The sequence below is a fragment of the Pseudomonas sp. HS6 genome, assembly GCF_023375815.1.
Classification (GTDB): domain Bacteria; phylum Pseudomonadota; class Gammaproteobacteria; order Pseudomonadales; family Pseudomonadaceae; genus Aquipseudomonas.
The window spans coordinates 851,851-909,521 of sequence record NZ_CP067412.1 but is presented as its reverse complement, the minus strand read 5'-3'; the positions used below and the strand labels follow the sequence as shown (position 1 = coordinate 909,521).

Annotated in this window: 40 protein-coding genes (2 of these 40 only partly in view); 20 read left to right on the top strand and 20 right to left on the bottom strand. The window is 60.3% G+C overall.

The genetic code is table 11. From position 1 onward, the window contains the following. Positions 1 to 1,351: the final stretch of a methionine synthase gene (gene metH, locus JJN09_RS04210; protein ID WP_249485868.1), read on the top strand. It extends 2,360 nt beyond the left edge of the window; only the last 1,351 of its 3,711 coding nucleotides appear in the window; the start codon falls outside the window, past its left edge; it ends in the stop codon at positions 1,349 to 1,351. A gap of 60 nt (positions 1,352 to 1,411) precedes the next feature. On the opposite strand, the gene JJN09_RS04205 is transcribed toward metH, so the two are convergent. Next, a complete protein-coding gene (locus JJN09_RS04205) occupies positions 1,412 to 6,499 on the bottom strand; it encodes a leucine-rich repeat domain-containing protein (protein WP_249485866.1) in 5,088 nt (1,695 codons plus the stop codon). A gap of 171 nt (positions 6,500 to 6,670) precedes the next feature. On the opposite strand from JJN09_RS04205, the gene JJN09_RS04200 reads away from it, so the two are divergent. Continuing rightward, positions 6,671 to 6,889, top strand: coding sequence for a DUF2970 domain-containing protein (locus JJN09_RS04200; protein ID WP_096819961.1), 219 nt, complete (start codon positions 6,671 to 6,673; stop codon positions 6,887 to 6,889). Positions 6,890 to 6,895: 6 nt separating this feature from the next. On the opposite strand, the gene JJN09_RS04195 is transcribed toward JJN09_RS04200, so the two are convergent. Next, a complete protein-coding gene (locus JJN09_RS04195) occupies positions 6,896 to 7,969 on the bottom strand; it encodes an ABC transporter substrate-binding protein (protein WP_249485863.1) in 1,074 nt (357 codons plus the stop codon). Between the two features lie 525 nt (positions 7,970 to 8,494). Here JJN09_RS04195 and JJN09_RS04190 point away from each other — a divergent pair. Continuing rightward, entirely contained in the window at positions 8,495 to 10,153 is a 1,659-nt protein-coding gene (locus JJN09_RS04190) for a nitrite/sulfite reductase (RefSeq protein ID WP_249485861.1), read from the top strand. Next, complete coding sequence (locus JJN09_RS04185) at positions 10,137 to 10,631, top strand: DUF934 domain-containing protein (RefSeq protein ID WP_096819964.1); 495 nt, start codon at positions 10,137 to 10,139, stop codon at positions 10,629 to 10,631. The genes JJN09_RS04190 and JJN09_RS04185 overlap by 17 nt, the downstream gene beginning before the upstream one ends. Before the next feature lie 53 nt (positions 10,632 to 10,684). Here JJN09_RS04185 and JJN09_RS04180 read toward each other — a convergent pair whose 3' ends face one another. The 3 genes from JJN09_RS04180 to sohB form a co-directional block, all read right to left on the bottom strand. Then, positions 10,685 to 15,562, bottom strand: a complete 4,878-nt coding sequence (locus JJN09_RS04180; RefSeq protein WP_249485858.1) for a DUF6543 domain-containing protein — start codon at positions 15,560 to 15,562, stop codon at positions 10,685 to 10,687. Positions 15,563 to 15,767: 205 nt separating this feature from the next. Then, a complete protein-coding gene (locus JJN09_RS04175) occupies positions 15,768 to 20,567 on the bottom strand; it encodes an NEL-type E3 ubiquitin ligase domain-containing protein (protein ID WP_249485857.1) in 4,800 nt (1,599 codons plus the stop codon). A gap of 193 nt (positions 20,568 to 20,760) precedes the next feature. Next, a complete protein-coding gene (gene sohB / locus JJN09_RS04170; protein ID WP_249485855.1) occupies positions 20,761 to 21,783 on the bottom strand; it encodes a protease SohB in 1,023 nt (340 codons plus the stop codon). A 207-nt stretch (positions 21,784 to 21,990) separates the two neighbouring features. Here sohB and JJN09_RS04165 point away from each other — a divergent pair, with 207 nt between their 5' ends. Beyond that, entirely contained in the window at positions 21,991 to 22,701 is a 711-nt protein-coding gene (locus tag JJN09_RS04165) for a histidine phosphatase family protein (RefSeq protein WP_249485853.1), read from the top strand. Positions 22,702 to 22,749: 48 nt separating this feature from the next. Further along, positions 22,750 to 23,067, top strand: a complete 318-nt coding sequence (locus JJN09_RS04160; protein ID WP_085730743.1) for an SCP2 sterol-binding domain-containing protein — start codon at positions 22,750 to 22,752, stop codon at positions 23,065 to 23,067. A 52-nt stretch (positions 23,068 to 23,119) separates the two neighbouring features. On the opposite strand, the gene JJN09_RS04155 is transcribed toward JJN09_RS04160, so the two are convergent. The 10 genes from JJN09_RS04155 to JJN09_RS04110 all read right to left on the bottom strand — a co-directional run bounded on the left by JJN09_RS04155 (position 23,120) and on the right by JJN09_RS04110 (position 37,228). Next, positions 23,120 to 24,703: an ABC transporter ATP-binding protein gene (locus JJN09_RS04155; protein ID WP_249485851.1), complete on the bottom strand. Its 1,584-nt coding sequence runs from the start codon at positions 24,701 to 24,703 to the stop codon at positions 23,120 to 23,122. Between the two features lies 1 nt (position 24,704). Next, positions 24,705 to 25,727 (bottom strand): ABC transporter permease, encoded by a 1,023-nt coding sequence (locus tag JJN09_RS04150; RefSeq protein WP_249485850.1) that lies wholly within the window; start codon positions 25,725 to 25,727, stop codon positions 24,705 to 24,707. Next, positions 25,721 to 26,791, bottom strand: coding sequence for a microcin C ABC transporter permease YejB (locus JJN09_RS04145; RefSeq protein ID WP_249485848.1), 1,071 nt, complete (start codon positions 26,789 to 26,791; stop codon positions 25,721 to 25,723). Before JJN09_RS04145 ends, JJN09_RS04150 begins: the two co-directional genes overlap by 7 nt. Next, positions 26,778 to 28,628 (bottom strand): extracellular solute-binding protein, encoded by a 1,851-nt coding sequence (locus tag JJN09_RS04140; RefSeq protein WP_249485845.1) that lies wholly within the window; start codon positions 28,626 to 28,628, stop codon positions 26,778 to 26,780. Before JJN09_RS04140 ends, JJN09_RS04145 begins: the two co-directional genes overlap by 14 nt. A gap of 114 nt (positions 28,629 to 28,742) precedes the next feature. Beyond that, a complete protein-coding gene (locus JJN09_RS04135) occupies positions 28,743 to 31,397 on the bottom strand; it encodes a TonB-dependent receptor (protein WP_249485842.1) in 2,655 nt (884 codons plus the stop codon). A 118-nt stretch (positions 31,398 to 31,515) separates the two neighbouring features. Further along, entirely contained in the window at positions 31,516 to 32,019 is a 504-nt protein-coding gene (locus JJN09_RS04130; protein WP_249485840.1) for an RES family NAD+ phosphorylase, read from the bottom strand. Continuing rightward, the gene (locus tag JJN09_RS04125; RefSeq protein WP_249490755.1) at positions 32,016 to 32,507 is read right to left on the bottom strand and encodes an antitoxin Xre/MbcA/ParS toxin-binding domain-containing protein; all 492 of its coding nucleotides are present in this window, start codon (positions 32,505 to 32,507) and stop codon (positions 32,016 to 32,018) included. Before JJN09_RS04125 ends, JJN09_RS04130 begins: the two co-directional genes overlap by 4 nt. 254 nt (positions 32,508 to 32,761) lie before the next feature. Further along, positions 32,762 to 35,683 (bottom strand): TonB-dependent receptor, encoded by a 2,922-nt coding sequence (locus tag JJN09_RS04120; protein ID WP_249485838.1) that lies wholly within the window; start codon positions 35,681 to 35,683, stop codon positions 32,762 to 32,764. 91 nt (positions 35,684 to 35,774) lie between these two features. After that, complete coding sequence (locus JJN09_RS04115; RefSeq protein WP_249485837.1) at positions 35,775 to 36,725, bottom strand: FecR domain-containing protein; 951 nt, start codon at positions 36,723 to 36,725, stop codon at positions 35,775 to 35,777. Beyond that, positions 36,722 to 37,228: a sigma-70 family RNA polymerase sigma factor gene (locus JJN09_RS04110; protein ID WP_249485834.1), complete on the bottom strand. Its 507-nt coding sequence runs from the start codon at positions 37,226 to 37,228 to the stop codon at positions 36,722 to 36,724. Before JJN09_RS04110 ends, JJN09_RS04115 begins: the two co-directional genes overlap by 4 nt. A gap of 298 nt (positions 37,229 to 37,526) precedes the next feature. Here JJN09_RS04110 and JJN09_RS04105 point away from each other — a divergent pair, with 298 nt between their 5' ends. From JJN09_RS04105 to JJN09_RS04090, 4 genes are all read left to right on the top strand, one after another. Beyond that, positions 37,527 to 39,245, top strand: coding sequence for a hydrogenase maturation protein (locus JJN09_RS04105; protein ID WP_249485832.1), 1,719 nt, complete (start codon positions 37,527 to 37,529; stop codon positions 39,243 to 39,245). A 239-nt stretch (positions 39,246 to 39,484) separates the two neighbouring features. Continuing rightward, the gene (locus JJN09_RS04100) at positions 39,485 to 40,348 is read left to right on the top strand and encodes a LysR family transcriptional regulator (protein WP_249485830.1); all 864 of its coding nucleotides are present in this window, start codon (positions 39,485 to 39,487) and stop codon (positions 40,346 to 40,348) included. Between the two features lie 109 nt (positions 40,349 to 40,457). Further along, positions 40,458 to 41,603, top strand: coding sequence for an SRPBCC family protein (locus JJN09_RS04095; RefSeq protein ID WP_249485829.1), 1,146 nt, complete (start codon positions 40,458 to 40,460; stop codon positions 41,601 to 41,603). Continuing rightward, a complete protein-coding gene (locus JJN09_RS04090; RefSeq protein WP_249485828.1) occupies positions 41,600 to 42,676 on the top strand; it encodes an SMP-30/gluconolactonase/LRE family protein in 1,077 nt (358 codons plus the stop codon). Before JJN09_RS04095 ends, JJN09_RS04090 begins: the two co-directional genes overlap by 4 nt. 147 nt (positions 42,677 to 42,823) lie before the next feature. Here the strand turns inward: JJN09_RS04090 and JJN09_RS04085 are convergent, their stop codons facing one another. Both JJN09_RS04085 and JJN09_RS04080 read right to left on the bottom strand, forming a co-directional pair. Further along, positions 42,824 to 42,991: a hypothetical protein gene (locus JJN09_RS04085; RefSeq protein WP_249485827.1), complete on the bottom strand. Its 168-nt coding sequence runs from the start codon at positions 42,989 to 42,991 to the stop codon at positions 42,824 to 42,826. Between the two features lie 108 nt (positions 42,992 to 43,099). After that, on the bottom strand, positions 43,100 to 43,342 hold the full coding sequence (locus tag JJN09_RS04080) for a YdcH family protein (protein ID WP_007959466.1): 243 nt from the start codon (positions 43,340 to 43,342) through the stop codon (positions 43,100 to 43,102). A 205-nt stretch (positions 43,343 to 43,547) separates the two neighbouring features. On the opposite strand from JJN09_RS04080, the gene JJN09_RS04075 reads away from it, so the two are divergent. The 7 genes from JJN09_RS04075 (at position 43,548) to JJN09_RS04045 (ending at position 49,735) form a co-directional block, all read left to right on the top strand. Then, entirely contained in the window at positions 43,548 to 44,069 is a 522-nt protein-coding gene (locus tag JJN09_RS04075; RefSeq protein ID WP_249485826.1) for a DUF4142 domain-containing protein, read from the top strand. A gap of 239 nt (positions 44,070 to 44,308) precedes the next feature. Next, a complete protein-coding gene (locus JJN09_RS04070) occupies positions 44,309 to 45,160 on the top strand; it encodes an STAS domain-containing protein (RefSeq protein ID WP_249485825.1) in 852 nt (283 codons plus the stop codon). A gap of 3 nt (positions 45,161 to 45,163) precedes the next feature. Then, positions 45,164 to 45,526, top strand: a complete 363-nt coding sequence (locus tag JJN09_RS04065; RefSeq protein ID WP_249485824.1) for an STAS domain-containing protein — start codon at positions 45,164 to 45,166, stop codon at positions 45,524 to 45,526. Continuing rightward, positions 45,523 to 45,927 carry an anti-sigma regulatory factor gene (locus JJN09_RS04060; protein WP_249485823.1) on the top strand — a complete coding sequence of 135 codons (405 nt, stop codon included), beginning with the start codon at positions 45,523 to 45,525 and terminating at the stop codon, positions 45,925 to 45,927. Before JJN09_RS04065 ends, JJN09_RS04060 begins: the two co-directional genes overlap by 4 nt. Further along, on the top strand, positions 45,924 to 46,934 hold the full coding sequence (locus tag JJN09_RS04055; RefSeq protein WP_249490754.1) for an ATP-binding protein: 1,011 nt from the start codon (positions 45,924 to 45,926) through the stop codon (positions 46,932 to 46,934). Before JJN09_RS04060 ends, JJN09_RS04055 begins: the two co-directional genes overlap by 4 nt. Next, a complete protein-coding gene (locus JJN09_RS04050; protein ID WP_249485822.1) occupies positions 46,927 to 47,802 on the top strand; it encodes a sensor histidine kinase KdpD in 876 nt (291 codons plus the stop codon). The genes JJN09_RS04055 and JJN09_RS04050 overlap by 8 nt, the downstream gene beginning before the upstream one ends. Next, a complete protein-coding gene (locus tag JJN09_RS04045) occupies positions 47,792 to 49,735 on the top strand; it encodes a response regulator (RefSeq protein WP_249485821.1) in 1,944 nt (647 codons plus the stop codon). Before JJN09_RS04050 ends, JJN09_RS04045 begins: the two co-directional genes overlap by 11 nt. A gap of 120 nt (positions 49,736 to 49,855) precedes the next feature. Here JJN09_RS04045 and JJN09_RS04040 read toward each other — a convergent pair whose 3' ends face one another. The 3 genes from JJN09_RS04040 to JJN09_RS04030 form a co-directional block, all read right to left on the bottom strand. Next, positions 49,856 to 52,489 carry an excinuclease ABC subunit UvrA gene (locus JJN09_RS04040; protein WP_249485820.1) on the bottom strand — a complete coding sequence of 878 codons (2,634 nt, stop codon included), beginning with the start codon at positions 52,487 to 52,489 and terminating at the stop codon, positions 49,856 to 49,858. 29 nt (positions 52,490 to 52,518) lie between these two features. Next, positions 52,519 to 54,630, bottom strand: a complete 2,112-nt coding sequence (locus JJN09_RS04035) for a PAS domain-containing sensor histidine kinase (protein WP_249485819.1) — start codon at positions 54,628 to 54,630, stop codon at positions 52,519 to 52,521. Between the two features lie 131 nt (positions 54,631 to 54,761). Then, positions 54,762 to 55,451, bottom strand: a complete 690-nt coding sequence (locus tag JJN09_RS04030) for a GntR family transcriptional regulator (protein ID WP_249485818.1) — start codon at positions 55,449 to 55,451, stop codon at positions 54,762 to 54,764. Between the two features lie 140 nt (positions 55,452 to 55,591). On the opposite strand from JJN09_RS04030, the gene JJN09_RS04025 reads away from it, so the two are divergent. The 3 genes in view from JJN09_RS04025 to JJN09_RS04015 are tightly spaced (at most 1 nt apart) and all read left to right on the top strand, a layout consistent with a single transcriptional unit that may run on beyond the window. Next, complete coding sequence (locus JJN09_RS04025) at positions 55,592 to 56,677, top strand: ABC transporter ATP-binding protein (protein WP_249485817.1); 1,086 nt, start codon at positions 55,592 to 55,594, stop codon at positions 56,675 to 56,677. Position 56,678: 1 nt separating this feature from the next. Beyond that, positions 56,679 to 57,596 (top strand): ABC transporter permease, encoded by a 918-nt coding sequence (locus tag JJN09_RS04020; protein ID WP_007959454.1) that lies wholly within the window; start codon positions 56,679 to 56,681, stop codon positions 57,594 to 57,596. Continuing rightward, positions 57,593 to 57,671, top strand: partial view of an ABC transporter permease gene (locus tag JJN09_RS04015; RefSeq protein ID WP_249485816.1) — the 5' end (the start) only. 710 nt of this gene lie beyond the right edge of the window; only the first 79 of its 789 coding nucleotides appear in the window; the start codon lies at positions 57,593 to 57,595; the stop codon falls past the right edge of the window. Before JJN09_RS04020 ends, JJN09_RS04015 begins: the two co-directional genes overlap by 4 nt.

Below are 57,671 nucleotides of genomic sequence, written 5' to 3'. Positions count from 1 at the left end.
GGCCGAGAAGATCCTGCAAGTGGCCAAGGAACAGAAGTGCGACATCATCGGCCTGTCCGGCCTGATCACTCCGTCGCTGGATGAGATGGTCCACGTGGCCCGCGAGATGCAGCGCCAGGACTTCCACCTGCCGCTGATGATCGGTGGCGCAACCACCTCCAAGGCGCACACGGCGGTGAAGATCGAGCCGAAGTACAGCAACGACGCGGTGGTTTACGTCACCGACGCCTCCCGCGCCGTGGGCGTGGCGACGCAATTGCTGTCCAAGGAACTGAAAGCCGGTTTCGTCCAGAAGACCCGCGAAGAATACGTCGAAGTCCGCGAGCGCACTGCCAACCGCAGCGCCCGCACTGAGCGCCTGAGCTACGCGGCCTCTATCGCCAAGAAACCACAGTTCGACTGGGCCACTTACACCCCGGTCAAACCGACGTTCACCGGCAGCCGCGTGCTGGACAACATCGATCTCAATGTTCTGGCCGAGTACATCGACTGGACGCCGTTTTTCATCTCCTGGGACCTGGCCGGCAAATTCCCGCGCATCCTCGAAGACGAAGTGGTCGGTGAAGCGGCGACCTCGCTGTACAAGGACGCCCGCGAGATGCTGACCAAGCTGATCGACGAGAAGCTGATCAGCGCCCGTGCGGTGTTCGGCTTCTGGCCGGCCAATCAGGTGCACGACGACGATATCGAGCTGTACGGCGATGACGGCAAGCCAATGGCGCGCCTGCATCACCTGCGCCAGCAGATCATCAAGACCGACGGCAAACCGAACTTCTCCCTCGCCGACTTCGTCGCGCCGAAGGACAGCGAAGTGACCGACTACGTCGGTGGTTTCATCACCACCGCCGGCATCGGCGCCGAAGAAGTGGCCAAGGCTTATCAGGACGCTGGCGACGACTACAACTCGATCATGGTCAAGGCGCTGGCCGACCGTCTTGCCGAGGCCTGCGCCGAGTGGCTGCACCAGCAGGTACGTAAAGAACACTGGGGTTACGCCAAGGATGAAACCCTCGACAACGAGGCGCTGATCAAAGAGCAGTATTCCGGCATCCGCCCTGCCCCGGGCTACCCGGCATGCCCGGATCACACCGAGAAAGCCACCCTGTTCGCCCTGCTCGACCCTGAGGCCCAGGAAATGCGCGCCGGCCGCAGCGGCGTGTTCCTCACCGAACACTACGCGATGTTCCCGGCGGCAGCGGTCAGCGGCTGGTATTTCGCCCACCCGCAGGCGCAGTACTTCGCCGTGGGCAAGGTCGACAAGGATCAGGTGCAGAGCTACACCTCGCGCAAGGGTCAGGAACTGAGCCTGACCGAGCGCTGGCTGGCGCCGAACCTGGGTTACGACAACTGATCCACTGGTGCAAACCCTTGTGTCAGCGTGAGCCGACACAAGGGCACAGACGCAGCACTTCTAGCGATCGGATTCGCTGCTGGACGAATCACCTAACTCATCCCACCGGCTGTCGGCGATCCATTTCTCCAGCACCTCCCGCGAGATTCCCAACACCCTTTCACCGCGGACCCTGTTCAGGTGTGCCCTCAACCTCATAAGGCTATCGGACGACAGAGAGCGCCACGTACCGGACATGTGTGTCCCGGCCAGCAACCGATCATGGTTCCCGTCAAAAGCCTCGACGGGAATGTCCCTGATCGGATTGCCTGTCAGATTCAAGGTTGCGAGACGCTCGGCCTGTAGCACACCGTCGGGCCATCGCCGCAGGTCGTTGCCATTCAAGTGAAGTACCTCCAGTGAATCGCCGACAGGCCCTTCGAACTGTTTCATACCGTTGAAGCTCAGCTCCAGCCTTCGCAAAGCCGGCAAACCCCGCAACGCCGCGCCGTTGAATGCCCTCACGCGGTTGTAGTTCAACTTCAGCCATTTCAGTTGCGGCAGACGACCCAAATCCTGAGCGAGCGCTGAAAAGTCGTCGAATCGGTTACCCGACAATCCCAGGCTCTCCATCCGCTCCATGGCGGTAACGGCCTGCGGCAGTTGGTGAAAATCGTTGATACCCAGATCCAGCGAGCGCAACTCGGTGAATGCCGAGAGAAATCCATGAACATCAGCGCCGTTCAATCCCAGCCCCCTCAAGCTCAGCTCCCGCACGTGGGCGAACTCAGGCGACAGCCGGGGCAAAGCTCCCAATCCGGCGATGTTGACCAGATCCAGGATCTGAGCGGCGTGGCCAGTTTCATGCATCCGACCCTTTTTCCAGCACTCGATGATTTTCAGCGCGGCGTCACGCCGCGCTTCAGAAGAGGTCCAGCGTCCGCCGAAAAGTGCACTCCCCGTTCGACGTGAAAAAATCCAGCCGTTCAATTGTCGAGTTACCGCTTCACCGCCGGGCAGCTCCGTCGGCAAAGGCAACAAGCGGCTCGCGAGCAACGTGCCGTTTTCGAATATTCGCGTGTCGGGCTCAGGAACGTCCTCCAGGGCAAACCGCGCCAAAGCCCCTTCTGGCAGATTCAAGACCACTTCGCATCGTTGCTGAGCCGTTTGCAGTTGCAGTCGACTGTCAGCGGTCAGAGGCGCGTCCGTCAGGTTGGTATTGAGCATCAGGTCGTCACGGGCCAGCGCGGCGGCGGGCAAAGTGGAAATCCCGGTTTCACGCAAATCCAGCCAGTTCAATTTGCGCAGGCTCTCGGCACCCTGCGGCCACGTCTGAAGCCGTGTGCCTTTCAGAATCAGTTTTTCCAGGCGCACCATCGCGGACACATCGAGCCGGTACAACGGGTTGTCGCGCAGGTCGAGTTCAAGCAGCCGACCGGCGTTTTCAGGTGCAATCGGATTGACGATCAATCGATTTTCACTGAGGTCGAGGTACTGCAGATCGGGAAAGTTGCGCAGCAGCCTGCGCATTTGCAGGTCGGTGGAGCCCGGTGATCGCAGACGCAAGGTGGTGACATGGGACAGATCCGCCGACAGCTCGGGCAACGGCTCAGCACTGACCAGCTCGAGCGTACGATAAGCAGGATGGTCTTGGGCGACAGGCTTTTTTCGCCAACTCTCTTTCAGGCTGACCGCGACCCTGTTTCTCTGATGAAGATCTGCTCCCGCGCTGACCCACTCCTCCAGCGTTTGCTCGAGCTGCAGCCATTCACTTCGCAGCGATTCGAACGACTGAAGAATGTCTGCATCGCTTTTTCCGGCGCTCATCAGTTCCAGCAAAATGCTGTTCGCTCTGGACATTTTGAGTTCGGGATAGAGGTGCAACAACCGAACCATCAAGGCCGGGTTGACACCCGCTGTACCGATCGCCCCTTCACCACTGGCGTAGTACCCCAACCGTCGCGCATTGATCCGCTCCGGCGGCTTGAACACTCGACCGCCCTGGCCTTCGGGAGCCATGATTGCCGCGATGTCACTCACGTGATCCTTGGCGTACTGAACAATTGCACGCTGAAGCCCGGCACTGTGCGCGACCCCGAGTGCCTGTCGAGTCTCATGGGGAATGGCCTGCATCACCGACGAATAAAAGTTGTTCCCTGACAAAGGCACATCATTGAGCGACCGTCCCTGCTCATCGAATGCCTGATAAACCGGGCCCCTCTTGACTACATAATTGCGCAACGCGGCGGTTTCGCTGCCGATACTGTCGAGCCTCCGTCCCGCGATGCTCCCCTCGCGTACTTCCAGACGCACTTCATCGGTCCAGCCCGGCAACCGGCTCAGCGTGTGCAAGGCCAGGCGCCGCGTGTCCGCCGGCATCATGTGTTCCATGTGCAATCCCGCCAGAGCCCGGGTCAAACGTCCTCGCTGTGCATGCCAGCGTGCCTCGTCGAGCATCTTGCGCGGCACCCGCCCGGTGGCGTGCAGCGAAGCCAGATCACCTGCATCGGCGTGATTGAGAATATCCTGCGCGGCGAAATCACTGAGGCCCGGAGATACCCTCTGCAATGTGTCGACCCAATGATCCAGAGTCTCGGTATCCCGATAGAGGCTTTCGAACAACGCTGGGCGACGAGTCTGGGCGTAAGCGGCAATCTGGTCTCTGAACGCCTGAGGTCGCCATGGCCGATTTTTTGCGACTGCCTCGCCGAGCATTGCATTGATTTCTGACTCGTCGAGCGCCTCCAGGACTCGCGCCGGCAACCCGCCACTCAGGATGTCGGACCGGGTCATGCGGATGGGCGCTTTGTACGGAGTATCCGGCCTGACCCGCTCAGACCCGTATTTGACGGAGGTTCCTGGCAGATGTGAAGCATCGAAGACCTCCAGAGTCCGCCCCGCCGGCCAGCCCGGCAGCTCGGCGATCAACGGCATGATGTAGAGATAACGGTGATCGATGGCATGTCCGGTCTCAAGCTGTTCGATGACTTGCGCAACGTTGCGGTCGGTGTCGAACAAGTGCAACGCTTCGGCCAGCTCCGGCGGCGGAGGCAGATTATCCATATGCATCTTGCGTAACGCGTTGTCGCTGACACCGCTGATATCGGCGATCTTCAGCAGTTCTGCGTCGGAGCAAGTATCGGAGACGTGCCCCATGCGCCGCAGCAGCGTGAGGCGGTTCCACGTCAGCGGGTTCTCCAGGCTATGGCGCCAGGCACCGGCACCGTTATGTGACAATACCGGCTGGTAGGCCTGTGGATCGTCAGGGTGACGGATGCGCCAGCGCTTGAGTGTCCTGTCGTAATACTGTTCGTAGACCTTGCCCGCCAATCGAATGTAATACTTGCCCTGCCACTCATATTGCCCACGGGCATCGGGCATGACATCGGGATCGAAGGCAACCGCGCGCTCATAGCCATTCAGATCGGCCTTGCACAAACGGGTTTCACCGTCGGCTCGCGTCACCGGATGCAAATCTTCGATGGCCGGCACGGCGTCCACCGGTCGTACCCTGGCTAATCCCTTTGCGACACCGGCCGTCAGCCCGAGCAACGCCAGATTCTGCGCAACATCCACCAGGTGCTCCTTGGCCGCATGCCGATCCCCATCGGCCCAATCGGCTATGCCTTCGATGGATTCCTCCAGCAACTGGCAGGCCATGATCCCCATCATCCCTTCGCCCAGCACCGGTATCAGCATCGACACCGTGTTCAGCGCGAACATGCCAATGGACAGTAACTTTGAAAGCATCGTCTTGCGCGCCGCGGCGTCGACATCCGCCGCAGGCACGGCGTAATGGCGCGCATCTTCGATCATTTGCTCGCAATGACGCGTGAACAGGTAATCCCACGGGTCGATATTGTCATCCCAGAAGCCAAGCCCCTTGAACGGCATGTTGACCGGAGCAAGAAACGGATCCCCCTCGGGTTCCTGGTTGATTTTCGGTGCCGCAGGTACGTTATCGACCAAGGTATTGGGCAAGGGGCTCATGCCATTGATCCATGCATTGACCCGGGCAAGCCAGGAAGCAGACTTGTTTTTGAACCTGGCATCCGAAGCGTCACGGGTGAACTGGCTGAAGTAATACGGGCGGTCTGCATAGGCCATAAAACGGCTGAAAAACCGTTGATAAACCGTCGGTCTGCCATCTTCGGCTGACGCGCCGTCGCGAGCGGTGAAGCGCTGCTTGAACATGGGCTCCACCTCGTCAGCCCTGTAACGTTTCAACGGGTGGTGAGGGTCGTCGGGGATATAAAGAATCTGGTGCTCGGGAATTTCGTGCCGCATGCCGATCGCCAGCCACAGGCAACCGGTCAGACGCCTTCTCATCAGGCTCAGCTCGCAAAACCATAGGCGCCGGTTACCCTGGCGAGGTTGAAGCGCTCCCGCGATGATCGCCAGGATCGAGGTGTAGTCCACAGGCTCGATATCCTTTCGCAACAACGCCTGTTCGGCGGCTGCCCGCAGGGCGGTCTTGCGGGCAGCGATGAACTGCTCGCGAAGAAGCTGTTGCGCTTCGGGACTGCGGGCATACAGAAAGTCCTTCAAGTAGCGCTGATATTGCCCGCCAATGTCCAGCGCCCGACATGCGCTCATGAATCGCGATACCGTCATTGCCGGGCGGATGTGCTCCAGGAGGCCCGGCTCCTGTGACTTGATGAGGAAACCCGACAGCTCATGAAACGCACCGGCCTCACACTCAGACGCCTCGAAATTATGCAGTGCAGCCTGCAGCAACGACATTTTCGAGAATTCGAACTGGCCAATTTCCGTTGACCGTATGCCGGCCCGTATCGACTGAATCAACTGCAGGAAGGTGTTATCGACGTCCAGTTCGACGTTGAACCGCTCCTTCAACAAGCCCGTCAACAGCGGTTTGGCGAAGGTGTGGATGTCGTGCAAACCGGCCAGGGTTTTGTCCAGGCGCGTCTGGGCACGAAAACTCTCCACGTAGCTGTCGTGCACGTGTTTGCGTTGCTGTTTTGAGGCTTTTCGATACCAGTCCGGCAGTGCGCCCCCCGTCCGTTTCATGGCTTGCCGGCGTTGTGAGGTGGCCTCCGTCAGCCAGTCGGGAATGGACTGTTCCAGTAAAGCTGCGTGGATACTCCGGGTAATGTGCCGGTGTTCGGTTCGGGCCGTCGTCGCATCCGGCGGAGAAACTTCAGACATGGGTTCGCTCCTGTAAATAGGCGCGTCAGAACACCATGTGCGAAGAATCGGCTTGCGGTAGATAGTTACCAGAAGACGAAGTGATGCATTACCAGGCTTTTCGGCCCGCGCCCCTGCTCATGTCGCAGGATTGACTATGCTCAATGGGCCTACTTCAAGACGGGGGGATATATGGACGATCCAGTCGACAACAAGCCACCAACCTTCTGGCAGATGCTGCAAAGCGTCATGGCGGCGGCGTTCGGTGTGCAGAGCGGCAAGAACCGGGCCAGGGATTTCACTCACGGCAAGCCCAGCCACTTCATCTTCCTTGGCATTGCGTTCACGGCTGTTTTTGCCCTGACGCTGTTTGGCATCGTTCAGCTGGTGGTGCACCTGGCGGGTGCCTGAGCGGCGTCAATGCATCAGGGTTTGCAGGTTGAACGGATAGCGGTATGAAGCCGGACGGCCCTTCGCCGACAGTTTGCGAAAGTGCACGCCGTAGTCCGGCGAAGCGCCCATTGCCAGCATTCGACGGGCATGATCTCTGTCGATAAGTTGCAGCAACGGAATCTGCCGGTCACGACCGCCATACTGATTCAGATCGACGCCTTGTGCATGATCATGCAGCTCGACCAGCGCCCAGCCGCCCAGAGTGAAGTGCCCACCGAGCAACGCGCTCAGCCGGCCGTCCACCATGGCCTGCAAGGCCTCGGGCGAGGTATTGACCGCGCTGAACAGAACATCTTTACCCGGCACCTTGCCGGTCTCTGAAACGGCTCGCATTGCGCCGAAAGCCATTTCGTCGTTGGCCGCCCACACCAATGACACTTTTGGATATCGAACCAACAATTGCTTCGCCTGCTCGTAGGCTCGTTGTTGCGTCCAGCCGCCGTAGACCAGTTGCCGCAAACGTACCTGAGGATGCTCGGCCAGCGCTCGCTGCATGCCCTTTTCGCGCAGCTGTGCCGAGGGCGTGATCTTCAGGCCGGAAAAAGCCAGCAGATCGATGCTTTCACCGGGCGCCACGGCTGGATGCAGGCGAATCAGCTCCTTCATCATCAGATAGCCCCCCTCCTCGTCGTTGGGCACCAGGCTGCCGATGCGATCGGCGCGCTCCGCTACCAGCGCCTGCTGGTTGGGCGTCAGTGCCGAATTGACGATAAAGAGCTTCACGCCACTGTCATTGGCCATGCGCAGAATCTGCGGCGCGACGTACTGTTCATTGACGAACACCAGATAGTCCGGGCGATCAGGCCCCTGTAACGCCAATCGCGCCTGCGCCAGAGTCAATTCGGGCTGGCGTTGGGCATAGAGGATGCGCAGGTCGATCCCCAGATCCCGGGCGGCAGCCTGCATGAATTGCGAGTAACTGACCCAGAACGCTTCCTCGGTCGAGCCCGGGTTCAGGAACAGCACGGACTCCGCCCGCGCATTGGTCCCGAAGGCCATGCCCAGCAAAAGCAGACTGATATGGAGAAACTTGAACATGAAGCATCCGGGCCCGGGGAAAAATGGCCGCGCATTATAGCCATTCAATCGCCGGCCATTAGCGCCTGATCCCGCTTTTTGTCCGACAATCGTCGGAGGCGGGCCCGGAGGGGTCGTTTTACTGATGACTGACCCAGAACACCGCCGTTCCAACGACCAGAATGATCAGAAACAGAATGGCCCACGCATCGACACTGCTATCGCTTTTCCTTGCCTTGGTTGGGTTGCTCATTGCATCGCCTCTTGTCGGTTTTATCGGTGATTGCAGAAAGACTCGACCACAGTTAAGACGATGATTGTCCGCACGACAAATGTGGGTTAGTTGACAGTGATTCTCGTTAGGCGATTTGGTTCTTTCCATATACTCAAACATCACTTTTGCGCATAACTGCAAACGGGTATATTGCCCCGGCTCCGTTAGGGAGCGCGCGGCCGTGCGCGCAGAATTGCAGAGGCACCATCGGACTCCAGCAAGCGAAAACGCAGCGTTTTCCGAGTAGCCCAAAGCCTGAGAACAGGACTTATATGTACGTATACGACGAGTACGATCAGCGGATCATCGAGGACCGCGTCAAGCAGTTCCGTGATCAGACCCGACGCTATCTGGCAGGTGAGCTGAGCGAAGAAGAATTCCGCCCCCTGCGCCTGCAAAATGGCCTCTACATCCAGCGTTTCGCGCCGATGTTGCGAGTGGCGGTGCCCTACGGCCAACTGACTTCGCGTCAGATGCGCATGATGGCGAAAATTGCCCGTGACTTCGACAAGGGCTACGCCCACATCAGTACCCGTCAGAACGTACAGTTCAACTGGCCGGCGCTGGAAGACATTCCGGACATCCTTGCGGAACTGGCCACCGTGCAGATGCACGCGATCCAGACCAGCGGCAACTGCCTGCGCAACGTCACCACCGACCAGTTCGCCGGTGTTGCGTTCGACGAGTTGATCGATCCGCGTCCGTGGTGCGAAATCGTTCGTCAGTGGACCACGTTCCACCCGGAATTCGCCTACCTGCCACGCAAATTCAAGATCGCCGTCAACGGTTCAACTTCCGACCGCGCGGCCATCGAAGTCCACGACATCGGCCTTGAGCCGGTCCATAACGCCGCTGGCGAACTTGGCTTCCGCGTGCTGGTCGGCGGTGGCCTGGGTCGTACCCCGGTGGTTGGCGCCTTCATCAACGAGTTCCTGCCGTGGCAGGACCTGCTGAGCTACCTCGACGCGATCCTGCGGGTCTACAACCGCTACGGCCGTCGTGACAACAAATACAAGGCGCGGATCAAAATCCTCGTCAAGGCGCTGACTCCAGAAGTCTTCGCCCAGAAAGTCGATGCCGAGATGGAACACCTGCGCGGCGGCCAGACAACCCTGACCGAAGCCGAACTGCATCGCGTCGCCAAACACTTCGTCGACCCGGACTACAAGGCGCTGAGCAATCAAGACGCCGAACTGGCCGCCCTCGACAAGGAACACCCGGGTTTTGCCCGCTGGCGCACCCGCAATACCCTGGCGCACAAGAAGCCGGGCTATGTAGCCGTAACTCTGTCGCTGAAGCCGACCGGCGTTGCACCGGGCGACATCACCGACAAGCAGCTCGACGCTGTCGCCGATCTGGCCGACCGCTACAGCTTCGGTCAACTGCGTACATCCCACGAGCAGAACATCATTCTGGCCGACGTCGAGCAGAGCCAGTTGTTCACCCTGTGGGGCGAGCTGCGTGAAGGTGGCTTCGCCACCCCGAACATCGGCCTGCTGACCGACATCATCTGCTGCCCTGGCGGTGATTTCTGCTCCCTGGCCAACGCCAAGTCGATCCCGATTGCCGAATCGATCCAGCGCCGCTTCGACGACCTGGACTACCTGTTCGACATCGGTGAACTGGACCTGAACATCTCCGGCTGCATGAACGCCTGCGGTCACCACCACGTCGGCCACATCGGCATCCTCGGGGTGGACAAGAAAGGTGAGGAGTTCTACCAGGTCTCCCTCGGCGGCAGCGCCAGCCGTGATGCCAGCCTGGGCAAGATCCTCGGCCCGTCCTTCGCCCAGGACGCCATGCCGGATGTGATCTCCAAGCTGATCGACGTGTACGTGGAGCAACGTACCGAAGACGAGCGCTTCATCGACACCTACCAGCGTATTGGCATCGACCTCTTCAAGGAACGCGTCTATGCAGCGAATCATTAAGAACAACGAGGTCGTCGACGAAACCTGGCACCTGCTGCCCAAGGATTTCAACATCGACGAGATCAGCAACTGCGACGACCTGATCGTCCCGCTGCAGCTGTGGCGTGAACACAGCCGCATGCTCAAGGCCCGCGATGGCGGTCTGGGTGTGTGGCTGGATGCTGACGAAGAAGCCGAGGAAATCGGTGACGACGTGAATGAGTTCCAGGTGATTGCCCTGAACTTCCCGGCGTTCACCGACGGTCGCAACTATTCCAACGCCCGCTTGCTGCGCGACCGCTACGGTTTCAAAGGCGAACTGCGGGCGATTGGCGACGTGCTGCGCGACCAGCTGTTCTATATGCGCCGTTGCGGTTTCGATGCCTTTGCCCTGCGCGCGGACAAAGACCCGTACGACGCACTGGAAAGCCTCAAGGACTTCTCGGTGACCTATCAGGCCGCCACTGACGAACCGCTGCCGCTGTTCCGTCGTCGTTGATCCGACACCCTGGACCCGGAAATCCGGGTCCAGGTTCCTCATCTGCCGTTCTCTCAACCCGATTGACGGGGTGTTGGCGCCGGGCCCGGCAACGGTAGCCCCGGATGACGCGCCAGTGCCTGCCCGGTCAGGGTCTTGCGCAACTGCGCCCGCTCATTCCTGAAGTTCTCGACAATGGCCGCCAGCCTCTGGGTCGCCTCCGCGCGGGGCAATTCGGTTTGCGCATCCAGCGCAGACATGGCCTGTGCAGTGCGCTCAACAATCACATCGAACTGTCCTTGGTAGGTCGTCTCCAGGTATTGCGACCAAAACGCCTGAGCTTCAACCGATTCGAGAAACACTGGCGAATGCTCGGCCCTGACCACGGCCTCATAAGCCCGATCCAGCTCCAACGGTGTCAACTCGACGCCCAATACGACATTCATCACCCGCGGCTGTGCCGGCAGATCCAGTCGTTGTGCCAGTCCCACTCGATAGATCAGGCTGAGCTCCAGGGCCTGCTGCCGACTCAGATCCCCTGTCTGGGTGCGACGGCTGATTTCGATCAACGCTTGCCGCTCCACTTCCTGCAAACGAAACAGGCCTCTGAGCAACCTCACCAGTTCGGCTTCAAGCGACCGCACACCGGAGCGGGCCGCATTCATCGCCCGATAACACAGCACCCGGACCTCCATGTCACTGAATAGTCCCGACGCCTCATTGGCACTGACCCGACCGATACGGGCCATGCGGAACAACGCTGTACGCAGTTCCTCGCTTTCGGTGGCTGCCTGCAAAAGGTTCCAGACGCGCTGGGCCATTTCTGTATGCAGACGTGCGTAGTCGGCGGTATCGCGCAATTGATTCAACACGAGGAAAAAATCCCTTGAACTGGGATTGGCATTCAGGGCAATCCAGGCGTCCTGCATCAAGGCAGTCTCAGCGAGCGACAAACCACCCACCCAATTTTCGCCGCCTGCGTCAGCGCGGGGCGGCGTCAACCCTCGGCGGCGGTAATTGGCTGTGAGCACTCCGAGACTGATACCTCGTAATCGCTGGTAGGCTGCAATTGCACTCAGCGTGGACGGTGAAAGCGGATTGCCGTCGACGTTGGTGCCGCGATTGAGCTCGATACGCGCAGCGAACACCGCATCCGGCAGTGTCGCAATCCGGTTGTCACGCAGATCGAGCGACTGCAACTGCGCAAGCTCAGTGACGCCCTCGGGCCATTCGGCGATGCCGGTGGCGCGCAGTGCCAGATGTTGCAACTGCTGCAGAGGAAGGATCGACGGCAAGCGGCCGATCGCCGGGTTGAAACTCAGGTTGAGTGAACGCAAATGCTGCTTGGTGCCCAGCGCTATCAGCGCCTCCGGCGTCAGGTACACCCGGTTGTAGCTCAGGTCCAGATGGGTCAGGCGTTCCATATCGGCAACGGCCTCCGGAACACGGGTCAACTCATTGCCGGCGAGGCTCAATCGTTGCAGATTGGTAAAGTTGCGCAGAAAGTCTTGCAAACCCGCACTGGCGCCAACGTTGTCCATTTCCAGCGTACCGATATGGCTGAAATCACCCACAATCACCGGAAGGTCCCCTAGCGGCTGCCGATCGAACGTCAACTTGTAGAGCATGTGCGAGGACTGTCGGTCGATACCGGACTCCTTGCGCCACGCCCGCAGAATTGCCTGTGTCGCCCGGGCTTTGGTGTGCCTGGGCACCACTTGCAGCGGGCCGTTTTCAACCTGGTAGTGACTCTCGCGATGAACCCAGCGCTCCAAGGTATTGCGCATCGACTCGAACGACTGGCGCCGTGCCTCGAGCGCGCGTAATGCCAGCACTTCATCACCGCCCAGGGTCAGCAGGAAATGTTCGATCTGTGCCGACGAATGCGACGGATACAGCTCTCGGGCACGATGCACCAGCGCTGACGGGCGATTTGCGGTGCCTTGACCCGGTACAGGCTCTGCCAACCACATCGATTGTTCGACCAGTCGATCGGCCAACCCCATCGGCGAGCTGTAACCGGCACGCGGCGCTTCTTTCCCCACCAGGCGAGTCAGCGCCTCGCGTCGCTGTAAGGCGAGCGCGGTGATTTTCTCTCGCAGGGTGACACCACCGTCATCGATTTCAACCCCGAGGGCTTTGCGCGCATGGGCAGGTAAAACCTCCCAGAGCGTCTGAAAAAAATGCGCGCGCGTGCGCACCGGATGACTGGTCAACAGCGTGGCACTGGCATCATTGCCTTCGTAGCGTTCAGGATAGGCATCTATGAACACGCGGTACCGGGCCTCATTCGAACCGACGCTGGACCCCTCCTGCGAATCCACCGCCCACTCCCTGATCTGCACAAACACATCCTTGGGCCAGCCGGGCAACTGACCCAAGGTGTCAAGCACCACAAGATCGGTGTTGAACCCGCTGGCCGCATCCAGGTACAGCCCTTCGTACGCTCGGTTGAGTGCCAAAACCTGCTCATAGCGCCGGGCTTCCTCGGCCAGGCGCAGCGGGACCCTGTCTGCCGCCAGCTCCTGCCATTCACTGCTGTCGGCATTGTGCGCCAACTCTTCGGCGACACTGGCGGGCAGCCCGGGAAAGGCTCTACGCAAGGGCTCGGCCTTGTTCTCGCCTGTCAGGTCGATACGGCGGTAAAGCCTGTCGAACAGGGTCAAGCGAGCATCATCGGCCTTCTCAGTGATCAGCTTGATGAGGCGCGCCAGTTCGCCGGATTGATCCGCTGCGGTCCCGCCCAGCAGTTGCACCCGATCCGCCGCGGTCAAACCGGCCAACAGCGCGGAATGAAACTCCCCCTTGGCCAACTGCTCCTCATTGATCTGCAACAGGCGCGTTACCTGACTGGAGCCGTATCGGGTGACTTCCTTGCCGAGGACATTGGTCACACTCACGGCCCGATCCTGTGGCCAGCGCGTGCTGGAGGTGAGCAGGAACAATTGCAGGTCAGCGTCAGACAGCAGAGCCGACGCAGGATCACCCACCTTTTCGATAAACGTTGCTACGGCACTGTCGGCGTGGAATCGCCTGACCGTATCGGTCAGAATGGCCATCGGTTTGCGGCGGTCGACGAATAACTGGCGCAACGCCTGCGCGTCGACACCACTGGCGTCCAGAATCTGCCGTGCCCTTGTATCGGACACATCCTCCTTGCGATAACCCAGCCGACGAAACAGAGTCAGCACTTCCCAGTCATGGGGTAATTCGGAATCGTGACGCCAGGCGCCGGCCCCGTTGGTTTCGAGTTCCGGCGAGTAGCGTCCCGAAAGCCTCGGTGGCTGGATTTCCCACAATTCGGTGTCCAGCCTGGGCCGCACGACAAACTGTTCGGCCCCCATCGACAGGTAACCGTGGTTGTCGCGCCAGATCAACCCTCGACCATCGGCTCGAACCCCAGGGGGGATCACCCGATGATCGCGGTAGGCCGACAGTTCGGGTTTCCACAATCGCATCCCCCCTGATGCAAGCGAGACTTCACGCAGTTTCAGCACAACACCCGACGCCTTCACGACTCTATAGGCACCGCTGACGACCGTGGCCGCCCCTGCTGTTGCGGCCATGAGAATCAGGTTTTCGAGGGTATCGAACAGATAATCCGTGGCTTGCTCCTGCTCGCCCTTTGCCCAACTGGAGATGCCTTCATACACCGTACCCAGCAACTGCAAGCCAGCCATGGCAAACATGACCTCTCCAACTACCGGCACGAAAGAGGCAAAGAACAGAAGCACGTTGAGACCGATGGACTCGTACTGCTCCAGCCTGGCCAGGCGACTTTTCTCATCCTCGTCATCTGTCGGCACGACCAGCAGGCGCGCATCGGCACGCACATGTGCCGCCTGCAGCCTGAACATGGCGGCGAACAGATCACTGCTCACGTCTGCATCCAGATCGAACCCGAAAAGCCGGACATAGAGTGTCTCCAGTGGCAATGTCGACGGTCTGACAGACAACTCGTCATTGAGCGCCGACAGAAATCCGGGGCGATCCTTCAATGCAATGAAGCGCAGGAAGAACTTGAGGTAATCCGGATTCCTCAAACGCCGACTCAACTCCATCTCGAAACGTGTGAACGATTCATACTCCTTGAGCGGATGTTCCGGATCCCCCGGCACGAACACTACACATCGATAGTCCTCATCGTCATGTTCCGTGACCGGGCCGATGAACATCGGGCCATACACTTTGAAACCAAGCATTTCCAGGCGCTGATAACCCAACGTGTTGTTGGCGAGCCTGATCGTCGGCTCAGCCTTACTGACCGAGGCCAACATCTCATGTACTTCAACACTGACAAAACCGCGCATACAAGCAACATGCCGTTCAACATCAAAGTTGTCTCTGGAAAATGCCACTGCCTTGCCGCGGAGGGTTCCGGACTGATCCTCTCCACCAAAGACGTCACTCACATGACGTTGATACTTCTCACCCAGGTCGAGTGTGCGACAAAGTTGAGCAAACTCGTGCGGCTTAATCGGCAAAATCTTGTTGCTATGCCCGGTTATTTTCTCAGGAATATAAATCAGCGAACGTTCGTGATCATTCTCTGCAACGGTCTCGCTGGCTTCAAAGTTGTCACAGGCCGCGGTCAACAGGTCTTGAGCGATCGGCAACACCAGCTTCTTTCTAAGGCCATGCAGACTCGAGGTGTAGCGTATGTGTTGGAAGATCACGCCTTCGACCTGAAGCGGCTCGCCCAGTTTTCCGGCCATGGCTTCAGCCAGAAGCGGTGCGCAGAACTGCTCCGGCGATTTGAACTTGTTCAATTCAGCGTTGACCTCGTTTCGGCTGTGAAAGCTGGCTTTCAGGCTTTCATACAAAGCGACGCGAAGTTCATCTGAAGACTGAAGCGCCCATGAAGGAACTTGATTTTTCAGAAGCTCAAAGAAAACACCTTGTTGAGCAGGCGTCATTATTGAGCGACCGACAGAACTTGTTTTTGCTTCCATGCAAATACTTCCAGATTAAATAAGAGCCTCCAGCTTAAATTCCGAAGCTGCCTGAAAACAGCGCGATTAATCGATAAAAAATCAACAACAAGCGCAACATTTTAAAACTTTAAAACAGATAATTACCGCACTTCGCGAGCCACATCCTGTAAGGGATCCATCAGGTGACAATCGCCAGCAGGATCCTCGCTCAATGATTTGCCTCTCAGGCACGCGCCGCCGGATATCTGGCCAGCGCTTCGCTCGTCAAGCGATTGCGCAAGGCCTGAAGCTCGTTTCGGTAGTTTTCCAGGATCGCCGACATCTGCTGCGAAGCCGCTGCGCGGGGCAATTCGACTTGTGCCTCAAGTCGAGCCATTGACTCAGTGTTGCGCTCCAGAATGGGGGCAAACGCTTCAGGGTAAGTGCTCGCCAAATACTCCGACCAGAATACCCGTTCACTGATCGACGCTTTCAACGCATCGGTCTGCTCCGCGTCCAGAACGTTCTGATAGACCCGTTCGATCTCTTCGGTATTGACCTCGATGTTCAGGGTCAAGGCTTCGATCTCAGACTGTGCAGGCAGGCCCAGTCGTTGCGCCAGGCGCGCCCGATAGAGCAGGCTCAGTTCCTTTGTTTGCTGACGACTGAAAGCGCCATTGCGGGCACGCTTCGCCGCCTCCAGCGACGCCAGGCGGTCCAGCTCCTGCAAACGGAACAACCCGCGCAAAAGACCGATCAACTCGCCTTCGAGTGTGCGATCGCCGGTGCGAGCGGCCACGAGGGCACGCTGACACAGCACTCTGACTTCCAGGTCATTGAACAAATGGACTGGATCGTCGTTGCTGATCCGGCCAAGCCTCGCCCGGCGAAACAACGAACGTCGCAGTGAATCATCGTCGCCGGCTGCCTCCAGCACGTCCCAGACCCGACGCGTCAGGACGGTGTGAAGCCGATTGAAATCAGCGGTAGCGCGCAGCTGGGCCAACAGTTCAAAGAAATCCCTGGACGTTGGATAGGACCACAACGCCGACCAGAGTGCCTGCCGATGAAGGGTTTGTCCGGCATTGACCCCGACGACCCAACTGGCCGCAAGCCCCTCGAGCGACCAGGGGGCAGAGGTCAAGGGTTGATAGTCGACCACCGTCACCCCAAGATTAATGTCGGTCGATGCCTGATAATTTGCGATGGCCTGCAGGCTTGAAGACGACAGCGGATTGCCATCGATACTGATGCCGCGATTGAGCGCCTTGCTTGCCTCGAACACCGACGGCGGCAGCTCTTCGATGAGATTGTCACGCAGATCAAGCGTCTCCATTGCAGACAATTCGCTGACCTCGTGCGGCCATTGCGAAATGCCGCTGCCACGCAACGCGAGATGGCGTAAACGGTGTAGCCCCTGCAACGAGGGCATCCGACCAAGTTGGGGATTGAAGCTTAGATTGAGCATCTGCAACTGCACATTGCTGTTGAGCACCTCAGCGGTCCGGGCTGTCAGCTGAATCTGGTTATTGCTCAAATCCAGACGAATCAGCCGGGGCATGTCTGCCACGGCTGGCGGAATCCGCATCAGATGATTGCCGCCGAGGCTCAAGGTGTACAAGTTGGTGAAATTGCGCAGAAAGGTATTGAGCCCGGCGCTGGTTCCCACCTTGTCCATCTCTAGCATGCCGACATGGCCGAAGCGCCCGACGATGATCGGCAACTCGCCCAGTGGCTGTGCATCGAACTTCAGGCTGTAAAGCAATTGCGATCCACCCAAGGTAAAACCGGACTCGCGTCGCCAGGCCTTCAGGATCGCCTGGGACGCGCGCGCCTTGCTGCGCGCCGGCACCTTGAGCCGAGGCCCGTCCCCTTCCTGGTAGTGGGTTTCGCGATAGATCCATTGCTCCAGAGTGTTGCGAATTTTCTGGAACTCCTGGCGCAAACTTTCCAGCATCCGCAGGGCCCGTACTTCGTCGGAGGCCAGCGTCATCAGAAACCGATCGATCTGTACCGACGAGTGAGTGGGATAGAGTTCCCGGGCGCGCTGGCGAAGCGCTGGTGAACGTGACAATACCGGGCGCGAATGCGGGAGTACCAGCCAGGTGGAGCGCTCGATGATGCGATCGGCCAGACCCATGGGTGATCGGTAACCGGTACGCATCGCTTCGACGCCGATCGCCTTTGCAAGAACATCTCGTCGCTGTAGTGCCAGGTCGGTGATTTTCTGCCTCAAAGCAGCTCCCGCGTCTTTCGGCTCCACGCCCAGGCTCTTGCGCGTTTTCAGCGGAAGGCTTTCCCAAAGCGTCCTGAAGAACAGCTCACGCGTACGTCTGGATTGCATGGAAAGAACACGGTCATTTTCATCGAGCGCCTTGTAACCGTCCGTGTATGCATCGATGAAGATATTGTGTGGCGCGTCGTCCGGGCCGATGGCAGGTTTGTGTTCGGAATACACCGCCCAGTCGACGATTTTGATGGAGACATCCTGCGGCCATCCTGGCAGTTGAGCGAGGGTATCGAGCACCAGCAGATCAGTATCGGTGCCACTCGCAGCGTCCAGATACAAACCTTCAAAGGCGCGGTTCAAACGAATCACCTGTCCGTACCGCCGCGCCTCTTCGGCCAGGCGCAAGGGCACCCTGCCCGCCTCCAGCTCCTGCCACTCACCGGCATCGGCATTCTCGGCCAGTTCGTCGATGACACTGGCGGGCAAATCGGCGAACGTTTCACGCAGTGGTGTGGCGGCCTCTTGCGTCAAGGCATCCACTCGACGATAGAGGCGCTCGAACAAGTGCAAGCGATTCTGTTCTGCATGATTGGCCATCGACATGCTCAGCAGTGAAGCCTGGACGGCGGGATCGATTGATGCAGAGTTGAGCAGGGTCGAGCGTTCTTGACTGTTCAATGCATCGAGCAGAACGGGATAAAACGCTTGTTGCTCCAGTTGCTGCTGGGTAAGTCTGACTTTCCGGACAGCCGCCGCCTCGCCATAAGAGGAAACCTCGCGTCCGGTAATGCTGGTCACGACAACGCCGACGTCCCGGGGCCAGCGATCCATCGATGTCAGCAGGTACAGCTGCAGATCAGGGTCGGTTCCCGCAGCAGACTCGGGTGTGTAAAGTTTCTCGATGAAATTCCCGACATCCGCGTCGACACGAAAGCGACGCGCAGTATCCGTCAGGGTTGCCATGGGTTTACTTCGGTCCAGATACAGCTGGCGGAGGGCCTGTTCTTCGATGTTGCTGGCGGCCAGTATCTGCAGCGCCTGGGTATCCGATACTTCTTCTTCGAGGTAGCCCAGCCGCCGAAACAGGGTCATCAGACTCCAGTCTTCCGGCAACTCGGCGTCATGACGCCAGGCCCCTGCGCCATTGGTTTCGAGCACCGGTGGGTAGCGCCGTAACGTCTCGGGAAACTGGATCTCCCACAAACCCGTCCCATCCATTGGTTTTACCGCATAAATATCAGTACCGATGGGCAAATACTGGCTGTCGCGCGCACTCATCAGCCCTAGTTTGTCGACACGCCTGTTCCCGGGTGTCACCGGCTGCTGGCGATAAGCCGAAATGTCGGGCTTCCAAAGACGCGTGACGCCGCTCGCCACCGGCACCACGCGCAATCGCTGAACGAAGTCCGACGTAGTAACAGCCCTGTACGTCCCTGCCACGCCGCTGCCAGCAGCCGCCATTGCCGTCATCAGAATCAGATTTTCGAGGGTATCGAACAAATACTCGGTCGCCTGTTCCTGCTCGCCCTTGAGCCAACTGTCGATACCGTCGAACACCTCCTTGAGCAATTGAAAACCCGCTACCGCCAGCATCACTTCCCCGACCACCGGCACGAACGACAGGGCATACGCGAACAGGTTCAGGCCGACGGTCTTGTAGGTCTCTAGCCTGGCCAGACGCGACTTTTCATCCTCGTCATCGGTCGGCACCACCAGCAAGCGTGTATCGGCCCGAACTTGTGCCGCAAGCTGCTGAAACATTGCCTGGAACATGTCTTCTTTGAGATCGAAGCGAGTGATCGAGATGTAGCTGGTGACCGAAGGAAAATGCGACGCTTTTCTGTGCAGCGATCTGGTGTCCAGGGCCTTGAGAAAATCAACGCGTTCACCCAGGCCAATAAAGTGCAGGAATCCTTCGCGATATTCCGTGGTGTGCAACCGGTTGCTCAATTGCAGTTCAAAATCGCTGAAGGTGGCGTATTGCATTAATGGACTGAAGGGATCGCCCGGCAAGTACACCACACAACGTTCATCATTCGACGCTTGCCCGAAAGGCCAGATCATCACCGGGCCATTGAGTTTGGCGCTGAACACCTCAAGACGCTGGAACGAGGTCTTTTCGCTCTTCACCTTCAAAATCGAGTACACATCAGCGCTGACGTGCTTTTTCAGGAAAGCGATATGCAGATCGACCTCGAACCGATCTTTCAAATACGCCAGATAACTGTCCTGCAAGCTTCCTTTGCGTGTGCCCACGCCAAACAACGAGGAGACATGAACCTGATATTGTTTGCCCAAATCCAGCCGACGGCAGAGTGCTGCAAACTCGTGGGGCTTTATCGCCAAGACCTTGTTGGCACTTCCAGTGACTTGCTCAGGCACATAGATCAAAGCGCGTTCGTGATAATTGCCCGGGAAGGTTTCATGGAATTCAAAATTCTCGCAGGCTGCCGCCAACAGGTCTCGAGCGATCGGCAGGATCAGTTTCTGGCGCAGTCCGAACAAGCTCGAGGTCGAACGAATATGCTGAAAAATCACGCCCTGCACCTGCAAAGGCTCGCCCAACTGATCGGACATGGCCTTTTCCAACAAAGGTGAGCTAAACGCTTCGGGAGACTGGAAAGTGCGCAGACCTGCGAGCGCAGCTTCGCGGGAACGGTAACTGGCGATCAGGCTTTTATAGAGAACCGCGCGAACTTCAGCGGTTGATTGAAGCAACCAGCCAGGCAACTGTTTTTTTACAAGATCGAAGAACACCCCTTGTTGCGCGGGCGTCATTTCAGGCGGGGTAAAGCGACTCGTTTCTACATCCATGTTTAACGACTCTGAAGCGGATAGAACTACCCAGCTTAAAGTCGCAACTTGTCGTTAAAAAGCGTGAAAACCTGATCAGTGGGCGGGTTCAGGAACCAGATTCAGGTTCTATCCAATACATGGATACCGCACCTAATGCACATGGATGGAGCAAGGCCTGTTGCCACGCAGGCAACAAGCCTCACTCGGCCATTTACCAGAAACGCTGTTGGGTCAAACGGCTCCACCAACTCAACAGCACACGGTCAACCGAACCGCTGGCGGCCATTCCGATTCGCTCCTGCAGGCTTTTACGCTCGGCATAGTGCAGGTGATAGACCTCGGTCTGTTTGGCGCGCTCGGCCAGGTATTCGTCACTGGTCTTGAGTTCGTCCACCAGCTGTTTTTCCAGTGCGGCGATCCCTAACCAGACTTCACCGGTGGCCACATCGTCAATGGCCAGTTGCGGGCGGTAGCGGGCGACGAAGTTCTTGAACAGCCGATGGGTGATATCCAGGTCTTCCTGGAATTTTTCCCGTCCCTTTTCGGTGTTTTCTCCAAACACGGTCAATGTTCGCTTGTATTCGCCAGCGGTCAGCACTTCGAAATCGATATCATGCTTTTTCAGCAGGCGGTTGACGTTGGGCAACTGCGCCACCACGCCAATTGAACCAAGAATGGCAAAGGGTGCACTGATGATCTTCTCGCCGATGCACGCCATCATGTAGCCGCCGCTGGCCGCAACCTTGTCGATGCACACGGTCAATGGCACGCCGGCTTCACGGATGCGCGCCAGCTGCGAAGAGGCCAGGCCATAGCTGTGAACCATGCCGCCACCGCTTTCCAGGCGCAGGACCACTTCGTCTTTCGGTGTGGCCAGAGTCAGCAGTGCGGTAATCTCGTGACGCAGACTTTCGGTGGCCGAGGCCTTGATGTCACCGTCGAAATCCAGCACGAACACTCGCGGTTTGCTTTCAGGATTCTTCTTCTGTTTTTTCTCGGATTTGGCCTGGCCCTTGCGCAAGGCCTTCAACTGATCCTTGTCGAGCAAGGTCTGCTCCAGGCGCTCACGCAGGCCTTTATAGAAATCGTTGAGCTTGCTGACCTGCAACTGGCCTGCGGATTTGCGCCGGCCTTTACTGCGCAATGCAGCAAAACTCGCCAGCACCACCAGAATGGCGATGACCAGCGTCACGGTCTTGGCCAGGAAACTGGCGTATTCAGTCAAAAACTCCACAGTGACTCCTTCAAACGATGCGCCGTTGTGAAACGTGCGCGGGAATTGGCTCCAGCATACCCATGCACTGCCTCGTCGGCCAGCCGTGAAACCTCTGGAAACAGGCCTGTAACGGGCATTTCAAACAAGCGTATGTTTTTTCATTGACAGCTCTCCGCCATCCCCATAACCTCGCCACAACCTTCAACGTACCGGGATGACGCGGACGTGGGCAGCATCTACTTGATTCGACATGGCCAGGCCTCCTTTGGTGCAGACGACTATGACGTCCTGTCACCGACCGGTGTGCGCCAGGCAGAGATCCTCGGCCGCCACCTCGCCGACCTCGGCATCAGCTTCGATCGCTGCCTGTCGGGCGACCTGCGCCGTCAGCAACACACGGCCAACAGCGCGCTGGAACAGTTCGACGCCGTCGGCCTGCCGGTCCCTGCTCTGGAAACCGACTCGGCCTTCAACGAGTTCGACGCCGACGCCGTGATCCGCGCCCTGCTCCCGGCCATGCTGCCCGAAGAACCCGAGGCGCTGGAAATCCTGCGCAACGCCGCACAAAACCGTGGCGAGTTCCAGCGCATCTTCGCCCTGATCATCGAACGCTGGCTCGCCGGCACCTACGACACGCCGGGGCTGGAAAGCTGGCTGGGTTTTGTCGAACGGGTCCAGGCCGGGCTCAACCGTATTCTCGATCAGGCTGACAACACCCAGAAAATCGCGGTCTTCACCTCGGGTGGCACCATTACCGCGCTATTGCACCTGATAACCCAAATGCCTGCACGGCAGGCCTTTGAACTGAACTGGCAAATCGTCAACACCTCGCTCAACCAGCTGAAGTTCCGCGGTCGCGAGGTGGCTCTGGCTTCCTTCAACAGTCATGCACACCTGCAACTGTTGAAGGCCCCGGAACTCATCACTTTTCGCTGAGTCCGGATTACTGTGACCCTGCTGCAATCAACCAAAAAGGATCGAATCATGACCTCCGTAGCTGATGCCGTAAAAGCAATGCAAGCCAAGTTCAACCCAGCCGCTGCTGCCGGTCTGGATCTGATCTTCGGTTTCAACATCACTGACGAAGACAAGCACTACGCCCTGATCGTCAAAGACGGCACTTGCGACATCCAGGAAGGCGAAAACGCCGACGCCAACTGCACACTGGTGCTGGACAGCGAAACCCTGAAAGGCATCGTCAGCGGCGAAACCGACGGCATGCAAGCCTTCATGGGCGGCAAGCTGCGCGTTGAAGGCGACATGATGCTGTCGATGAAACTGTCCGAGCTGTTCCCGGCGTAAGTCGGCAGCCAGATTGCAAGCAAATCCCGCCCCTGTGGCGGGATTTGTCGTTTCAGGCGCTCGAACCGGCAAACGAAGCCGCCAGCAGCTCTCGCGTATAAGGGTGTTTCGCCGAGCTGAACAACTCGCCCGTTTCCCCTCGTTCCACTACCTCGCCATCCTTCATCACGATCAGGTCGTGGGCCAGTGCCCGCACTACCGCCAGGTCATGGCTGATGAACAGATACGTCAGACCGTGTTCCTCCTGTAACCGGCGCAACAGCGCAACGATCTGTTTCTGTACGGTGCGATCCAGCGCCGAGGTCGGCTCATCCAACAGAATCAGATCCGGCTTGACCACCAACGCCCGGGCGATGGCGATGCGCTGCCGCTGCCCACCCGAGAACTCGTGCGGATAACGATGGCGCGTCGCCGGATCGAGTCCGACTTCCTTCAACACATCGATCACGGCCTGCTCGCGCTCAAGTGCATTCAAGTCACTGTGCACCTGCAAACCCTCGGCGATGATCTGTTCAACGCATAACCGAGGACTGAGACTGCCGAACGGATCCTGAAACACCACTTGCAGGCGCTTACGCAGCGGCCTCAGGTGTTTGCCGCTCAGTTGTTCCAGTGCTTTGCCCGCGAAGCGGATGCTGCCTTGCGCCTCGATCAGCCGCAAAATCGCCTGACCGAGGGTGGATTTGCCCGAGCCGGACTCGCCGACGATGCCCAGGGTTTTGCCCCGTTGCAGATTCAAATCGATACGGTTGACCGCGTGCAGATACGACTTGGATCGCAGCCAACCGCCGCCCAACCGGAAGCGAACATTGAGATCGCGCACTTCCAGCAGATCCTCCGCGACATCCCGGCACAGCGCCGCACCGCCGGGTTCAGCATTGAGCAATTCAATGCTGTAAGGATGCTGCGGCGCCTGGAACAATTGCTCGCAAGTCGCCTGCTCGACAATCTCGCCAGCACGCATCACCGCTACACGCTGAGCGATGGTGCGCACCAGATTCAAGTCATGGCTGATGATCAGCAACGCCATGCCCAGCCGCTGTTGCAGCTCTTTGAGCAACAGCAGGATCTTGCGCTGCACAGTGACATCGAGGGCGGTGGTCGGCTCGTCAGCGATCAACAATTGCGGCTCGCACGCCAGCGCCATCGCGATCATCACCCGTTGCCGTTGCCCGCCGGAGAGCTGATGCGGATAAGCCTTCAGACGCTCACTTGGACGCTGAATCCCCACCAGCTCCATCAGCTCCAGAATCCGCTTGCGTGCTGCCGCGCCCGCCAGACCTTTGTGCAGCGCCAGACTTTCGCCGAGTTGTCGCTCGATGCTGTGCAACGGGTTGAGCGAACTCATCGGCTCCTGAAAAATCATCGCAATGCGGTTGCCGCGCAATTGCCGCAAATAACGTTCATGGACGCCCAGCAACTCTTCGCCGCCATAACGAATGCTGCCGTCAATTCGAGTGATGGCCGGGTCCAACAGTTGCAGGATGCTGTGGGCCGTCACCGATTTGCCGGAGCCGGATTCCCCCACCAACGCAAGGCATTCACCCGGACAGATGTCGAGGTCAATGCCGTGGACCACTTCCTGGCCTTTGAAGGCGACCCGCAGGTCGCGTATTTCGATCAAGTGTTCACGCATATCAAGTCCTGGGGTCGAAGGCATCACGGCACGCTTCGCCGATGAATACGAGCAGTGAAAGAATCAGCGCGAGTGCAAAGAACGCCGTCAGGCCCAGCCACGGCGCTTGCAGATTGGTCTTGCCCTGGCCGATCAATTCACCCAGCGAAGCGCTGCCCGCCGGCATGCCGAAACCGAGGAAATCCAGTGCCGACAACGTCGCAATGGCTCCGGTGAGAATGAACGGCAAGTACGTCAGTGTCGCGCTCATGGCGTTGGGCAGAATGTGCCGCACGATCACCTGCGCATCGCCGACGCCCAGCGCCCGCGCCGCTTTCACGTACTTGAGCCCCCGGCTGCGCAGGAACTCGGCGCGCACCACATCGACCAGGCTCAGCCAGGAAAACAGCGCCATGATGCCCAGCAACCACCAGAAATTCGGCTCGACGAATCCCGACAGGATAATCAGCAGATAGAGCACCGGCAGCCCCGACCAGACCTCCAGCAAACGCTGCCCGATCAGATCGATCCAACCACCGTAGTAACCCTGTAACGCACCGGCAGCGATGCCGATCAAGGCACTGGTCGCGGTCAGTGCCAACGCGAAGAGCAACGACACCCGCGTACCGAAAATCACCCGCGCCAGCACATCCCGCGCCTGATCATCGGTGCCCAGCCAGTTTTCACCGGTAGGCGGGCTCGGTGCCGGCTCCGTGAGGTCGTAGTTGACCGTGTCGAAGCCGAACGGGATCGGCGCAAACCACATTCGTCCGCCCTGCCCCTCTATCAGCTCGCGCACCTGGGCGCTGCGATAATCGGGCTGAAACGTTAGCTCGCCGCCGAAATCCTGCTCGGTGTAGCGCTTGAACGCCGGGAAGTACCATTCGCCCTGATAAGTCACCAACAGCGGTTTGTCATTGGCGACCAGTTCACCGCCAAGGCTCAAACCGAAGAGCGCAAGAAACAGCCACAACGACCACCAGCCGCGTCGATGGGCCTTGAACCGCGCCCAACGGCGCTGTCCGATGGGAGAAAGCGTCAGCATCGGGCGGTCCTCGCAGAAAAGTCGATGCGCGGGTCGACCAGCGTGTAGCACAGGTCGCCCAGCAGTTTTATCAAGAGTCCGAAAAGGGTGAAGATGAACAGCGAACCGAACACCACCGGGTAATCCCGCGACACCGCCGCCTCATAACTCAGGCGCCCGAGACCATCGAGGGAGAAGATCACTTCGATCAGCAACGAGCCGCCGAAGAACACGGTCACCAGCGCCTGAGGCAATCCGGCGACCACCAGCAACATCGCGTTGCGAAACACATGCCCGTACAGCACCTGACGCTCACTCAAACCCTTGGCCCGGGCCGTGACCACGTACAGCCGCGAGATCTCGTTGAGGAAGCTGTTCTTGGTCAGGATCGTCAGCGTCGCGAAACCACCGATCACCAGTGCGCTGACCGGCAACACCAGATGCCAGAAGTAATCCGCCACCTTGCCCCACAGCGTCAGCTCGGCAAAGTTGTCCGAGACCAGCCCGCGCACGGGAAACCAGTCCAGCGCCGTGCCGCCGGCAAACACCACGATCAACAACAGAGCGAACAGAAAACCCGGCATCGCGTAGCCGATGATGATCGCCGCACTGCTCCAGACATCGAATGCCGAACCGTTGTGCACGGCCTTGCGGATGCCCAGCGGGATCGAGACCAGATAGGTAATCAATGTCGCCCACAGCCCCAGCGACAAGGTCACCGGCAATTTCTGCCAGATCAGTTCGGTCACCATCGCGCCCCGGAAGAAACTCTTGCCGAAATCCAGTTGCGCGTAGCTCTTGAGCATTAGCCACAAGCGCTCGCTGGCGGGTTTGTCGAAACCGTACTGGCGCTCGATATCGGCCACCAGTTTCGGGTCCAGGCCACGAGTCGCGCGGGACTCGCCGCCAATCGTTTCGACATGACTTGCGCCCACCGCCCCGCCGACACCGATGCCCTGCAATCGGGCGATGGCTTGCTCAACCGGACCACCGGGCGCGGCCTGCACGATCGCGAAGTTCACCAACAGAATCGCCAACAAGGTCGGCACGATCAGCAGCAGGCGCCGCAGGCTATAACCCCACATGGGCCAACTCCTTTTGCTGTTTTTGCGCCTGTGTGGCGGTCAACGCCGTCGGACTGATTTCCCACCAGGTATCGAGGCCGGCGTCGTACAGCGGCGCAATCGCCGGACGGCCGAAACGGTTCCACCACACCGTGGAGATTCCCGGCGGGTAGTAGTTGGGAACCCAGTAGTAGCCCCACTGCAGCACCCGATCCAGCGCCCGGGCATGGCGCAGCAGACTCGCGCGGCTGTCGGCCTGCACCACCCCTTCGAGCAGCGCATCCACTGCCGGATCACGCAGCACCATGTAGTTATTGGAGCCCGGATCATCGGCGCCGTCGGAACCGAAGTAGTTGAACATCTCGCGACCCGGTGCCTGACTCACTGGATAGCCGACGACGATCATGTCGTAGTCGCGATTGCGCACGCGGTTGGTGTATTGCGCGGTGTCGACCTGACGAATATCGAAACCGATGCCGATCTGCGCCAGATTGCGTTTGAACGGTAAAAGCAAACGTTCGAAACCTTTCTGGCCGTTGAGAAAGGTGAATTGCAGCGGCTCGCCGGCGGCGTTGACCAGTTGATCGCCAAGGGGTTTCCAACCAGCGGCCTCCAGCAGTTTCAGCGCTTGCAACTGTTGCGCGCGGATGTTGCCGCTGCCGTCGGTGCGCGGCGCCTCGAACACCTGGCTGAACACCTCATCGGGGATTTTGCCGCGCCAGGGTTCAAGGATTTTCAGCTCTTCGGCGTCCGGCAATTCAGTGGCCGACAGCGCGCTGTGAGAGAAGTAACTGCGCTGGCGCAGGTACATGCTGCGCATCATCTGCCGATTGCTCCATTCGAAATCCCAGAGCATGGCGATCGCTTGGCGCACCCGGCGATCCTGAAACATCGGTTTCTGCAAGTTGAACACGAAACCCTGTGAGCCTTGAGCGGCACCGGGAGCGAGGTGTTCGCGCAACAACTTGCCCTGCTCCAGCGCTGTGCCGGCATAACCGATGGTGTAACTGGTGGCGGAGAACTCGCGGTTGTAATCGAAGCCACCGGCCTTGAGTACTTGCCGCGACACGTCGGTGTCGGCGAAGAACTCCACACTCAACTGATCGAAGTTGTAGAGCCCGCGGCTGACTGGCAGATCCTTGCCCCACCAGTCCTGAACCCGCTGGAATTTCACACTGCGCCCGGCATCCACCGCGCTGACCCGATAGGGGCCGCTGCCGGGCGGAATCTCGAAACCAGCGCCTTCGGCGAAGTCCCGCGTACGCCACCAATGCTCGGGCAGGACGGGCAGCACCGCCAGATCCAGTGGCAAGGTGCGGCTGTCATTGTTCTTGAACAGGAAGCGCACTTGCGTTGGCGACTCGACTTGCACCTCGGCGACATCACGAAACTGCTGCCGGTACTTCAGGCTGCCCTGGGTGGTAAACAGCTCGAAGGTGTAGCGCACGTCCTCGGCAGTGATCGGCGTGCCGTCATCAAAACGCGCCTCGGGATTGAGATAGAAACGCACCCAATGCCGATCCGCGTCCAGCTCCATGCGTTGCGCCACCAGACCGTAGACGCTGTAGGGCTCGTCCTTGCTGCGATAAGCCAGCGGCGCATAGAGCCAGCCGTCGACCTCGGCGACGCCGGTGCCTTTTTCGACATAGGGAATCAAGTGGTCGAACGGACCGCTTTCCAGCGAAGAACGCCGCAGACTGCCACCCTTGGGTGCATCGGGGTTGGTATAGGCCAGATGCTGAAAGTCCGGGGCGTATTTGGGCGCTTCGCCGTAGACCGTGAGGGCGTGCTGGGGCTGCGCAAAAATCGCCGGGCTCAGCACAAGACATACGCCCAGCAAAGTGAGTCTGGAAAACATGGGCAGATCCTTTAAGCGCCTACCTGCCTACTTTTGATGTGCAGCAGGCAGGCATTTTTTATAGGGCCGGTTTTAGAACGATGGGTTACTAAAACCGGCACCGACTGGTCATTTTCAGAACTTGTAGTTAACCCGCGTGAACAGCGTTCGCCCGAACGGGTCGCCGTATTTCGGGTCGTAGCCGCTCTGGAACGTGTAGGTCTGGTTGCTGAATGGCGGCTCGCGGTCGAACAGGTTCTTCACCCCCAACGTCACGGCCAGCGTCTGGCGCCAGGTGTAGGTGCCGGCCACGTCCCAGACGTTGTAGGAGCCGACGTAATCGTGGGTCTCACGATCCGAGTCGTGATAACCGCTGGTGTAGCGGTTGGTCAGGCTTGCGCCGAACGGGCCATAGTTCCAGCTCCCGGTCAGGCTGTGGCGCCAACGGGCAACGGCGCCGGCCGAGGAAAAGTCACCGCCTCGGAAATCGCCCAGCTTGTCGATGTAGTCACCCTTGAGCTGCTGCTGATACTCGTAACGACTGACATAGGTCCCTTGCAGACCGATGCCGAAATCACCATACGACGTGCTTGGCAGGCGATAGTCGAAGCTCACGTCGACGCCGTTGGTCTTGATCTTGCCGAGGTTGGACAGGCCGGTGACGATGTGATCGATGGAGCCATCAGGCTTGCGAATCAAACGATCCGGGTAAAGCTCCGGGTTTTCGAACACCGCCGATTCAGGGAACTCGGCGATCTGGTTGGCGATATTGATCCACCAGAAATCCAGCCCGGTGGTCAGGCGATCGAAGGGCTGATAAACGAAACCGAGGGTGACGTTGCGCGCGGTTTCCGGGCTCAAGTCCTTGTTGCCGCCGGTCCGGCTGTTGAACTGCTGAGCGCAGTCGCGGTTGGCGATCCCGCCGTTGCTCGGGTTGCCACCGGCACACAGCCGCGGATCGTTGTAATTGGCCACGGTGAACGTGGTGAAGTTCGGGTTGTACAACTCGTACAGCGATGGCGCCCGGAAGCCTTCACTGTAGGCGCCACGAACCACCAGCTCCTTGAACGGCTGAAAGCGGAACGAGTATTTCGGGTTGGTGGTGCTGCCGAAATCGCTGTATTTGTCGTGGCGCACGGCGGCGGACAATTCGAGGCTGTCGAACACCGGCACGTTGACCTCGGCGTATTGAGCCGAGACGCTGCGATCCCCGGACACGCTGGCATTCGGGTCAACGCCCAGGCTCTGCACATCAGCCGCGAACTGGGCGAAATCCTGATGGAAGTCTTCCTTGCGGTACTCGCCACCCAGCGCCAGCGCCGAAGGACCCGCGCCGAACCAGTCACCAATCTCGCGGCTGACACGGCCATCAATCGCCTTCACCCGGCCAACGGCTGTTCCGTAATCGCCATCCACCGCGTTAGCCGCCAGTAACGCGGAACCTGCAACCGTCTGCGGGCCGAACGGATTGATCACGCCGTTGGCAATGCCCTGGCTGACAGCCCGGTCGTTCACATAACCGCTGCGGATCGTGTTGACCACTTTGTTCTGGTTGTACGAGGCGCCGACGTTGTAATCCCAGCCGACGAGGGTGCCATCGAAGCTCAGCAGCAAGCGCTGGCCCGTGTTGTCATCCTCATGCTGGCGCGCGCCTACGGCAGTTTCGCGCCAGTTCACGTTCACCGGCTGCGTCGGATCAAGGGCAAAACCACTCGGTCCGGGAGTAATGCCGTTGCCCGGATAAAACGTAGTACCGGGATTGACCTGATTGCCCATCAAAGTGCCGGGGCCGATCTGGGTGCGGTTTTCGTTGCGCGCCCAGAAGTATTCGAGGCTGACGTTGTGATCATCCGACAACTTGCCGGTGGCTTTGGCGAAGGCCGAGGTCTTTTCGGTTTCCGGCACCAGATCGAGGTAGTTCCACAGGCTCTGGCGGCAGATGCCGTTGCGCGACAGCAGGCCCGGTGCATTGCAACCGGACCCGGCCAATGGATTGGTGGCGTTGCTGCCCTGGCTCCAGTTGGCGGGTGACGCCGTGCCGGAGGTGTAATCTAGCCCTCGCCCCGGCTGGTAGTTGTAGGTGTAACCGCGATCTTCGGCGGCCAACCGTTGTTGCTTGTCGTAGCTCACGACGCCAAACACATTGAAGCGATCGTCCTGCAAATCACCGAATCCCCAACTGCCGCTGAAATTACGACTTTCACCGCCACCGGAATGGGTCGGCGTGTCGTAGTTGGTGCTGATCTGACCTTCGGTGAGGCTGGTCTTGGTGATGAAGTTGATCACCCCGCCGATGGCATCGGTGCCGTACAACGCCGAAGCACCGTCGCGCAGCACTTCAACCCGGTCGATGGCAGCGAACGGGATCGTATTGAGGTCGACGCCGGAGCCGTTGATGGCGTTGGTCGCGTTGTTGCTCAAGCGGCGGCCGTTAAGCAGCACCAGCGTCTTGTTCGGGCCAATGCCACGCAGGTCCGCATAAGACGCGCCGCCGCTGGAAGAACCCACCGAGCGCCCGGAGCCTACGGACGACTGGTTGGCAGAGATCCGACTGACCAGCTCTTCAGTCGTTGTCACACCTTGCTTCTGCAATTCTTCCACCCTAAGGATGGTCACGGGCACGGCAGTCTCGGCATCGACCCGGCGGATCGCAGTACCGGTGACTTCAACCCGTTGCAGTTGGGTGGTCGGTTCTGTGGCACTGCTGTCGGCGGCAATCGCCGGCAATGTGTTGATCGCCAGCAGCAAGGCCAGGCTCAACGGGGACTTAACGGGTGAAAATCGAATCATGAACAGCCATCCCTGCGTTTTGGTTTATGCAGGGATGTGCGATGGCAGATGGCGATTTATAGGGCGCGATTTAGACCGTTGGGTGCTGAGGTTATGCAAAAACCAGCATGACGCTTCATCAGACTGACGCCATTTCCCCGAGTAATCGGGTATCAAGCCCGAACCGCTCCTGCGAGACCATCCTGAACTGCCCCTCAGCCAGGTCGCAGCTCACCAGCAAGTTCCAAGAATGACGAGTTGCCGCCGAGGGAATCAGTACAAACGGATGTTCAGCCAGTAAAGCGTCGGCAAACAATCGCTGATTGGGTGACGGCCGAGCAGGGCTCAGCCAGTAAGGATTAGGCACCTCTTCAGGCTGCACGATTTTTACCTTCGCATTGTTGATGACTTCGAAACACGTCAAAACATAAGGCTCGCGGTCCAGAGCATCGAAACTGCGGTTGGCTGCCACCTCCAGAATGGCCGACGACGGATCGACGGATGCATACACAACGCGTCGTCCGGGAATGTTCCATCGACCTCCTCTCATCTTTGACCCCATCCCGCTATCCCACGTTCTTCCATAAACCTCGCGGTCAAGCCGCCATGCATACCAATGTTTGTCCCACGGCAAGGGGTTCATGGATAAACCCCGTAGATCAGTTGCCCCAGATACTGCTCCACCATCTGAAAACCCAATGGATGCAGGGTCAACTCCAGCGGCACATGACCGTAAAAATAGGTAGAGGGTTTTTGCATCCAGTCCTCCGCCCGTGGTAGCCCCCCGAAGGCCCGAATGGCCAACTCCAGGACCAATGCATATTGGTAGGCGATGACACTCTGCTGCGGGTCAAGCCGTACCGGTTTTCCTTCCTTCAGCAGCCGGCGTACCGTTCTGACCGACTTGCCAGTGATGAGTTTGACCACGTCGCCTTGCTGGTAAAGCTCGGAGGTTGAAAGCATGTCGACGACGTCGTTCAGCTCGAAACCTTCTTCAGTAAGGTGAACGATCAGCAGGGCGTCATCACCGATGTTCCGGCCATGCACAAGCAATTCGACAGGCTTGCCCTCGACCTTCTTCAAGCCCGCCAACCGGGGCACTTTTGCGCTGGGCAACGCGTCATCCTCCATGGGACATCTGGCACGATCATCGCGCCATTGATGGCGAGCGGAATAAGCAGGCGTTTCGTATTCGAGGTGTGCAGTTCGCATGATCCATCCGTTATCAGAGGCCTGTGTGTCCAGGCCGTTTACGACTTCAATGTCATCGCCGATGCTATAGATCACGCTTCCGACGGCCAACCTTAAAAAGTCGTCGGAAATATCCCTGCTTTCACTCAAAACCCGGCAACTTCCGTAGGACGCCGCCGAGCGTAATGCCGTACTCAACTGCCGAAGTGATAACTCACATCCAGCCACCACTGACGGCCGTATGGGTCGTAGTTGCCGGTCGGGTAATACGGCCAGCCAGCCGAGTCGTCATGCTTGACCTGATTGAGCACGTTGTTGACCGTCAGCCCTACACTCGCCCGGTCATTGAGCTTGTACCGCGCGCTGGCATTGAACACTGTCCACGGCGACAGACGCCCGTCGCCCGCGCCGTTGGTGACCGAGCCATAGCGAATCCCCATCAGCGTCGCCGTGGCTTTCTGATAATCCCAGGTCAGGCTGGCGTTGACCTTGCTGCGCCAGTCGTAGTTGGTACGCGAAGTGCGCCAGTCCTGGGTCGGGGCCTCGTCCGATTCCTTGTAAAAGTGCGACAGTACGAGGGTGTAGCCCAACGCCGAACTGAACGCGCCGTATTGGCCCGCGCCCCAGCGGATATTGCTCTTGAAGTCCAGACCGCTGACCCGCTCACTGGCGGCGTTGATCGCATTCACCCGTACCCGTTGCAACTGGTTGGGATCGATAGCGGCGTTGCCGGGATTACGATCGACGCGAGCGAGGGTCGACTGGCAGTTGGCCGAGTTGATGTCCTGGGTGCCGTTGCGACATTCGTTCTCCTGCTGCAACAGGCGGTTTTCGTCGACGGTGGTCAGCAGGTCATCGATTTCCACGCGCCAGAAGTCGGTGGAGAAATCGAAGTTGCGCGACGGCGACCAGACAAAACCGTAGGTCCAGGATTTGCCGCGCTCGGATTGCAGATCCGCCGTGCCACTCTGGGTGTAATCGACCCGCCCGCGATCACACGCGCCCTCCACGCCCTGGCTGCAACCGTAGTAATCGATCTGCGCCGGGTAGTAACCATTGCTGTCGGACTGGTAGATGTAGTTCAGATCCGGCGCACGGAAACTGGTGCCATAACTTCCGCGCAATAAAAGGCTGGTGACTGGCCGCCATTCCAGGCCGAGGTTGTAGGTTTTCTGTTGCTCGGTGCGGCCGCTGAATTTGTATTGGTCCCAGCGCCCTGCCGCTGTCGCCAGCACGGTATCGGTGACTGGAATGCTGAACTCGCCCCCGGCCGCGTAACGCTTGCGCGAACCACCGGAGCTCTGCGCCGGGCTGACACCGTAGAACCCGCCGTCACTGAAGTCGTTGTCCGGATCGATGCGGTATTCCTGTTTGCCCGCCTCCAGCACCCCGGCGAACCCCACTGGGCCGGCGGGCAAGTCAAACAGATCGCCATTGACTGACGCGTTGTAGCTGGTGGAAACCGACTTGCTGCTCTCACTCCGGTTACCGCGAAACTGCTCCCACTCCTGCGGTGTCAGCGGCCGGTCGAGGCGCGAGGCGTCTGGAGCGAAGACCGGGTAGCCGCCGCTCGTGCCAAGTTGCGGGCCGAGATAAAAATCCTGGATCGAGGCCAGCGGTGTATAGCGCCAGCTGCGCACGCTTTTGTATTCCGAGCGGTTGGCTGCGAGCTCATAGTTCCAGCCGGTGTCGGCGATCTTGTCCGAAAGCCCGAGGGTGCCGGTCCACGACGTATCGCGCCACTTGCTGTTGTTGCTGGTGCGCCCGCCGATCTCTTCTTCACCAAAACGGCGATACCAACGTTCCAGATTGCCGCTGTTCTGGTTGATGAAATCCGGCGAAGTGAAGGTCGGGCCACGGGTGTTGTTCTGGATGTGATCGAGGCCGTACATCAGGTCGGCGAACACCTGACCACTGTCGCTGAAATGCCAGGTGCCGCGGGTGTAGCCGTCGTAGTTTTCCTTTTGTGTCTGGATCGTCCAGTAATCGTTGTACATCTGGTCGGTGCGGCAGCGCCCGCCGTTGTTGAACAGCTTGTTGTCGAACGTGCCCTGATAAGCGCCGCAGCCCGGCCCCAGGTAACGGTTGTTTGTCAGGTCACGACGATAACCGACATCCGCCAACGGCCCGCTCTGCATGAAACCTCGGTCATCGGCCCAGATCGGATCACGGTTGGTCAGCTCAAGCCCGAACAAACCATCGAAGTCGCCCCAACTGCCGCCGCCGCTGATTTGCAACCGCTGATTGTCACCGCCGCCGCGCTCGCTGGTACCACCCTTGAGGTTGACGTCCACGCCATTCATCTTGTCCTTGAGGATGATGTTCACCACCCCGGCAATCGCATCCGAACCGTAAATCGCCGAGGCACCGCTGCTGAGGACTTCGATGCGGTCGATGATCGCCGACGGAATGTTCGCCAGGTTGGTGAAGTTGACCTTGCCGTCATACGGCGTCGGGTAATCGGCGACCCGCCGGCCATTGATCAGCACCAGCGTGTGGTTGGGCCCCAGGCCGCGCAGGTTGAGGGCGCTGGCGGCCGGTTGCCAGGTATTGCCATAGTCTTCGCCCTGGGTCATGCCGGTGTTTTGCGTCTGTGTGGCGAGCGCGTCGTAGACGTTCTTGTAGCCCCGCGCTTCCATTTCTTCGTGGGTGATGACGTTGACCGGCGTCGCACCATCAGACTGCGCACGGGCAATCCGCGAGCCGGTGACCGTGACTTTTTCCATGCGGTAATCGGCGCCGCTGGCAGGCGCCACAGCGGTGGTTTTCACGGGCGCGGCGCTCGGCGCATCAGCCTGGCGAATACTCAGACCTTGAGTGCCCTGTTCGACTTGCAGACCGCTGCCGAGCAACGCCTTCTCCACCGCCTGCCGGCCGCCCAACGCACCGCGCACGGCACTGCTGCGCTTGCCCTGAACCAGATTCTGGCTGAAGGAAATCGGCAAGTCGGCCTGACGCGAGATGTCCAGCAGCACCTCGTCGAGGGCCCCGGCAGCAATGTCGAAAGTAAAGACCTGAGTGGCCGCATCTTGCGCCAATACGGCTGAAGGAACGATGCCCATCGCCAGCGCGGCGGCCAGCGTCAGGCGGGGTAATTGTTGTTTGAATGAGAACATCGAGGGGCTTCCCTGTTGAAGGCGTCTGCAGGGAATGAGCAGCGGGCCGGCGCTTTTTATAGGGTCGCGGATAGACCAGGAAGTTATGGTTTTATAACCGTGCTTCGACGCTCACCCAATACGGGTTGTGCCAGGTGACGCGGATTGGCAGCGAGCGTTCGAGCAACTGCAATGTGCGGTCGCTGTCGTCCAGCGGATAGAGACCGCTGAGACGCAGCCCGGCGACTTCCGGGCTCAGATGCAGGATGCCGCGACGGTAACTGCGCAGGCTGTCGATGACTTCGCTGAGGGGACGGTCGCGTACTTCGAGTCGCCCTTGCACCCAGGCGCTTTCCTGTCCTTTGCTGCGCTCCAGTGCGAGGATCTCCTGGCCGTTGAACAGCAGACTCTCGCCCGCCTCCACCACTTGCCGCGCACCGCTGGCGGTGACCACTTCGACTTGCGAATGCAGCATCACCAGCCGTGTCGCGTCATCCAGTCGCTGCACCAGAAATTGCGTACCAAGCGCACGCATCCGCCCGTGCTCGGTTTCGACCACAAACGGCCGGGCCAGATTCTTCGCCACGTCGACCAGCAGTTCACCGCTGCGCAAGGCCAGCAAACGCTCGACGTTATCGAATCGCGGCACCACGCGGCTGCGGGCGTTCAGCGTCAGGGCGCTGCCATCCTCCAGCGTGAACTGACGTCGCTCGCCTGTACCCGTCGACAACTCGCCGGCCTCCGGCAGCCAGCCATAACGTCGACCTAGCAAACCGGCCAGCACCGCAATCCCGAGCACACTCAGGCTGCCGCTGATGAATCGGCGGCGACTGTTGGAGGGCGCATTCAGGCTGTGCAGCACACTCTCTCGCGGCAACCCGCGCAGGTTCGAATGGCGCAGCAGGTTCAGCCCGCCGCCCATTTGCTCGATGATCTGTTGATGCCGTGGATCCGCCGCACGCCAGGCGTCGAACGCCGCGCGCTCCTGCAGGCTGACATCTCCCGATTGCAACAGCGCCATCCATTGCGCTGCTTCGTCGATCAGCGTTTCGTCCGGTCTCATGCCTGCATCGCCTGATAGCAACGCTTGAAGGCTTCGACCATGTACTGCTGCACGCGACTGGTGGAGACGCCAAGGCGTTCGCCGATTTCGCTGTAGGTCAGGCCATCGAGTTGATGGTAGAGAAACGCAGCCTTGGCCTTGGCTGACAGACCGTTGAGCAAGCGATCCACCGCCAGCAGTGCTTCGATCACCAACGCCCGTTCCTCGGGTGACGGATGCACCAGCTCGGGCGCCAGGGCCAGGCTTTGCAGATAGGCACGCTCCAGATCCTGCCGGCGCCAGCCTTCATAGACCAGACGCCGGGCGATTGTGGTCAACAGTGCGCGCGGTTCGCGTATGGCCAGTGGATCGGGCAACGCCAACACTCGCAGAAACGTTTCCGAAGCGATGTCCTGTGCGCTGTGCGGGCAACCGAGGGTACGGCTGACTGCGGCGCATAGCCATCGGTAGTCCTTTTGGAACATTTGCCCGATGACCTGGTAATGCGGGTTGTGACTCCCCATGCCTTACTCCCTGAAAACGGGCTCCACCCGCTGCGAAAATCCATGGATACGCCGGGATCGTCCGGCGTTGATCAGGGGTGCGACTGTGCAATAGCGCCTGAAACATTTGAAGTAATAAAAAATCAGGATCAGCAAACCTTTGAGAATAAGGCATGTCGTCGCCACGGCAACATTGGCTGACACAACGTTGATCTCGATCAGTGGCGCCGGCCACGCCAGTCTCTAACCTTGCGCCTCCATCGATAGCCATGGACGGCTCACCGGGAGCCTGCGGCTGACCCTTCAAGGAAGAGCAATCATGCGATCACTCAACATCATTCTTTTGTCATCGGCGTTCAACGGTCTGACCCAACGTGCCTGGCTGGACCTGCGTCAGGCGGGCCATTCGCCCAGCGTCGTGTTGTTCACCGACGAAGCCGCCGTGTGCGAACAGATCGAACACAGTGGCGCTGACCTGGTGATTTGCCCGTTCCTCAAGGACCGCGTTCCCCATGCGCTCTGGAGCAATCCGCAACGTCCGGTGGTGATCATTCACCCCGGCATCGTCGGTGATCGTGGTGCCAGCGCACTGGACTGGGCGATCATGCGCGAATTGCCGTCCTGGGGCGTGACCGCCCTGCAAGCAGTGGAAGAAATGGACGCCGGTCCGGTCTGGGCCACTTGCGAATTCAACCTGCCGACAGGCCTGCGCAAATCCGAGCTGTACAACGGCCGGGTCAGCGACGCGGCGATCCGCTGCATCCGTGAGGTGGTGGAGAAATTCATCGACGGCTTTGTTCCGGTGGCCCTGGATTACGCCGATCCCCAGGTTCGCGGACGCCTGCAACCGAACATGAAACAGGACGACCGCACCTTCGGCTGGCACGACTGCTCGCGCTTCATCAAACGTTGCATCGACGCGGCGGACGGCCAGCCCGGCGTACTCGCCAGCCTCGCCGGCGGGCAGTATTACGTGTACGACGCACACCTCGATCAGCGCACGGGCATGCCCGGCGAGATTCTCGCGGTGCACGACGATGCGGTGCTGGTGGCGACCGGTGATCACAGCCTGTGGATAGGCTCGCTGCGACGCAAACCACAACCGGGCGAAGAAACCTTCAAGCGACCGGCGCGGCATGTGCTGGCCGGGCAATTGGCGCACGTGCCGTTGCTGGACTGGTCGATTGCCAATGCGCCGTTCAGCGACGAGGCGTATCAGCCGATTCGCTATCGCGAGTCCGGGCATGTCGGCGAGCTGACACTGGAGTTCTACAACGGCGCCATGAGTACCGAGCAGTGCCAACGCATGGTCGAGGCCTTGCGCTGGGCCAAATCCCGTGACACTCGTGTGCTGCTGATCAAGGGCGGACGCGGCAGTTTTTCCAACGGTGTGCATTTGAATGTGATTCAGGCCGCCGAAGATCCGGGTGCCGAAGCCTGGGCCAATATCCAGGCCATCGACGATGTGTGCGAAGAGTTGCTCAGCGCACGGCAACTGGTGGTCAGCGGCGTCACCGGCAATGCCGGCGCTGGCGGTGTGATGCTCGCCCTGGCGGCTGACATCGTGTTCGCCCGTGCCGACATCGTGCTCAACCCGCACTATAAAAGCATGGGCCTGTACGGCTCGGAATACTGGACCTACAGCCTGCCCCGCGCCGTTGGCCCGGCCATGGCCGAACAACTGACTCAGGCCTGTCTGCCGGTCAGCGCCACCCAGGCGCTGCAATTGGGCATGGTCCAGGAAATTGGTCCGCGTTGCCCGGACGAGTTTGGTTTGTGGTTGCTGCAACGGGCCAATGCTGTGCTGACCGATCCGACGTATGCAGCGGTGCGTGAACGCAAGCTACGGGTCGATCATGAGTTGATCCGCCAATGCCGCGAAACCGAACTGCAAGAGATGCAGGAAGACATGCTGTACAACCGCAATCAGTTTGCCGAGAAGTGCCGGAGTTTTGTTTACAAGCGCAAGACTTGCTGCACGCCGGCGCGGTTGGTGGAGGGGTGGGCTCGGGTGCGGGAGGCTGAGTTGGCAGGTTGATCGGCGGCGTCTGCTTCTCCCCTCACCCTAGCCCTCTCCCGGAGGGAGAGGGGACTGACCGAGTTGTTTTGCGCTATACATCGACCTGAAAAATCGTGTCGATTATGGATTCAAAGCCGAACTTTCAGGTCGATGTATCTCGTCAATATCCCCGAATCGGTCCCCTCTCCCCCCGGGAGAGGGCTAGGGTGAGGGCGCTTTTGACTTACAATGCGGGCACCTCAGACACCGGCGCCCCCATGGACATCGACCTAGCCCGCACCTTTCTGGAAATCGTCCGCCACGGCAGCCTCGCCGCCGCGGCAGAAAAGCTGTTCGTCACGCAAACGGCAATCACCGCCCGCGTACAAAAGCTCGAAAGCCAGTTGGGCAGCACGTTGTTCGTGCGCAACCGTGCCGGTGCGCGCCTGACCGCCAACGGCGAGGCCTTCGTGGTCTACGCCAATCAACTGGTGCAGACCTGGGAAGCCGCCCGCCGAGATCTGCCGCTGCCCGAAGGCTACGACAACGTGCTGCACATCGGCGGTGAAGTCAGTCTGTGCAACCCGTTGATGCTCAGCTGGGCTGCCGAACTGCGCGAGAAGATTCCCAGCCATGCCCTGCGCATGGACATCCGCGACGGCGAAAACCTGCTGCGGCAGCTTGAACTCGGCGTGCTCGACGCCGCGCTCGTCTACCAACCGGAATACTGGCCGGGGTTGCAGGTCGAGCAAGTGCTGGAAGAGAAACTGATTCTGGTCCGAACCCCCAACCGCCCCTCGCCTTACGTGTACATCGATTGGGGCGAGGACTTTCGCCGCCAGCACGACGCCGCACTGCCGGAAAAAGCCAAGGCAGCCCTGAGCTTCAACCTAGGCCCGCTGGCCCTGCAATACATTCTGGAGAACGGCGGCAGCGGCTATTTCCGCACCCGGGTGGTGCGCACCTATCTGGAAAGCGGCGCACTGGAAACCGTCACCAAAGCCCCGGAATTCGGCTACCCGACCTACCTCGTCTATTCCCGCGACCGCGATTCGGCGACCCTGCAACAGGCGTTCGATCTGCTGCGCGAGGTGATCAAGGCCGATGACGACTGGTCGCAACGCTGGAACCCCTTGAGCTGACGACCGCTATGCACTGGAGCATGGCAGTTGTGACCTCAAGGTAGGCCCTGCACAAACGGCGGGATCGGCTAATCTGCCGGGATAACAACAATATCCGCAGGTGACCGAAGTGAGGCAGACCACCGAGGCATTTCGCAGCCGCTACCGCGCGGCGATTCATCCGCTGTACAACCCGTGGCTGCACGGCGCCTTCGTGCTGCTGTTCGGCGTGCTGGCCATCGGCACGTTCTGGAGCAGTGCGCATCAGGTGCGTGCGCTGGAATGGCTGGCGGTGCCGCTGACCTTGCTGTTCTTCAATTTCGGCGTGTACGTGGTGCACCGCCACCTCGGGCATCACAAACAAGCCTTCGCCAAAATGTTCTACGCCCGCCATGCCGGCGACCATCACAGCTTCTTCACCCCCGGCCATATGACCTGGGACAGCGCCCGCGACTGGCGGGTGATCCTGTTTCCGGCGTGGCTGATCGTCGTGCACACGCTGGTCATCACCCTGCCCCTGTGGTGGCTGTTTGCGCAGGCCAACGCCAACGTCGCCGGGCTGTTCGGCGGCAGCATGGTGCTGGGCTACCTGACCTACGAGGTGTTTCACGCCTGCGAGCACTTGCCGGCGCAACATCCGCTGAGCCGACTGCCATGGATTCGCCAGATGCGCCGCCTGCACGAGTTGCATCACCGCCGCGAGCGCATGCAGGAGCGCAATTTCAACATCGTCCTGCCCCTGATGGACTACCTGTTCGGCACCCTCTACTGGGAGCCGGAGCCCGTCCCTTTGACCGATTCGAGAACGCCCATGACCCGCATGCAGCATCCGATCGACATCGCCGGCGACCCGATTGCCGTACTCGCCTACGCTGCCACCGTCAGCCGCTGGCCGGAATGGCATCCCTCATCGCTGAAGATCGATGGCCCCGCCGGACCGTTGCATGCCGGCGCCCGATTCGAGGAAGACATTCATGCCGGCGGCCGCGAGGGGCATTTGAGCTGGGAAGTCACCGAATACCTGCCAGGGCGGCGCTGGTGTGCCCGGGCTCAGGGCGATCATGGGTTGTCGTTGCATCTGACCTACGAATGCTCGGCCGCAGGCGAAGGCACAGCGTTCGTGCGCACGCTGGAATACCGCTTCGAGAGCCTGGGCATGCGCATCGCCAATCAATTGCTGCTCAAGCGCCGCATCGAACGTGAATCGGCGGCCTCGATGCTGGCCCTGCGCGACAGGGCGACCCGGCATCTGGCACTTGCAGGAGCTCACGTGTGAAATTGCGCCATGTGATTTTGCTGCTGATCGTCGTGATTCTAGCCTTTCTGCTGCTGATGCCGACCAAGGTCGAACCAGTGGCCTGGACGCCCCAACCAGCACCGTCGCTGACCGAAGGCGATTACGCCGAGAACCAGCGACTCAAAAGTGCAGCGCAAGTCGGCCCCAGCGACATCGAAGGCCCGGAAGCCCTGCTGTTGGAGGGCGATGCACTGATTACCGGGCTGCACGATGGGCGACTGATCCGCACCAGCCTCGACGGCCAGCAACGCAAAGTGCTGGCCGATACCGGCGGCCGGCCTCTGGGTCTGGCGCGGCATCCCAATGGCTTGCTGGTGATCGCCGACGGGGTCAAGGGTTTACTGTCCCTCGATGCCCAGGGACAGCTGACCGCGCTGACCACTGAAGCCAATGGCCTGAAGTTCGGTTTCACCGATGACGTGGCCATCGACAAGTCCGGGCATTACGCCTACTTCAGCGATGCCTCCAGTCGCTGGGGTTACGGCCATGATGGTGAGGCGATCATCGAGCACGGCGGTGACGGGCGCTTGCTGCGTTATGACTTTCAGACCGGCAAGACCAGCGTTCTGCTCGACAAGCTGGAGTTCGCCAACGGCGTGACCCTCGGCCCGGACGATGCCTATGTGCTGGTCAACGAAACCGGCGCCTACCGTATCAGCCGCTTTTGGCTGACGGGACCGAAGGCCGGCACCCATGACCTGTTCATCGACAACCTGCCGGGCCTGCCCGACAACCTCGCGTTCAATGGTCGGGATCGTTTCTGGGTGGCGCTGTACACGCCGCGCAATCCGCTGCTGGATCGCACCGCCGGGCATCCGTTCGTGCGCAAGATGCTCGTGCGGGCAATGACCGTCCTGCCCAAACCGCTGGAAAAACGCGGATTCGTGCTGGGGCTGGATCTGGATGGCAAGGTGATTGCCAATCTGCAGGATGCCAGCGCCGGCAATTACTCGCCGATCACCACAGCGCGCGAGTATGGCGACTGGTTGTATTTCGGCTCGCTGAAGGCCACGCACATGGCGCGGATGCCGCTGGAGGCAGCCTTGAAGTGAGGCTTTGAGATTTGTGCTGAATCGGCTGACGTCATCGCTGCGATGCAGCGGGCCGACAAGCCAGCTCCCACAGGATTTGTCGTCGTTCGCAGATTTCGCGGCCAACGTGGTAACTGTGGGAGCTGGCTTGCCAGCGATGGCGGACTTTCAGTTGCTGGATCGATCGAATTTTTCCGGATCTTCATCTTCCGGCACATCCGCGATCTTCCGCTCATCCTCAGGATTGCGGGTGGTATGCGCCGGACTGTTGGGCTCGAGATGCGTGGGAACCGGGTCGAATGCGCCCTGCTCTTCACTGGGGAATTTGGGATTCATAAGGCACCTCGCAGAAAGTCGTTAAGTGAAGACTCTGAACATTCGAGGTGCCGGTCGTGGCTGTCGTTCCAGTCGTGCACCACTGAAGTTCAATGGCGCGACTGACGGTCAGGTTCGAGCCTGCAATTGCTCGACGATCTTGTCTTTGACCTGCAAGCGTTTTTCTTTGAGTTTCTTCAGGGTGTCGTCGCTGGGTGCATCCGAGGTCGCCGTCTCGGCCTTGACGACTTCGGCGTCCGCCTGGGAATACTTGTTGATCAGTGCGTCCAGATGTGGATCCGCGGTGCGTCGTTGCTGGATCTCTTCCTTTGTAAGTTTCAAGTCCTGTAACAGATCATGGGTCACCGGCATGGAACACCTCCGTCAGTTGATCGGCAGCCAACGCGACCGATTGCGCTGGCCAGTTATCAGAATGGCCTCGGTTGACCGGTTCTGTCGACCACCTGTCAGACCAGCGGTGTCCGTTCGTCGCCCTTTCGCAAATGCAATAAAACCTTCGCCCTCAGGCCTCTCTCCATTGAATAACACCCCCAAATACCTGCGTGGAGAAACACCAATGGACGGATTCAATCTGCGTCATCTTTTTCTGGCCATGGCTTTGAGCACCGGCATGGGCTCGGCCTTTGCCGCCACCGACAATGACTTCGTCGACAACGCTGCCGCCGGCGGCATCGCCGAAATCGAGACCAGTCGCCTGGCGCTTGAGAAGAGCCAATCGGCCGACATCAAGGCCTTCGCCAACATGATGATCACCGACCATGGCAAGGCCAACGATGAATTGGCCACCATTGCCCAGGCTCACGATATCAAGGTCCCGGATACCACGACCCTGGTCAAACAAGCCAAGGAAAAAATCCTCGACATGCGCGATGAGTCCTTCGACGCTGCCTATGCGAACAATCAGGTCAAGGCCCACGAAGAAGCCATCGAGTTGTTCAAGAAAGAAGCCAACACCGTGACCGACGACCAAGTCAAGGGCTCCACGGAACTCAAGGGCTTTGCCCAGAAAATGCTCCCTGGGTTGCAAAAACACCTGGCCGCCGCCAAGGAACTGCAGGCCAAACACCCGAGCAAGTAACCGCAACACACCTCAAGAGGCCGCCTCCATTGGACGCGGCCTCTTTTTTTGGTATGTCGTTTTACGCAAAAGATCGGCGCCCCCGGCCACGGCGACTAGAGTTATCGGTGCGTTCCGTGCGGCAGATCAAAAATATCCGCGCGGGAACGAACAACTATTTCATACGGCAAATGTCAGTCATTTCGCGCCGGTCGTTTTCCTGCACACCGGCCCCCACTTCGCGACGGAGCAACAGGCACATGGCAGCACTGCAGAACAGCACACTCGATGCGATGAAAAACAAACAGGCGCAATTACTGGGCGAGTGGACCCAAGGGCTGGTCGACAGCGGCGCCACCCGCAACCTCAAGGATCACGACGTCCAGCAACAGACCACTGAATTCCTGCAACTGGTGGTCAGCGGCCTCGAAAACGACAACGGCACCAACATTGCCGCGCCAGGTTGGGAAACCACTCGCCAGTTCCTTGAAAAGCTTTCCCACAGTCGCGCCCTGCTCGGCCAGGATTCGCAGCAGACCGCCAGTTTCATTTTCTCTCTCAAAGGCCCGCTGTTCGCCTTGCTGCAAAGCCATTACCGCGAACAACCGGCGCTGCTCGCCGAGCAGCTCTGGGAAATCTCTGAACTGCTCGACGCCTTCGGTCTGCACACCATCCGCACTTTCCAGAAATCCCGTGAAGCGGTGATCAAGCGTCAACAGGAAGAACTGCTGGAGCTGTCGACCCCGGTGGTCAAACTCTGGGATGGCGTCCTCGCGCTGCCGATGATCGGCACCCTCGACTCGCAACGCACCCAGGTGGTGATGGAATCGCTGCTGCAACGCATCGTCGACACCGGTTCGGAAATCGCCATTATCGACATCACCGGCGTGCCGACCGTCGACACCCTGGTGGCCCAGCACTTGCTCAAAACCGTGACCGCGATCCGCCTGATGGGTGCCGATTGCATCATCAGCGGCGTGCGTCCGCAGATCGCCCAGACCATCGTCCACCTCGGTCTCGACCTGCAAGGCGTGGTGACCAAGGCCAATCTGGCCGATGCATTGAAACTGGCCTTAACCCGCCTGGGCATCACTCTCACCAAGACGGTTTAAGCGATGGAACGTATCCCGATTCTCCAGATGGGTGACTTCCTGCTGGTGACCATCCAGGTCGACATGCATGACCAACTCGCCCTCACCCTGCAGGACGATCTGTCCGAGCGCATCAGCAGAACCTCGGCGCGCGGGGTGTTGATCGACATCTCGGCGCTGGACATGGTCGATTCGTTCATCGGCCGGATGATCGGCACGATTTCCGGCCTGTCGAAAATCATGGACGCCGAAACCATGCTGGTCGGCATGCAGCCCGCCGTGGCGATTACCCTGGTCGAACTCGGCCTGACCCTGCCCGGCGTCAGCACTGCGCTGAATGTCGAGCGCGGCATGAAACTGCTCCAGGAACGAGTACGCCAGAAATGACGGTGCGCAGCAGCGGTACACAACCGATCAACATCGAGCAGGACGTAGTGCTGGCCCGGCAACAGGCGCGCAAACTGGCCACCGAATGCGGCATGCGCCTGATCGACCTGACCAAACTGGTGACCGCCGTCAGCGAGCTGGCGCGCAACACCATGGTGTACGGCGGTGGCGGCGACATGGACTGGCAGATCCTCGATGAAGACCACAAGGTCGGCTTGCGCCTGACGTTCCGCGACGAAGGCCCCGGCATTGCCGACATCAAACTGGCGATGACCGATGGCTGGACGTCCGGCAGCGGCTTGGGTCTGGGCCTGACCGGTGCCAAACGGCTGGTCGATGAGTTCGAACTGGACACCGCCCCCGGCAAAGGCACTCGCATAACGATCACCCGATGGACATGAACATCAGCGGGAGCCTGACCCGCGTGCTGCCGATCGAAGAGATCAGCCAGATCGGATACGCACGTCGCACAGCGCAGCAACTCGCCGAACAGCATGGCTTCGATGAGCGTGATGCCGGGCGCGTGGCGCTGGTCGCCACGGAACTGGCGAGTAACGTACTCAAGCACGCTAGTCACGGCGAACTGCACCTGCGAGTGTTGCAGCGCATTGATGGCTTCGGCATCGAAATGCTCGCGGTCGATCGGGCCGGCGGCTTCGATCTCGATGCGTGCATGGCCGACGGCTTTTCCACGGGCGGCACTCAGGGCATCGGGTTAGGCGCAGTGTCGCGTCAGGCCGAGGTGTTTGATGCCTATGCCGATGCCCGGGGCGCGGTGCTGCTGGCGCGTCTGTACCCGCGCAGCGACCGGCAACCGGATCTGCGGTTTGGCGTCAGTCAGCATTCGTTGCACAACGACCCGGCGTGCGGTGATGTCTGGCATCTGGCATTCAACGGGCCGGACATCAGCGCCCTGATCGTCGATGGTCTCGGCCACGGCGAAGACGCCGAGCGGGCCGGACGGGCCGGAGAAAAAGCGTTCGCCCTGAACCCCTTCGCCGCCCCGGTGTTGCTGATGGAAGACCTGCACCGGGAAATGATCGGCACCCGGGGCGGCGCTGTCGCGTTTGCGCAGTTCCATGGCGAGCGCGACAGCCTGACATTTGCCGGTGTCGGCAACATCGGTGCCAGTCTGGTGACGGCCGGCAAGTCCCGTGGACTCGCCTCGCACCCGGGGATCGTCGGCGGCCAATACCGAAAAGCCCAGCCCTTTGACTATGCTCACGTGAATGGACATCTATTGATCATGTACAGCGACGGCTTGCAGTCCCGTTGGAACCTACAAGACTACCCCGGCCTGGTGCACCGCCATCCCGCCGTGATAGCCAGCATCCTGCACCGCGATTTCTGTCGCGGGCGCGACGATGTGACGGTGCTGGTCGTTGCCCTGGAGGCCGCCCATGGCTGAGTCCCCGACCTTGAACAGCGCCGAGCAATCCGCGCTTATCGCCCAATTGCAGAGCGAAACCGCCGCGCTGCGCGAAGAACTCGACGAGACCAATCAGGGCGTGCTGGCCCTGTACGCCGAACTCGACACCCAGGCCGAACAATTACGCCAGGCCTCGGACCTGAAAAGCCGGTTTCTGTCGTACATGAGCCACGAATTCCGCACGCCGCTGGGTTCGATCCTGAGCATCAACAGCCTGCTGGCCGATGAACTCGACGGCCCGCTCAGCCCCGAGCAACACAAGCAGGTCGCGTTTGTCAGCACTGCCGCCCGTGAACTCAGCGACATGGTTGACGACCTGCTCGATCTGGCGAAGATCGAGGCCGGACGCATCACGATTTCCCCGGCATGGTTCGACATGTTCGACCTGTTCGCGGCGTTGCGCGGGATGTTCCGGCCGATTGTCGACGCCTCTGCGGTGGACCTGATTTTCGAAGAGCCGGTGGGCCTGCCGCGGCTCTATACCGATGACAAGAAGCTCGCGCAGATCCTGCGCAACTTCATCTCGAACTCGCTGAAATTCACCACCCGTGGCGAAGTCCGGGTCTCGGCGCGCCTCGAAGGTCAGGACAAGGTGCGCTTCGCCGTCAGCGACACCGGCATCGGCATCGCCCCGGAGCTGCACGGCGCCCTGTTCGAAGACTTTTCACAGGTCGATTCACCGCTGCAAAAACGCCTGCGCGGCACCGGGCTCGGGTTGTCCCTGTGCAAGCGTTTTGCGGCGTTGCTGGGCGGTGAAGTCGGCATGGACAGCGCACCGGGTGTCGGCTCGACCTTTTTCGTGATCATCCCGCTGGCGATCGCTCTGGAGAACGTCGATGAAACATGACATCCGCCTGCTGATCGTCGACGACAACGTCGCCACCCGCTACGCCTTGCGCCGACGGCTGGAGCGCCACGGCTACGAAGTGCTGGAGGCCGGCACCGGCGGCGAAGGCCTGGCGCTGATCGCCAGCGAAACGCTGGATGCGCTGATTCTCGACGTCAACCTGCCGGACATGAGCGGCTTCGACATCGTGCGCAAACTGCGCGCCGATACGAGTACCGCTCTGCTGCCGGTGATCCACGTGTCGGCGGCATCGATCCAGACCGGCGACATCATCACCGGCCTTGACGCCGGGGCCGATGCCTACCTGATTCATCCGGTCGATCCCGACGTACTGCTCGCGACCCTGCGCACCCTGCTGCGGGTACGCGACACGGAAAATGCCCTGCGCGAAAGCGAGGCGCGCTTTCGGGAGATTTTCGTCAACGTCTCGGCGCCGATTGCGGTCATCGATGCCACCCTGAAAATTCACGAGTGCAACCACGCCTTCGCCCAACTGATTCAGGACAACCGCGACCCGCAGACCCTCAGTGAATGCTTCGCTGAGGATCAGGGCGCGATCCTCGACGAGTTGCGCCTGCAACTGATAGATGGCGAGCGCTGGAAAGGCACACTGAACATGCGCGTGTTGGGTGAATTACGCGAAACCGAGTGGCAGATTTCACCCTATCGCACCCCGGAACTGAGCCTGGTGTTCGTCGAAGACGTCACCGAACACCGTCATCGCGAACGCTCGCACCTGGCGCGGCTGGACGACACCACCACGCAACTGGCCAAGGAAGTCGCCGAACGGGTGCGCGCCGAAGCGCAACTGCTGCAAGTACAGAAAATGGATGCGCTGGGCAAACTCACCGGGGGCATAGCCCATGACTTCAACAACCTGCTGACCGGGATCATTACCAGCCTGGAACTGATCCAGAAACGCGTCGCCGATGCACGCCCGGACAAGGTCCAGTTCTACGCCGAAGCCGCCCTGAACTCGGCGATGAGCGCGGCCTCCCTCACCCATCGCCTGCTGGCCTTCGCCCGACAACAGCCGCTCGACACCCGGCCGGTGGACATCAACGACCACGTGCGTTCGCTCGAAGAGTTGCTGGTGCGCACCATCGGCGAACGGATTGCCCTCAAGCTTGAACTGACCACCAAACCGGCCATCGCCCTGGTTGACCCGATTCAGCTGGAAAGCGCGGTGCTCAACCTGGTGATCAACGCCCGGGATGCGCTGCCGCAGGGCGGCAATATCTGGGTCAGCACCTATGCCGCGTATTCCCACGGCGACCCGAACCTGACGGATGGTTCTTATGTGGCGCTGTCGGTGCGCGATGACGGCACCGGCATCGAGCACAACGTGATCGACAAGGTGTTCGATCCGTTCTTCACCACCAAGCCGCTGGGCCAGGGCACCGGGTTGGGGTTGTCGACGATTTACGGTTTCGCCCGGCAGTCCGGTGGCGATGCGCACATCCGCAGCGTTGCCCGGCGCGGCACCGAGGTGACCATCATGTTGCCGGCCACCAGCGACCCGACCGCCGCCGATCTGGTGCCGCCAGTGGTCGATCCGCAGGGCTCCGGCGAACACGTGCTGATTGTCGAGGACATGCCTTCAGTGCGGCTGTTCGTCACCGAAGTGCTGGAAGACGCCGGTTACCGTTGCACACAGGCCGGCGATATCGAAACCGCGCTGGAACGCCTGCAGAACGATCCGACGATCAACCTGCTGCTGACCGACGTCGGGCTGCCGCGCATGAGTGGCCGCGAACTGGCGGACGTTGCCCGGGGCTGGCGTGAAGGGTTGCCGATCCTGTTCATGACCGGTTACGCGGAAACCGCGATCAACCGCCAGGTGTTCCTCGGGGCCGGCATGGACATGCTGGTCAAACCGTTCCAGATCAGCGAATTGCTGGACAAGGTGCGCCGTACGCTCGACGGCGCCTGACACGCCGCCATCGCGGGCAAGCCCGCTCCCACAGTTTTTTGTGCCGTACACAAATTCGTGAACACATCAGACTCTGTGGGAGCGGGCTTGCCCGCGATGAGGCCGGCCCTAGCGACGTAGTTATCGGCTCAAGGCACGGGCAAGAAACGGCGCAGTCCGACTCTTCTTGCTTGCCGCCACTTTCTGCGGCGTTCCGGCCACGACGATCTTGCCGCCCTGATCTCCAGCCCCCGGGCCGATGTCGATCACCCAGTCACTCTGCGCCACCACGCGCATTTCGTGCTCGACCACAATCACCGTGTGCCCCGCCGTCACCAGGGTGTCCAGTTGTTCGAGCAAGCGGTCGACGTCTCGCGGGTGCAGCCCGGTGGTGGGCTCGTCCAGCACATATAACGTCGCGCCGCGCGGATTGCGTTGCAGCTCGGTGGCCAGTTTGATCCGCTGAGCTTCGCCCCCGGACAACTCCGTCGCCGGTTGCCCGAGGCGCAGGTAACCGAGGCCGATATCTCGCAGCACCTCCAGTGAACGGCGGATTGCCGGTTGCTCGGCAAACACCGTCACCGCCTCGTCCACGGTCAGTTGCAGCACCTGAGCGATGCTCAAACCCTGCCACTGCACCGCGAGCGTTTCGGGGTTGTAACGCGCGCCATGACAAGTCGGGCATGGCGCATAGACGCTCGGCATGAACAGCAACTCGACACTGACAAATCCCTCACCCTCGCAGGTCGGGCAACGGCCCTTGGCGACGTTGAAGGAAAACTGCCCGGCGTCGTAACCCGCCGCTTTCGCCTCGACGGTCGCGGCGAACAACTTGCGTACGTTGTCGAACAGCCCGGTGTAGGTCGCCAGATTGGAACGCGGCGTGCGGCCAATGGGCTTCTGATCGACCTGTACCAGACGCTTGATGGACTCCAGCCCGGCGCTGACCTGGCCGGTACTGGCAGACGGTGTGTCATCTTCCAGATTGAGTTCTTCCGGCTCGGCGTCGCTGACGCCGCGACCGAGTTGCGCGCCGACCAGTTCCAGCAGCGCCTGGCTGACCAGACTCGACTTGCCCGAACCCGATACCCCGGTCACAGAGGTAAAACAGCCAAGAGGAAACTCGACGCTGAGGTTATTCAAGTTGTTGCGCGTAACACCGTCCAGCTTCAACCAGCCCGACGGTTTGCGCGCAGCCCGTGCCGACGGTTGCTGTTCGGTGAACAGATAGGCGCGGGTCTGGGATCGCTCGATGGCCGCCAGCCCGGCAGGCGGACCGCTGTAGAGAATCTGCCCGCCCTTTTCACCCGCCGCCGGGCCGACATCGATCAACCAGTCGGCACGGCGCATGGTTTCCAGATCGTGCTCGACCACAAACACACTGTTGCCGTCAGACTTGAGCCGCTGCAAGGCTTCGAACAATGCTTCGCCATCGGCCGGGTGCAGGCCGGCAGAGGGTTCGTCGAGCACGTAGATCACGCCGAACAATTGCGAGCCCAATTGGGTGGCCAGGCGCAGGCGCTGCAATTCCCCGGACGACAGGGTCGGTGTGCTGCGTTCCAGCGCCAGATAACCGAGGCCGAGATCGGTCAGGGTGCTGACCCGCTCCAGCAGGTCCTCGGCAATGCGCTGTGCGGCCAGGCGTTTTTCCAGCGACAGATTGGGTGTGTGGCGTACGTCAGGTGCGTTGGCGTGGCTACTGGCAACATGGGCCACGCGCTGCTGTCGGGCTTCGCGGGTCTGGCTGTGGGTCAGGGTTTCGCCGGTTTCATCGGCGTGTTCCAGCCAGCTCGCATCCGCCACCGGCCTCAAGACCTCGGCGACTTGCAGCAGCGGCATCCGCGACAACTCGCCGATGTCATGGCCAGCAAAGGTCACCGACAGTGCCTCGCGTTTGAGGCGCTTGCCATCGCACAACGGGCACAGGCTGCCGAGCATGAATTGCGACACGCGCTTCTTCATCAGCGCACTTTGCGAATGGGTGAAGGTGTGCAGGACGTAGCGCCGGGCGCCGGTGAACGTGCCTTGATAACTCGGCTCCATCTTGCGTTCCAGGGCGACGCGGGTTTCTTCCGGCGTCAGCCCGGCGTACACCGGAACAGTGGGCGTTTCTTCGGTGAACAGAATCCAGTCGCGCTGTTTTTTCGGCAGCTTGCGCCAGGGAATATCCACATCGATGCCCATGGTCACGAGGATGTCGCGCAGATTTTGTCCCTGCCAGGCCAGCGGCCAGGACGCCACGGCACGCTGGCGGATGGTCAGTTCCGGATCGGGCACCATCAACGTTTCGGTCACTTCGTAGACCCGACCGAGCCCGTGACACTCTGGGCAGGCACCTTGCGGTGTATTCGGCGAAAAATCCTCGGCATACAGCATCGGCTGACCCGGCGGGTAACTCCCGGCGCGCGAGTACAGCATGCGGATCAGGCTCGACAGCGTGGTCACACTGCCCACCGACGAGCGCGTGCTCGGGGTGCCGCGTTGCTGTTGCAGCGCCACGGCCGGCGGCAGGCCCTCAATGGAGTCGACGTCCGGCACGCCGACCTGATCGATCAGCCGCCGCGCGTAAGGCGCCACCGATTCGAAATAGCGCCGCTGCGCTTCGGCATAAACGGTCGAAAAGGCCAGCGACGACTTGCCCGACCCGGACACGCCGGTAAACACCACCAGCGCATCCCGGGGAATATCGACGTCAACGTTCTGCAGATTGTGTTCGCGGGCACCGCGCACCCGGACCATGCCGGCGGCGGAATTGGAGCTACGCTTGGAGGTCATCGGCCAGCCTTGGTCAGGGGATTCGGAACTCAGGCACTGAGCACGGAGCGGATCATCTGCAACAACGCCTCGGGGCCGTAAGGCTTGCCGAGCAAATGGGTGTCGGGGCTGAGCTGGTGATTGCGCGAAATGATGTCGCGGGTGTGGCCGGAGGTGAACAACACGGCCACCGGCGGCATTTGCACCTTGGCCCACGCGGCCAGGTCGGAGCTCTTGATCAGCCCGGGCATGACCACGTCGGTGAAGATCAGATCCACGGCCATGCCTTCCAGCAACATTTGCATCGCCGTGTCGCCATTGCCGGCGACCAGCACGCGATAGCCTTCTTCACGCAACAATTCGACTGCCGAGGTGCGCACCGCTTCGTTGTCTTCGACCACCAGAATGGTTTCGTTGCCGCCCGCCTGCTGTCGACGCACGCCGGGCGTCTCATCGATCGGCGGCCGCAGACTGCGCGGAAAATACAACTGCACCCGCGTGCCCTCACCGACCTGGCTGTCGATCTCGACATGCCCGCCGCTCTGTTTGACGAAGCCGAACACCATGCTCAATCCGAGGCCCGTGCCCTGCCCGTCGGCCTTGGTGGTGAAGAACGGTTCGAAGACCTGCTCCAGCATGTGCGGTGCAATGCCCACGCCGCTGTCGCTGACCGAGACCCGCACGAAATCACCCGGCACGATGCCCTTGCCGGCGCAGAACGCCCGGTCGAGCGAGGTGTTGGCGGCGCCGAGCACAATCGTGCCCTCGCCTTTCATGGCGTCCCGAGCATTGATCGCCAGATTGAGAATCGCATTCTCCAGTTGGTTGCGGTCAACGTTGATGTGCCACGGTTCTTCGGGCAACTGCACGTCGATCTGAATGGTTTCGCCCAGCGCTCGTTGCAGCAACTCGCCGACGCCGTCGAAGATCTGCCGGGGATTGCACACCGCCGGCGACAGCGGCTGGCGGCGGGCGAACGCGAGCAACTGCGAAGACAACTTGGCACCGCGCTCCACCGCCGCCAGCGAGGCGCTGACCCGACGCTGGACGTTGGCATTGTTCGGTTCGTGCCGCGCCAGCAGATGCAGGTTGCCGGCGATCACTTGCAGCAGATTGTTGAAATCGTGAGCCACGCCACCGGTCAGGCCGCCGATGGCTTCGAGCTTCTGCGACTGGCGCAATTGCTCTTCGGCACTCAGGCGCGCCTCGACTTCATTAGCCACGCGCTGTTCGAGGTTGCGGGTGAATTTGAGCAGGGACTCTTCAGCGGTCTTGCGTTCGTGGATATCGATCAGCACGCCCGGAAAGCGGAACGCCTGGCCCCGCTCGTCGAACTCGCAACCGCCGCTGGCCAGCACCCACAGGTGGCTGCCATCGGCGCGCAGTACGCGGTATTCAGCGTTGTACGGTTCGCCGGTACGCACCGAGTTTTCGACGCACTCCTGCACCCAGGGGCGGTCATCGGGATGAATGTGCGCTTCGGCAATGTGCTGCGGCAGGTTGGTCAGATCCTGATCCGGGGGGAAGGAAAAGGTCCGGGCGAATCGCTCGTCCGCCGACAGCACGTTGTTTCTCACGTCCCAGACAAACGAACCGAGCAATGCCCCGGCATTCAACGCCAGGCGCACTCGCTCGTTGTCGGCGCGATAGGCATCTTCGGCAGCCTGACGCAGGCGTTCGGACAGCACCAGTTCGGTGGTTTCCACGACCATCGCCATCACGCCCGAGGGCACCCCGGCATCGTTGGCCACCGGGCTGTAATAAAGGTCGAGCCAGACATCCTCGGGCACGCCGTCACGCAACAGCACCAGCACCTTGTTGCGGTATTCAAGGGTGCCGCCGGCCAGACAGGTATCGACCACATGCCGGTTGAAGTCGGCGACTTCCGGCCAGCCCAGTTCCACCGGCACCCCCAGCAAATAGGGATGTCGGCCGCCGGCGAACCGCGAGTAAGCGTCGTTGTAGATCATGTAGCCGGCATGGCCCCAGAGCATGACCATCGGCAACGGCGAGGCCAGCATCAGCCGCACCGTGCTGCGCAGGCTGGCCGGCCAGGTTTCGAGGGGGCCCAGGTCGGTCCCGCTCCAGTCAAAGGCGCGGATACGCCCGGCCATCTCGCCCTGCCAGCCGTCACACCCGTGGCTATCGGATAAAAACTGCATCGACTGCTTCAACGCCTTGTGGTTGGTCCGATGTCTCGCTACGTCCAATGACGTCACGCCCGTCTGTTTCGAGCCTTTTGTGGGCCAATCGTTTCATTAGAGGTATAGCCGATTTCACTACTGGCCGAGACTCAAACCTCGATCAGGTGCTTGAGCGGATGGTAGCCGGTCTTGAGCTTCGCAGCGACGTCGAGAATCGCCTTCTGAATGCCGTCCAGGTGCATGCAGGTCAACTCGATGGCGGCGCTCTGATTGCCGGCCTCGATGTACTCGATCAGGCGCAGATGTTCGTCGTCGCGACAGGCTTCGTGGCTGTCGTCATCCAGTGCGGCGGCGTACAGCGAGGCGCGGGAAATCAGTTTCTGGAACCAGTCGAGCAGCACCGGGTTGTTCAGGCTGCGGGCCAGTTTGAGGTGGAACTCACCGAGCAGGTGAATCAGCCGCTCATGGTCACCGGCCGCATGCGCCTCGTCTTCCAGCAAAAGATGCTCGCGCAGGTCCTGCATCGCGGCAGTGTCTTTACGGCGGCACAGTTCGGTAACGATGCCGATCTCGATCAGGCGCCGGGTTTCGAACAGCGAACGGATCTCTTCATCGCTGGGCAGCGACACCGACGCACCTTTATTGGGCTCGGTGGTGACCAGGCCGTCGGCCTCCAATTGCTTGAGCGCGGCGCGAACCGACGTGCGGCTGACATTGAACAATTCTGCCAGCGACGCCTCGCCCAGTTTCATTCCCGGACGTAGCGAGCGCTTGCTGATCGCCTCGTAAACCCCTTGGTAGACGCGGTCGACCGTGGTTTCCGTTTTCTTCTCGGTCATTCAAAAACTCCTTCAATGCTGGCAACGCTGCCCGACGAACGACTCAGTCAGGGAAATGGGGGGTTGCGCAAGCAGATTAATCCGGGTATTTCTAAATTGCATTCAGATATTGCATACAATAATTAGAGGATTGCACCATTATGGGTCAACCAATAGCAATTGAAGTGCGGAACGTTTCCAAACGGTACTCTGATGATCCAGGCCTCGCGCCGGCCCTCGACAACGTGTCGGTAAACATCGCCGACAACGAGTTCTTCACCCTGCTCGGCCCCTCGGGCTGCGGCAAAACCACCTTGCTGCGCACCATCGCCGGTTTCGAACACGTCAGCGACGGCGAGATCCGTCTGGCGGGCGAAACGGTCAATCACCTGCCGCCGTTCAAGCGTCGGGTCAACACGGTGTTCCAGAGTTACGCGCTGTTTCCGCACATGAGTGTCGCGCAGAATATCGCCTTCGGCCTCGAGATGCAGGGTCTTGATCGCAAGACGATTCCTGGACGGGTCGACGAGATGCTCGCGCTGGTGCAGATGGAGCACCTGGCCGGGCGCAAACCGGCGGAATTATCCGGCGGCCAACAGCAGCGTGTCGCGCTGGCCCGGGCCTTGGCACCGAAGCCGAAAGTGCTGCTGCTCGACGAGCCGCTATCGGCGCTGGACCTGAAGCTGCGCAAGGAAATGCAGGTCGAACTCAAGCGCGTGCAGCAGGAAGCCGGGATCACCTTCATCTTCGTCACCCACGATCAGGAAGAAGCGCTGACCCTGTCCGACCGGATCGCGGTGATGTCCGCCGGCGAGATCCTGCAGATCGGCACCCCGACCGACATCTATGAACGCCCGCAGCACCGTTTCGTCGCCCAGTTCATTGGCGACATCAACTTCCTCCCCGGCCAGCTCAAGCGCGGCGAGCACAACCAACACCTCTTCGTGCCCAACGGCATGCCGGTGGAAATCCCCTGCCCGCCCCAAGGCGTCAATGGCAGCAGCGTGCAACTGGCGTTTCGTCCCGAGCGTTCGCAACTGGTCACGGCGGATCAGCCCCATCATCTGCGCGGTGTGATCGAGGCCGTGCTGTATGTCGGCACCGCGACGCTGTACCAGTGCCGCTTGAACAACGACATCAAAGTCATGCTGCGGGAAAACAACGAAGGCGTGAGCGCTTGTCGTGCGGTCGGTGAACCCGTGGCGGTGCACCTGCCGCCTCAAGCCTGCCTGGTGATGGAGGCCTGAGATGAGCGTCAGCAGCACTTCCCCCTCCCTCAACCGCGCGCTATTGCTCAGCCCGGTGGTGTTGACCCTGCTCGCCCTGATCGCCATTCCGCTGGGGATCATGGGCTACATCAGCCTGCTGCCGCGCAACACCTACGGCGGCGTCGACTGGCAAGCTCAATGGCAATTGCAGAGTTACGTGCAGCTGTTTTTCCAGGAAGGTTTCGACGGCGAACTGGAGCTGAACTGGGTCTACGCCCAGGCGCTGTTGCGCTCGGTGTTCCAGGCCGGCGGCACCACGGTGTTGTGCTTCCTGTTCGGATTTCCGGTGGCGCTATGGATGTCGAGCCTGACTCCGCGCCGGCGCAATCTGATGGTGTTGCTCATCACCATTCCGTTCTGGACCAACCTGCTGATCCGCAACTACGCGTGGCTGATCATCCTGCGCGAACAGGGCTGGGTCGCCCAAAGCCTCAACGCGCTGTTCCCGAGCGCCGGCGGCATCACCCTGCTCTACAACGACTTCGCCGTCAGCGTGGGCCTGGTCTACAGCTTCCTGCCGTTCATGATTCTGCCGATCTATTCGACCCTGGAAAAACTCGACTGGCGCCTGGTGGAAGCCGCCTATGACCTGGGCGCCAACCGCTGGCATGCGCTGCGCCGGATCATCCTGCCGCTGTCGATGCCCGGCGTGATTGCCGGTGCGTTGCTGGTGTTCGTGCCGAGTCTGGGCGCTTTCATCACCCCGGCGATTCTTGGCGGCGGCAAGACCCTGATGATCGGCAATCTGATCCAGCAACAGTTCGGCACCGCGCGCAACTGGCCGTTGGGCAGTTCGTTGTCGTTCCTGCTGCTGGGGATTCTGCTGTTGTCGCTGGTGCTCTACGCCCTCTACAGCCGCAGCGCGGCAAAAACCCTGAACCGGGGAGCGAAAGCATGATTTCTCTGCACCTGAAAAAACTCCCGGCGACCCGGGAAATCAGCCTGCTGATCCTCGCCTACCTGTACGTGCCGA

What these genes read in the sequence shown, in the direction of transcription:
- JJN09_RS04205 (WP_249485866.1), bottom strand. Translation starts at nt 6,499, where the DNA reads ATGTCTGAAGTTTCTCCGCCGGATGCGACGACGGCCCGAACCGAACAC.
- JJN09_RS04200 (WP_096819961.1), top strand. Translation starts at nt 6,671, where the DNA reads ATGGACGATCCAGTCGACAACAAGCCACCAACCTTCTGGCAGATGCTG.
- JJN09_RS04195 (WP_249485863.1), bottom strand. Translation starts at nt 7,969, where the DNA reads ATGTTCAAGTTTCTCCATATCAGTCTGCTTTTGCTGGGCATGGCCTTC.
- JJN09_RS04190 (WP_249485861.1), top strand. Translation starts at nt 8,495, where the DNA reads ATGTACGTATACGACGAGTACGATCAGCGGATCATCGAGGACCGCGTC.
- JJN09_RS04185 (WP_096819964.1), top strand. Translation starts at nt 10,137, where the DNA reads ATGCAGCGAATCATTAAGAACAACGAGGTCGTCGACGAAACCTGGCAC.
- JJN09_RS04180 (WP_249485858.1), bottom strand. Translation starts at nt 15,562, where the DNA reads ATGGAAGCAAAAACAAGTTCTGTCGGTCGCTCAATAATGACGCCTGCT.
- JJN09_RS04175 (WP_249485857.1), bottom strand. Translation starts at nt 20,567, where the DNA reads ATGGATGTAGAAACGAGTCGCTTTACCCCGCCTGAAATGACGCCCGCG.
- JJN09_RS04160 (WP_085730743.1), top strand. Translation starts at nt 22,750, where the DNA reads ATGACCTCCGTAGCTGATGCCGTAAAAGCAATGCAAGCCAAGTTCAAC.
- JJN09_RS04155 (WP_249485851.1), bottom strand. Translation starts at nt 24,703, where the DNA reads ATGCGTGAACACTTGATCGAAATACGCGACCTGCGGGTCGCCTTCAAA.
- JJN09_RS04150 (WP_249485850.1), bottom strand. Translation starts at nt 25,727, where the DNA reads ATGCTGACGCTTTCTCCCATCGGACAGCGCCGTTGGGCGCGGTTCAAG.
- JJN09_RS04145 (WP_249485848.1), bottom strand. Translation starts at nt 26,791, where the DNA reads ATGTGGGGTTATAGCCTGCGGCGCCTGCTGCTGATCGTGCCGACCTTG.
- JJN09_RS04140 (WP_249485845.1), bottom strand. Translation starts at nt 28,628, where the DNA reads ATGTTTTCCAGACTCACTTTGCTGGGCGTATGTCTTGTGCTGAGCCCG.
- JJN09_RS04135 (WP_249485842.1), bottom strand. Translation starts at nt 31,397, where the DNA reads ATGATTCGATTTTCACCCGTTAAGTCCCCGTTGAGCCTGGCCTTGCTG.
- JJN09_RS04130 (WP_249485840.1), bottom strand. Translation starts at nt 32,019, where the DNA reads ATGAACCCCTTGCCGTGGGACAAACATTGGTATGCATGGCGGCTTGAC.
- JJN09_RS04125 (WP_249490755.1), bottom strand. Translation starts at nt 32,507, where the DNA reads ATGGAGGATGACGCGTTGCCCAGCGCAAAAGTGCCCCGGTTGGCGGGC.
- JJN09_RS04120 (WP_249485838.1), bottom strand. Translation starts at nt 35,683, where the DNA reads ATGTTCTCATTCAAACAACAATTACCCCGCCTGACGCTGGCCGCCGCG.
- JJN09_RS04115 (WP_249485837.1), bottom strand. Translation starts at nt 36,725, where the DNA reads ATGAGACCGGACGAAACGCTGATCGACGAAGCAGCGCAATGGATGGCG.
- JJN09_RS04110 (WP_249485834.1), bottom strand. Translation starts at nt 37,228, where the DNA reads ATGGGGAGTCACAACCCGCATTACCAGGTCATCGGGCAAATGTTCCAA.
- JJN09_RS04105 (WP_249485832.1), top strand. Translation starts at nt 37,527, where the DNA reads ATGCGATCACTCAACATCATTCTTTTGTCATCGGCGTTCAACGGTCTG.
- JJN09_RS04100 (WP_249485830.1), top strand. Translation starts at nt 39,485, where the DNA reads ATGGACATCGACCTAGCCCGCACCTTTCTGGAAATCGTCCGCCACGGC.
- JJN09_RS04085 (WP_249485827.1), bottom strand. Translation starts at nt 42,991, where the DNA reads ATGAATCCCAAATTCCCCAGTGAAGAGCAGGGCGCATTCGACCCGGTT.
- JJN09_RS04080 (WP_007959466.1), bottom strand. Translation starts at nt 43,342, where the DNA reads ATGCCGGTGACCCATGATCTGTTACAGGACTTGAAACTTACAAAGGAA.
- JJN09_RS04075 (WP_249485826.1), top strand. Translation starts at nt 43,548, where the DNA reads ATGGACGGATTCAATCTGCGTCATCTTTTTCTGGCCATGGCTTTGAGC.
- JJN09_RS04070 (WP_249485825.1), top strand. Translation starts at nt 44,309, where the DNA reads ATGGCAGCACTGCAGAACAGCACACTCGATGCGATGAAAAACAAACAG.
- JJN09_RS04065 (WP_249485824.1), top strand. Translation starts at nt 45,164, where the DNA reads ATGGAACGTATCCCGATTCTCCAGATGGGTGACTTCCTGCTGGTGACC.
- JJN09_RS04060 (WP_249485823.1), top strand. Translation starts at nt 45,523, where the DNA reads ATGACGGTGCGCAGCAGCGGTACACAACCGATCAACATCGAGCAGGAC.
- JJN09_RS04055 (WP_249490754.1), top strand. Translation starts at nt 45,924, where the DNA reads ATGAACATCAGCGGGAGCCTGACCCGCGTGCTGCCGATCGAAGAGATC.
- JJN09_RS04050 (WP_249485822.1), top strand. Translation starts at nt 46,927, where the DNA reads ATGGCTGAGTCCCCGACCTTGAACAGCGCCGAGCAATCCGCGCTTATC.
- JJN09_RS04045 (WP_249485821.1), top strand. Translation starts at nt 47,792, where the DNA reads ATGAAACATGACATCCGCCTGCTGATCGTCGACGACAACGTCGCCACC.
- JJN09_RS04040 (WP_249485820.1), bottom strand. Translation starts at nt 52,489, where the DNA reads ATGACCTCCAAGCGTAGCTCCAATTCCGCCGCCGGCATGGTCCGGGTG.
- JJN09_RS04035 (WP_249485819.1), bottom strand. Translation starts at nt 54,630, where the DNA reads ATGCAGTTTTTATCCGATAGCCACGGGTGTGACGGCTGGCAGGGCGAG.
- JJN09_RS04030 (WP_249485818.1), bottom strand. Translation starts at nt 55,451, where the DNA reads ATGACCGAGAAGAAAACGGAAACCACGGTCGACCGCGTCTACCAAGGG.
- JJN09_RS04025 (WP_249485817.1), top strand. Translation starts at nt 55,592, where the DNA reads ATGGGTCAACCAATAGCAATTGAAGTGCGGAACGTTTCCAAACGGTAC.
- JJN09_RS04020 (WP_007959454.1), top strand. Translation starts at nt 56,679, where the DNA reads ATGAGCGTCAGCAGCACTTCCCCCTCCCTCAACCGCGCGCTATTGCTC.